At 73.1% G+C, this 56,775-nt stretch carries 50 protein-coding genes (1 of these 50 only partly in view); 19 read left to right on the top strand and 31 right to left on the bottom strand.

Annotated elements, in window-relative coordinates:
- The first annotated feature begins 742 nt into the window (after positions 1–742).
- On the top strand, positions 743–1,753 hold the full coding sequence (gene trpS / locus AC07FV_RS19190; protein WP_479088617.1) for a tryptophan--tRNA ligase: 1,011 nt from the start codon (positions 743–745) through the stop codon (positions 1,751–1,753).
- A 74-nt stretch (positions 1,754–1,827) separates the two neighbouring features.
- On the opposite strand, the gene proC is transcribed toward trpS, so the two are convergent.
- From proC to AC07FV_RS19225, 7 genes are all read right to left on the bottom strand, one after another.
- Positions 1,828–2,640 carry a pyrroline-5-carboxylate reductase gene (proC, locus tag AC07FV_RS19195; protein ID WP_479088618.1) on the bottom strand — a complete coding sequence of 271 codons (813 nt, stop codon included), beginning with the start codon at positions 2,638–2,640 and terminating at the stop codon, positions 1,828–1,830.
- Positions 2,641–2,762: 122 nt separating this feature from the next.
- Positions 2,763–3,551, bottom strand: coding sequence for an ABC transporter permease (locus AC07FV_RS19200; RefSeq protein ID WP_479088936.1), 789 nt, complete (start codon positions 3,549–3,551; stop codon positions 2,763–2,765).
- A gap of 20 nt (positions 3,552–3,571) precedes the next feature.
- A complete protein-coding gene (locus AC07FV_RS19205; RefSeq protein ID WP_479088619.1) occupies positions 3,572–4,384 on the bottom strand; it encodes an ABC transporter ATP-binding protein in 813 nt (270 codons plus the stop codon).
- A gap of 32 nt (positions 4,385–4,416) precedes the next feature.
- Positions 4,417–5,259: a class I SAM-dependent methyltransferase gene (locus tag AC07FV_RS19210; RefSeq protein WP_479088620.1), complete on the bottom strand. Its 843-nt coding sequence runs from the start codon at positions 5,257–5,259 to the stop codon at positions 4,417–4,419.
- 110 nt (positions 5,260–5,369) lie between these two features.
- On the bottom strand, positions 5,370–5,888 hold the full coding sequence (locus AC07FV_RS19215; RefSeq protein WP_479088621.1) for an EamA/RhaT family transporter: 519 nt from the start codon (positions 5,886–5,888) through the stop codon (positions 5,370–5,372).
- Between the two features lie 43 nt (positions 5,889–5,931).
- Positions 5,932–6,243 carry an SH3 domain-containing protein gene (locus tag AC07FV_RS19220; protein ID WP_479088622.1) on the bottom strand — a complete coding sequence of 104 codons (312 nt, stop codon included), beginning with the start codon at positions 6,241–6,243 and terminating at the stop codon, positions 5,932–5,934.
- A 60-nt stretch (positions 6,244–6,303) separates the two neighbouring features.
- Entirely contained in the window at positions 6,304–6,630 is a 327-nt protein-coding gene (locus AC07FV_RS19225) for an SH3 domain-containing protein (protein WP_479088623.1), read from the bottom strand.
- 182 nt (positions 6,631–6,812) lie between these two features.
- Between AC07FV_RS19225 and AC07FV_RS19230 the strand changes: the two genes are divergently transcribed.
- Positions 6,813–8,930: a protein kinase domain-containing protein gene (locus AC07FV_RS19230; protein ID WP_479088624.1), complete on the top strand. Its 2,118-nt coding sequence runs from the start codon at positions 6,813–6,815 to the stop codon at positions 8,928–8,930.
- Between the two features lie 27 nt (positions 8,931–8,957).
- Here AC07FV_RS19230 and ilvD read toward each other — a convergent pair whose 3' ends face one another.
- The 4 genes from ilvD to AC07FV_RS19250 all read right to left on the bottom strand — a co-directional run bounded on the left by ilvD (position 8,958) and on the right by AC07FV_RS19250 (position 13,475).
- A complete protein-coding gene (gene ilvD / locus AC07FV_RS19235) occupies positions 8,958–10,811 on the bottom strand; it encodes a dihydroxy-acid dehydratase (RefSeq protein WP_479088625.1) in 1,854 nt (617 codons plus the stop codon).
- Between the two features lie 136 nt (positions 10,812–10,947).
- Positions 10,948–11,559, bottom strand: coding sequence for a TetR/AcrR family transcriptional regulator (locus AC07FV_RS19240; protein WP_479088626.1), 612 nt, complete (start codon positions 11,557–11,559; stop codon positions 10,948–10,950).
- Complete coding sequence (locus AC07FV_RS19245) at positions 11,556–12,413, bottom strand: sugar phosphate isomerase/epimerase family protein (protein WP_479088627.1); 858 nt, start codon at positions 12,411–12,413, stop codon at positions 11,556–11,558. The genes AC07FV_RS19240 and AC07FV_RS19245 overlap by 4 nt, the downstream gene beginning before the upstream one ends.
- 129 nt (positions 12,414–12,542) lie before the next feature.
- A complete protein-coding gene (locus AC07FV_RS19250) occupies positions 12,543–13,475 on the bottom strand; it encodes a Ppx/GppA family phosphatase (protein ID WP_383650628.1) in 933 nt (310 codons plus the stop codon).
- 71 nt (positions 13,476–13,546) lie between these two features.
- Between AC07FV_RS19250 and AC07FV_RS19255 the strand changes: the two genes are divergently transcribed.
- Positions 13,547–14,359 (top strand): DUF3109 family protein, encoded by an 813-nt coding sequence (locus tag AC07FV_RS19255; RefSeq protein WP_479088628.1) that lies wholly within the window; start codon positions 13,547–13,549, stop codon positions 14,357–14,359.
- An 8-nt stretch (positions 14,360–14,367) separates the two neighbouring features.
- Here AC07FV_RS19255 and AC07FV_RS19260 read toward each other — a convergent pair whose 3' ends face one another.
- Positions 14,368–16,116, bottom strand: a complete 1,749-nt coding sequence (locus tag AC07FV_RS19260) for a BACON domain-containing protein (protein ID WP_479088629.1) — start codon at positions 16,114–16,116, stop codon at positions 14,368–14,370.
- 241 nt (positions 16,117–16,357) lie between these two features.
- On the opposite strand from AC07FV_RS19260, the gene radA reads away from it, so the two are divergent.
- On the top strand, positions 16,358–17,767 hold the full coding sequence (gene radA, locus AC07FV_RS19265) for a DNA repair protein RadA (RefSeq protein ID WP_383650632.1): 1,410 nt from the start codon (positions 16,358–16,360) through the stop codon (positions 17,765–17,767).
- Positions 17,768–17,847: 80 nt separating this feature from the next.
- The gene (gene disA / locus AC07FV_RS19270; protein ID WP_479088630.1) at positions 17,848–18,972 is read left to right on the top strand and encodes a DNA integrity scanning diadenylate cyclase DisA; all 1,125 of its coding nucleotides are present in this window, start codon (positions 17,848–17,850) and stop codon (positions 18,970–18,972) included.
- 120 nt (positions 18,973–19,092) lie between these two features.
- Here the strand turns inward: disA and AC07FV_RS19275 are convergent, their stop codons facing one another.
- Positions 19,093–19,950 carry a hypothetical protein gene (locus tag AC07FV_RS19275; RefSeq protein ID WP_479088631.1) on the bottom strand — a complete coding sequence of 286 codons (858 nt, stop codon included), beginning with the start codon at positions 19,948–19,950 and terminating at the stop codon, positions 19,093–19,095.
- 425 nt (positions 19,951–20,375) lie between these two features.
- Here AC07FV_RS19275 and AC07FV_RS19280 point away from each other — a divergent pair, with 425 nt between their 5' ends.
- The 5 genes from AC07FV_RS19280 (at position 20,376) to cseC (ending at position 25,404) form a co-directional block, all read left to right on the top strand.
- Positions 20,376–21,431 carry an HhH-GPD family protein gene (locus AC07FV_RS19280; protein ID WP_479088632.1) on the top strand — a complete coding sequence of 352 codons (1,056 nt, stop codon included), beginning with the start codon at positions 20,376–20,378 and terminating at the stop codon, positions 21,429–21,431.
- 297 nt (positions 21,432–21,728) lie between these two features.
- A complete protein-coding gene (locus AC07FV_RS19285) occupies positions 21,729–22,268 on the top strand; it encodes a SigE family RNA polymerase sigma factor (RefSeq protein ID WP_053134953.1) in 540 nt (179 codons plus the stop codon).
- Positions 22,256–22,924, top strand: a complete 669-nt coding sequence (locus AC07FV_RS19290) for a hypothetical protein (protein WP_479088633.1) — start codon at positions 22,256–22,258, stop codon at positions 22,922–22,924. Before AC07FV_RS19285 ends, AC07FV_RS19290 begins: the two co-directional genes overlap by 13 nt.
- A 314-nt stretch (positions 22,925–23,238) precedes the next feature.
- On the top strand, positions 23,239–23,943 hold the full coding sequence (cseB, locus tag AC07FV_RS19295; protein WP_383650640.1) for a two-component system response regulator CseB: 705 nt from the start codon (positions 23,239–23,241) through the stop codon (positions 23,941–23,943).
- A gap of 24 nt (positions 23,944–23,967) precedes the next feature.
- On the top strand, positions 23,968–25,404 hold the full coding sequence (gene cseC, locus AC07FV_RS19300; protein ID WP_479088634.1) for a two-component system sensor histidine kinase CseC: 1,437 nt from the start codon (positions 23,968–23,970) through the stop codon (positions 25,402–25,404).
- Positions 25,405–25,842: 438 nt separating this feature from the next.
- Here the strand turns inward: cseC and AC07FV_RS19305 are convergent, their stop codons facing one another.
- Positions 25,843–27,447, bottom strand: coding sequence for an MDR family MFS transporter (locus AC07FV_RS19305; protein WP_479088635.1), 1,605 nt, complete (start codon positions 27,445–27,447; stop codon positions 25,843–25,845).
- Between the two features lie 158 nt (positions 27,448–27,605).
- Here AC07FV_RS19305 and AC07FV_RS19310 point away from each other — a divergent pair, with 158 nt between their 5' ends.
- Positions 27,606–28,205, top strand: coding sequence for a TetR/AcrR family transcriptional regulator (locus tag AC07FV_RS19310; protein ID WP_479088636.1), 600 nt, complete (start codon positions 27,606–27,608; stop codon positions 28,203–28,205).
- A gap of 10 nt (positions 28,206–28,215) precedes the next feature.
- On the opposite strand, the gene AC07FV_RS19315 is transcribed toward AC07FV_RS19310, so the two are convergent.
- Entirely contained in the window at positions 28,216–28,896 is a 681-nt protein-coding gene (locus AC07FV_RS19315) for a M23 family metallopeptidase (protein ID WP_479088637.1), read from the bottom strand.
- 587 nt (positions 28,897–29,483) lie between these two features.
- Here AC07FV_RS19315 and AC07FV_RS19320 point away from each other — a divergent pair.
- Together AC07FV_RS19320 and AC07FV_RS19325 are read left to right on the top strand one after the other, a co-directional pair.
- On the top strand, positions 29,484–30,176 hold the full coding sequence (locus AC07FV_RS19320) for an HAD family acid phosphatase (RefSeq protein WP_479088638.1): 693 nt from the start codon (positions 29,484–29,486) through the stop codon (positions 30,174–30,176).
- Positions 30,177–30,219: 43 nt separating this feature from the next.
- The gene (locus AC07FV_RS19325) at positions 30,220–33,174 is read left to right on the top strand and encodes an NACHT domain-containing protein (protein WP_479088639.1); all 2,955 of its coding nucleotides are present in this window, start codon (positions 30,220–30,222) and stop codon (positions 33,172–33,174) included.
- A gap of 82 nt (positions 33,175–33,256) precedes the next feature.
- Here the strand turns inward: AC07FV_RS19325 and AC07FV_RS19330 are convergent, their stop codons facing one another.
- Positions 33,257–35,782: an ATP-dependent Clp protease ATP-binding subunit gene (locus tag AC07FV_RS19330; protein ID WP_053134935.1), complete on the bottom strand. Its 2,526-nt coding sequence runs from the start codon at positions 35,780–35,782 to the stop codon at positions 33,257–33,259.
- 430 nt (positions 35,783–36,212) lie between these two features.
- Between AC07FV_RS19330 and AC07FV_RS19335 the strand changes: the two genes are divergently transcribed.
- Positions 36,213–36,881 carry an SCO3374 family protein gene (locus AC07FV_RS19335; protein ID WP_479088640.1) on the top strand — a complete coding sequence of 223 codons (669 nt, stop codon included), beginning with the start codon at positions 36,213–36,215 and terminating at the stop codon, positions 36,879–36,881.
- A 74-nt stretch (positions 36,882–36,955) separates the two neighbouring features.
- On the opposite strand, the gene AC07FV_RS19340 is transcribed toward AC07FV_RS19335, so the two are convergent.
- From AC07FV_RS19340 to AC07FV_RS19385, 10 genes are all read right to left on the bottom strand, one after another.
- On the bottom strand, positions 36,956–37,291 hold the full coding sequence (locus AC07FV_RS19340; protein WP_383650655.1) for a histone-like nucleoid-structuring protein Lsr2: 336 nt from the start codon (positions 37,289–37,291) through the stop codon (positions 36,956–36,958).
- A gap of 265 nt (positions 37,292–37,556) precedes the next feature.
- On the bottom strand, positions 37,557–38,066 hold the full coding sequence (locus AC07FV_RS19345) for an amino-acid N-acetyltransferase (protein ID WP_356612623.1): 510 nt from the start codon (positions 38,064–38,066) through the stop codon (positions 37,557–37,559).
- 9 nt (positions 38,067–38,075) lie between these two features.
- Positions 38,076–38,474, bottom strand: a complete 399-nt coding sequence (locus AC07FV_RS19350) for a BlaI/MecI/CopY family transcriptional regulator (protein ID WP_383650658.1) — start codon at positions 38,472–38,474, stop codon at positions 38,076–38,078.
- Between the two features lie 159 nt (positions 38,475–38,633).
- The gene (locus tag AC07FV_RS19355) at positions 38,634–38,813 is read right to left on the bottom strand and encodes a hypothetical protein (protein ID WP_356612626.1); all 180 of its coding nucleotides are present in this window, start codon (positions 38,811–38,813) and stop codon (positions 38,634–38,636) included.
- Positions 38,814–38,836: 23 nt separating this feature from the next.
- The gene (locus AC07FV_RS19360) at positions 38,837–39,463 is read right to left on the bottom strand and encodes a hypothetical protein (RefSeq protein WP_479088641.1); all 627 of its coding nucleotides are present in this window, start codon (positions 39,461–39,463) and stop codon (positions 38,837–38,839) included.
- Between the two features lie 688 nt (positions 39,464–40,151).
- Positions 40,152–40,949 (bottom strand): type III pantothenate kinase, encoded by a 798-nt coding sequence (locus AC07FV_RS19365; RefSeq protein WP_384690252.1) that lies wholly within the window; start codon positions 40,947–40,949, stop codon positions 40,152–40,154.
- 4 nt (positions 40,950–40,953) lie between these two features.
- On the bottom strand, positions 40,954–41,934 hold the full coding sequence (gene nadC / locus AC07FV_RS19370) for a carboxylating nicotinate-nucleotide diphosphorylase (RefSeq protein ID WP_383650708.1): 981 nt from the start codon (positions 41,932–41,934) through the stop codon (positions 40,954–40,956).
- Between the two features lie 5 nt (positions 41,935–41,939).
- Entirely contained in the window at positions 41,940–43,673 is a 1,734-nt protein-coding gene (locus tag AC07FV_RS19375) for an L-aspartate oxidase (protein WP_479088642.1), read from the bottom strand.
- Positions 43,670–44,683, bottom strand: coding sequence for a pantoate--beta-alanine ligase (gene panC, locus AC07FV_RS19380; RefSeq protein WP_479088643.1), 1,014 nt, complete (start codon positions 44,681–44,683; stop codon positions 43,670–43,672). Before panC ends, AC07FV_RS19375 begins: the two co-directional genes overlap by 4 nt.
- A complete protein-coding gene (locus AC07FV_RS19385; protein WP_479088644.1) occupies positions 44,680–45,885 on the bottom strand; it encodes a Rossmann-like and DUF2520 domain-containing protein in 1,206 nt (401 codons plus the stop codon). The genes panC and AC07FV_RS19385 overlap by 4 nt, the downstream gene beginning before the upstream one ends.
- 212 nt (positions 45,886–46,097) lie before the next feature.
- Here AC07FV_RS19385 and AC07FV_RS19390 point away from each other — a divergent pair, with 212 nt between their 5' ends.
- Positions 46,098–47,387 (top strand): threonine aldolase family protein, encoded by a 1,290-nt coding sequence (locus tag AC07FV_RS19390; protein ID WP_479088645.1) that lies wholly within the window; start codon positions 46,098–46,100, stop codon positions 47,385–47,387.
- A gap of 180 nt (positions 47,388–47,567) precedes the next feature.
- Here AC07FV_RS19390 and AC07FV_RS19395 read toward each other — a convergent pair whose 3' ends face one another.
- A complete protein-coding gene (locus AC07FV_RS19395; protein WP_479088646.1) occupies positions 47,568–47,744 on the bottom strand; it encodes a hypothetical protein in 177 nt (58 codons plus the stop codon).
- Positions 47,745–47,899: 155 nt separating this feature from the next.
- Between AC07FV_RS19395 and AC07FV_RS19400 the strand changes: the two genes are divergently transcribed.
- Positions 47,900–49,006, top strand: coding sequence for a DUF5937 family protein (locus AC07FV_RS19400; protein WP_479088647.1), 1,107 nt, complete (start codon positions 47,900–47,902; stop codon positions 49,004–49,006).
- Positions 49,007–49,044: 38 nt separating this feature from the next.
- Here AC07FV_RS19400 and AC07FV_RS19405 read toward each other — a convergent pair whose 3' ends face one another.
- Positions 49,045–49,719 carry a response regulator transcription factor gene (locus tag AC07FV_RS19405; RefSeq protein WP_356602099.1) on the bottom strand — a complete coding sequence of 225 codons (675 nt, stop codon included), beginning with the start codon at positions 49,717–49,719 and terminating at the stop codon, positions 49,045–49,047.
- A gap of 115 nt (positions 49,720–49,834) precedes the next feature.
- Positions 49,835–51,037 (bottom strand): sensor histidine kinase, encoded by a 1,203-nt coding sequence (locus AC07FV_RS19410; RefSeq protein WP_479088648.1) that lies wholly within the window; start codon positions 51,035–51,037, stop codon positions 49,835–49,837.
- Between the two features lie 118 nt (positions 51,038–51,155).
- On the opposite strand from AC07FV_RS19410, the gene AC07FV_RS19415 reads away from it, so the two are divergent.
- Positions 51,156–52,406 (top strand): SAM-dependent methyltransferase, encoded by a 1,251-nt coding sequence (locus AC07FV_RS19415; protein ID WP_479088649.1) that lies wholly within the window; start codon positions 51,156–51,158, stop codon positions 52,404–52,406.
- On the opposite strand, the gene AC07FV_RS19420 is transcribed toward AC07FV_RS19415, so the two are convergent.
- Positions 52,371–53,522 (bottom strand): NADH-quinone oxidoreductase subunit D, encoded by a 1,152-nt coding sequence (locus tag AC07FV_RS19420; RefSeq protein WP_479088650.1) that lies wholly within the window; start codon positions 53,520–53,522, stop codon positions 52,371–52,373. The two genes, AC07FV_RS19415 and AC07FV_RS19420, sit on opposite strands and share 36 nt — an antisense overlap.
- 31 nt (positions 53,523–53,553) lie before the next feature.
- On the opposite strand from AC07FV_RS19420, the gene AC07FV_RS19425 reads away from it, so the two are divergent.
- Positions 53,554–54,075, top strand: a complete 522-nt coding sequence (locus tag AC07FV_RS19425) for a PH domain-containing protein (RefSeq protein WP_479088651.1) — start codon at positions 53,554–53,556, stop codon at positions 54,073–54,075.
- A gap of 182 nt (positions 54,076–54,257) precedes the next feature.
- The gene (locus tag AC07FV_RS19430) at positions 54,258–55,532 is read left to right on the top strand and encodes a PH domain-containing protein (protein ID WP_479088937.1); all 1,275 of its coding nucleotides are present in this window, start codon (positions 54,258–54,260) and stop codon (positions 55,530–55,532) included.
- Between the two features lie 57 nt (positions 55,533–55,589).
- Here AC07FV_RS19430 and AC07FV_RS19435 read toward each other — a convergent pair whose 3' ends face one another.
- A protein-coding gene (locus AC07FV_RS19435) for a hypothetical protein (RefSeq protein ID WP_479088652.1) crosses the window boundary here: on the bottom strand, positions 55,590–56,775 show its 3' portion. Its footprint extends 275 nt past the window's final position; 1,186 of the gene's 1,461 nt are visible here — the last part of the coding sequence; the start codon falls outside the window, past its right edge — the gene reads right to left on this strand; its stop codon occupies positions 55,590–55,592.

Here is a 56,775-nt window from a genome sequence, read left to right on the forward strand (position 1 = left end):
CAACCTCATCGGAGATCCGATCAGGTCGGGGTATCAACATATCTGGCGTTGACTTTTGGCACGCTGTTGAGTTCTCAAGGAACGGACGCTTCCTTTGTACTCACCCGAGAGACTCTCTCAGGCTTTCCTCCGGGCGCTTCCCTTCGGTCTTGCGTCTCCGACTCTATCAGATCTTTCCGATCCGATTTCCTCGGTGCTTTCCAGGTTCTCGCTTTCGCGTTTCCCTTTCCGGCGCTTCCGACTCTATCAGATCCTTTCGGCCCTGATTCCCCGTCAGAAGGGGGTGTCTCCGCGGCTGTTGGGCCGTTTCAACGAGGTGAGACTCTAGCGGATTCCCGCCCCCCTTGCTAATCGGGGGCGCGTCCTTTCGAACGTGGATTCCTCATTCCGTAAATACACACGCACACACGTGGACGACGCCGACAACGCGACTGTTCGTCGAAGAGTGGTTGGTACTTGCGGAATCGCTGTCCGGGGACCGACCGGGGTCGGCGCTCACGTCGGACAACTCGGAGAACACTACGAGCGCGGGACCGGTGTGTCAAACCCCGAGCCCGGGGGCCTGCGCGGGCGTACTGTGGGAGGCGTGACGACGCGTACGTGTACCCAGCTCTGGTGGGCCGCCTGACGGCGGCCGTACGTACGTGTGCACTCAACGGCCGCCGCTTCGGCGGCCGTTCTCGTATCTCCCTCCGGGAGGGGCGGCCGACGGTGGTGGCGGCCCTGACCAGGAGGTAGAGGAATGACACGGGTCTTCAGTGGGGTCAAGCCGACCGGACACCTGACGCTGGGGAACTATCTGGGGGCCATGCGGCAGTGGGCCGCGGAGGACCAGCACCGGTCGGACGCTCTGTTCTGCGTCGTCGACCTGCACGCGCTGACCGTGGACCACGACCCCGCGCGGGTGCGGAGACTGAGCCGGCAGGCGGCGTCCTTGTTGCTGGCGGCGGGGCTGGACCCTGACCTGTGCACCGTGTTCGTGCAGAGTCACGTCGACGAGCACGCGCGGCTGTCGTACCTGCTGGAGTGCGTCGCCACGGACGGGGAGATGCGGCGGATGATCCAGTACAAGGAGAAGGCCGCGCGGGAAAGGGAGCGGGGCGGGAGCGTGCGGCTGTCGCTGCTGACGTATCCCGTGCTGATGGCGGCCGACATCCTGGCGTACGGGACGGACGACGTGCCGGTCGGGAGTGACCAGACACAGCACGTGGAGCTGGCGCGGGACCTCGCGGTGCGGTTCAACCAGCGGTACGGGCACACGTTCGTGGTGCCGCGGGCCACCCACCCGGCGGTGGCGGCGCGGGTGATGAACCTGCAGGAGCCGACGGCGAAGATGGGGAAGAGCGACGACGTCGGGCCCGGGATCGTCTATCTGCTCGACGAGCCGGACGTGGTGCGCAGGAAGGTCGCGCGGGCCGTGACCGACAGCGGGCGGGACGTCGTGTACGACCCGGCGGAGCGGCCCGGGCTCGCGAACCTGCTGGAGATCCTCGCCGCCTGCACGGGCGGGGAGCCGGCGGCACTGGCGGGCGCGTACGACTCGTACGGCGCGTTGAAGAAGGACACCGCGGAGGCGGTGGTCGAGGTGTTGCGGCCCGTGCAGGACCGGCACAAGGAGCTGTGCGCCGATCCCGGTCATGTGGAGCGGGTGCTGCGTGAGGGCGCGGAGAAGGCCCGGGCCATGGCCCGGCCCACCGTGGACGCCGCCTACCGGGCGATCGGGCTGTTGTCACCGGTGGGCGGGGGCCGGTAGTCCCGCGGGCCGGGGCCCGGACCGCCGCGGGGTGCTCCCCCGCGGCGGGTGCCTCGGGTACGTGGTCCCGGGTGTCAGTCCTTGGTGCCGGAGGCCAGTTCGCGGCTGCGGTCGCGGGCGGCTTCGAGGGCGGCGATGAGAGCCGCGCGGACGCCGTGGTTCTCCAGTTCCCGGATGGCGTTGATCGTGGTGCCGGCCGGGGACGTCACGTTCTCGCGGAGCCTCACCGGGTGCTCTCCGCTGTCGCGGAGCATGGTCGCGGCGCCGATCGCGGACTGGACGATCAGGTCGTGGGCCTTGTCGCGGGGCAGGCCGAGGAGGATGCCGGCGTCGGTCATCGCTTCGACCAGGTAGAAGAAGTACGCCGGGCCGGAGCCGGAGAGGGCGGTGCAGGCGTCCTGCTGGGACTCGGGGACGCGGAGGGTCTTGCCGACGGCGCCGAAGATCTCCTCGGTGTGCGCCAGGTGCCCGGCGGTGGCGTGGGTGCCGGCGGAGATGACGGACATGGCCTCGTCGACGAGGGCCGGGGTGTTCGTCATGACGCGGACGACCGGGGTGCCGGGAGCGAGGCGCTCCTCGAAGAAGGACGTCGGGATGCCGGCCGCGCCGCTGATCACCAGGCGGTCGGCGGGGACGTGCGGCGCCAGCTCGTCGAGGAGGGTGCCCATGTCCTGCGGCTTGACCGTGAGGATGAGGGTGTCGGCGGACTTCGCGGCCTCGGCGTTGGTGACGGGGGTGACTCCGTGGCGGGTGCGGAGTTCCTCGGCCCGTTCCCGGCGGCGGGCCGTGACCAGGAGGTCGGCGGGTGCCCAGCCGGCGCCGATCATTCCGCTGAGCAGGGCTTCACCGATCTTGCCGGTGCCGAGGACTGCGACTTTCTGGCTCATGTTTTCGGTGCCCTCCTGGGGTCCCCTCCGGGGTGCGTCGTCCGTCGTCATCCTCGCACTCCCGGGAGGCGTGGGAGTGGGGCGTCCAGTGGGCGGGACGTCGGCCGGGGCGCCGCCGTGCGCTACGCCGTGCGGCGTTTGAGGGTGGCGGCGCCCAGGGCGAGGACGAGGAGGGCGCATCCCGCCACGACCAGGGCGTCCCGTACGAAGGCGGCCGTCATGTCGGTGTGGCGCAGGACCTCGTTCATGCCGTCGACCGCGTAGGACATGGGCAGGACGTCGGAGACGGCCTCCAGGGCCGGGTGCATGTCGTCGCGCGGGGTGAAGAGGCCGCAGAGGAGGAGCTGGGGGAAGATCACGGCCGGCATGAACTGGACCGCCTGGAACTCGGAGGCCGCGAAGGCCGAGACGAAGAGGCCGAGCGCGGTGCCCAGGAGGGCGTCCAGCAGGGCGACCAGGAGGAGGAGCCAGGGGCTGCCGGTGACGTCGAGGCCCAGGAACCAGACCGCCAGGCCGGTCGCGAGGGCCGACTGGACGATGGCGAGGGCTCCGAAGGCGAGGGCGTAGCCCGCGATGAGGTCGGCCTTGCCCAGCGGCATGGCCAGGAGGCGTTCGAGGGTGCCGGAGGTGCGTTCGCGCAGGGTCGCGATCGAGGTGACCAGGAACATCGTGATCAGCGGGAAGATCCCGAGCAGCGAGGCGCCGATGTTGTCGAAGGTGCGCGGGCTGCCGTCGAAGACGTACCGCAGCAGGAACAGCATCACGCAGGGGATCAGGAGCAGCAGGGCGATCGTGCGGGGGTCGTGGGCGAGCTGGCGCACGACGCGGGTCGCGGTGGCCGTGGTGCGGGCGGGGCTCAGGGGGCGGGTGGGGGCGGGGGGCGCGGCGGTCGGGGTCGTCGGCGTGGTCATCTGCGTGGTCGTCCGTGTGGTCATCGGATGGTCTCCTTCGCGCGGGCCGCCTCGGTCGCCTCGTCCACGAGGTGGAGGAAGGCCTCCTCGACCGTCTCGGCGGCGGTGCGGGTGCGCAGGGCGTCGGGGCTGTCGTCGGCGAGGACCTGGCCCTCGCGCATCAGGAGCAGGCGGTCGCAGCGCTCGGCCTCGTCCATGACGTGGGAGGAGACGAGGAGGGTGGCGCCGCGGTCGGCGGCGAGGGAGCGGAAGAGGGCCCACAGGTCGCGGCGCAGGACGGGGTCGAGTCCGACGGTCGGTTCGTCGAGGACCAGCAGCTCGGGGGTGCCGAGAAGGGCGACGGCGAGGGAGACGCGGCTGCGCTGGCCGCCGGAGAGGTTGCCGGCCAGGGCGTCGGCGTGGGCGGTGAGGTCGACGTCGGCGACGGCCCGGGTGACGTGCTCGTGGCGGCGGTCGGCGGCGGCGCGGCCGGGGTCGAGTATCGCGGCGAAGTAGTCCAGGTTCTGGCGGACGGTCAGGTCGTCGAAGACGGAGGGGGCCTGGGTGACGTAGCCGATGCGGGTGCGCAGGGCCGGGTGGCCGGCCGGGCGGCCGAGGACGTCCAGGGTGCCGGTGACCTTCGCCTGGGTGCCGGCGATCGCGCGCATCAGGGTCGACTTGCCGCAGCCGGAGGGGCCGAGGAGGCCGGTGATCCGGCCCGGCGGAACGGTGAAGCCGAGGGAGCGCAGGACGGTGCGGGGGCCGCGGACGACGGTGAGGTCCTCGGCGCGGACGGCGGGGGCGGCGGGGGCCGGGTGCGGGGGGTCGGGAGGGCGGGAGATGTAATTCATCATGTGATGAATAATGCTCTCCCGCCCAGGTGCCGTCAAGCGGTCTCGGGGGCCCTGGCGAGCAGGAGGCGGACGTCGTACGTCTCCTCGACGACGCCGTCCGGGAAGTCGGCCAGGAGGTGCCAGCGCTCCTCGGCGAGGAAGGCGGCGCCGCGGTCCTCGCCGTCCGTCAGGAAGACCGAGCGGCTGCCGAGGTTGGCGAGGTGGGTGTCGAGCGGGACGCGGCGGCTCCAGCGGACGGTGCGGTCGACGAAGTCGAGCAGGCCGGCCGGCTCCGCGGTGCGGGCTCCGACCGCGCGTTGCTCGGCGGAGAGCGCGAGGCCGAAGTGGCGGTCCACACGGTCGGCCGCCGCCGCGATCCACGGCACGTCGAGGGCCGCGGTGTTCCACCACAGGGCCAGCGCGCCGCCGGGACGCAGCACGCGCAACGCCTCCGGCACGGCCCGGTCGGGGTCGGTCCAGTGCCAGGCCTGGGCGTAGGTGAGGAGGTCGGCGCTGTGGCCGGCGAGCGGGAGGGCGTTGCCGCTGCCCCGGAGGACGGGGACGTCGGGGAGGGCGCGCCGGAACTCCGCGGCCATGCCCGCGCCGGGTTCGACGGCGATCACGTCGGCGCCGCGCGCGTGCAGGAGGGCGGTGGCGATGCCCGTGCCGGCGCCGACGTCCACCACGCGGGAGCCGGCCAGGGGGCGGCCGGTCAGTTCCTCCAGCGCGTCGAGGAGGGCGGGCGGGTAGGAGGGGCGGTTGGCCGCGTACTGGGCGGCGGCCGCGTTGAAGGAGTGGGCCCGGGTGGTGCGGGGGACTTCGGCGGCGCGGGGGGTTCCGGCGGGGGGCGGGGTGGTGTTCGGGGTGGTGTCAGGGGTGGTGCCGGGTGTCGTCATACGGCCATGGTGGGGGCCGGGTGGGGGGCGGGAAGGGGTGCCCGGGGGGGGATGGATGCCGTGGCTGGGGCGCGGGGTTGGGGCGGGGTGCGGCGCCGGGGGGCGTGAGGTCAGCGGCGGCGCTTTCTGGAGGGGTTGCCCGAGCGGCGGGTGGTGCGCTTCTCGTACTCCTCGCGGGCCTTCTCGTACTCGGCGCGGTGGAGTTTCTCGCCCGGGGCCTCGGTGAAGGTGCGGAGGAAGTAGGCGAGGAGGGAGCCGACGAAGCCGATGGCCAGCAGGCCGCGCAGGGAGGCCTGGCGGTCGGGGTCGGGGCGGCTGGTGAAGGTGGACCAGGTGTGCCGGAAGGCCAGGGCGCTGCACACCGCGAACATCACGACCATCAGCAGCGAGACGGCGCTGCCCACGTCGGCGATCCGGAGGCCGTCGTAGGCGATGCGCAGGACGACACAGGCGGCGACCGCCGCGGCGAGGGAGCCGACGGCCAGGCCGGCCCGGCGCGCGGGGTAGCCGTGGTCGTGGTGCACCCAGGTCGTGCCGTAGAACCGGATGGGTTCGGGGCGGGGGCCGGCGGGGACGGGGGAGCCCGCGGGGGTGTCCGGGATGCCGTGCGTACCGTTCTCTGCGCTCACGGTTCGATTATGGCGCCGGATGTGCCGCGGGCTCCGGGTGGGATCAGGCGCAGCGCGGGGCGACGTAGCCGTCGCTGCCGGTCCGCACGTAGGCGTCCGGGACGAACTGGCCGCTGCCGATGTCGTCCCGGACGGCCGACGTGCCGTACGGGCCCGACTCCCTCGTCCCCTGTGTCCGGCAGTGGATCGCGACCTTCGCCCCCACGCCGAGGACGCGGACGATCGCGTAGTTCGTGCCGGGGCCTCTGCGGACGTTCACCTGGTAACCCGGGGCGACCGGGTAGGAGCTGACGGCGGCCACCGCTCGGGCGGCGGTCGCGCCCACCAGGGTGAGCAGCGCGCCGGCGGCGCCCACGGCCAGGAGTGACCTACGTCTGGCGCGTCTCCTGGCCGTCTTCCTTCCGTGTCGGAGTGATCAGGCGCACCGGGAGGCGACGTAGCCGTCGCTGCCGGTCCGCACGTAGGCGTCCGAGACGTACTGGCCGTTGCCGACGTTGTCCCAGATCGTGCTCGTGCCGTACGGGCCGGCCACCGCCGTGCCCGGCCGCTGGCAGTAGATGGGGACCTGGGCGCCCTCGGGCAGGACCCGCACGATGCCGTAGCCGGTGCCGGGGCCGCTGCGGACGTTGAGGCGGACCCCCGGGGCCACCGAGTAGTACCGGACGACCGCGGCGACTCCCGCGGCCCCCGCGAGCGTGGTCGCCGTCTCGGCGCCGGCTTCCTGTGCGCGGTCGACTGCCATGTGATGCTCCCCCCGTTGAGCCCCACGAGTGTCGTGGGGCCACGTTGATTCCCCTGGAACAAGCCACGAAACACCCGTTCGCGACTCGCACGCGGAGGCTAGCAAGCCGCCTCGGTCCCGTACGAACCATCGACTAGGCTCCGAGCGTCGCGCGCGCGGACGAACAGCACGGGGGTGGTTCCATGGCGCCGCAGCGGAACGCCGGGGCGGGCACGGAAGCGGAACTTCCGCAGTACGCCGGTCACTACCGCCTGGAGTCCTGTCTCGGTTCGGGGGGCATGGGCGTCGTGCATCTGGCGCGCAGCACCTCCGGGATGCGCGTCGCGGTGAAGATCGTGCATGCGCCGTACGCCGAGGATCCCGAGTTCAGGGGGCGTTTCCGGCAGGAGGTCGCCGCGGCCCGGCAGGTGAGCGGGGCCTTCACGGCGCCGGTCGTCGATGCCGACCCGGACGCCGCACGGCCCTGGATGGCCACCCTCTACATCCCCGGCCCGACCCTCTCGGAGCAGGTGAAGCGGAACGGGCCCATGGACGTGGACCAGTTGCGCCGGCTGATGGCGGGGCTCGCCGAGGCGCTGCGGGACATCCACCGGGTCGGGGTGGTGCACCGGGACCTGAAACCGAGCAACGTGCTGCTCGCCGAGGACGGGCCCAAGCTCATCGACTTCGGCATCTCCCGGCCGAAGAACAGCGAACTGCGCACCGAGACGGGCAAACTGATCGGCACGCCGCCGTTCATGGCGCCGGAGCAGTTCCGGCGGCCCCGCGAGGTGGGTCCGGCCGCCGACGTCTTCGCCCTCGGGTCGCTCATGGTGCACGCGGCGACCGGACGCGGGCCGTTCGACTCCGACAGCCCGTACGTCGTCGCCTACCAGGTCGTGCACGACGAGCCCGATCTGACCGGCGTACCCGGGACGCTCGCGCCGCTGGTGCTGCGGTGCCTCGCCAAGGAGCCGGACGACCGGCCGACGCCGGACGAGCTGATGCGGGAGCTGCGGTCGGTGGCGGCCGCGTACGACACGCAGGTGTTCATACCGGCGCAACGGGCCGGCGAGGAGGCGGGCGCACCCACCGGGGGCAGCGCGGCGTCCTCCGGTGAGGAGGGCGAGGGGCCCGTGCGCCGTCCGGTGGGGCGGCGCCCCGGCCGGAGGGCGCTGGTGGTGGCCGGGGCGATCGGTCTGGTCGTGCTGGTGGGCCTCGTCGCCCGTCCGTGGGCGGGAGGGGACGGTGCCGGGGAGTCCCCGGCGCGCGCCCCGGCCGAGACGGGCGGCACCTGGGTGGCGGAGCCCGTGGCACCGGGCGGCGGGATGCCTCAGTGCTCCGCCGGGCCGGAAGCGCTGTTCTGCGCCCAGCCGGGAGTGGTCTTCGCCCTCGACACGTCCGACGGCCGCCTGCTGTGGCGGCACGCCGTCGCCACCGAGACCGTCGGCAGCGCGCCCGTGGTGTCCGGCGGGCTCGTCCACGCCTACACGGACGGCGGCCCGCGCCTCGAAGCCCTCGACCCGGCGACCGGCCGGAGCGTCTGGCACCGCGACGACCGTCCGTCCGGCTCCACGCGCTTCGCCGGTGACACACTGCTGGTGACCGGCGCGAACGGTGTCGTGACCGGGATCGACGGCGCCTCGGGCGACACCGGTTGGAGGACCCCGGTCCCCGGGCTGGACGGGGCGTCCCTCGCCTGGTTCCCCGGTGCCCCGGGCGCCTACGCGGTCACGCCGTCCGCGGACGGGTCCCGTACCCGGGTGACGGCGCTGGACCCGCGGTCGGGCCGCGTCCGCTGGGACACCCGGCTGGAGGGGACGCTGCGGCCCGTGGGCGCCCAGGGGGGATCGGTGTACTTCCTCTCCCTGGACCGGACGTCCGGCGACACCGTCGCCGTCGTGCGCCACACCCCGGGGACCGGGGCGACGGACCGGGTGACGCTGCCCGTGCCGCGGCAGGACGTGCAGGCCTCCGTCAGCGGGGACGTCGTCCACCTCATGAGTGCCGGCGGTGCGCTGCAGGCCGTCGACACGGAGACGGGCGAGGAGCTGTGGCACCTCGAGACGTCGGTGTCCCGGGGGTCCGCTCCCGCCTCGGACGCCCGGCACGTCTACGTCACGGCGCCGGACGGCCGGCTCCTCGCGGTGGACGCGCGCTCGGGGCGCCTGCTCGGGCAGACACCGCCCCGGGTCGCCGCGGACACCGACCGGGTCGCGGCGGCACTGCCCGCGCCCGTGATCGCGCACGGGCGCGTCCACGCCACCGCGCCGAACGGCTCCGTATTCGCCGTGGACGGCCGGGCCCCCTCGGCCTGGTGAGGGGTCCGGCGTCCGGAAGGACCGCGGTCAGCCCAGCTTGCTGACGTCCCGCACCGCGCCCTTGTCGGCGCTGGTCGCCATCGCGGCGTACGCCTTCAGGGCCGCGGAGACCTTGCGGTCGCGGTTCCTCGGGGCGTACCTGCCGCCCAGGGCCTGGTCGCGGCGGGCCAGTTCGGCGTCGTCGACGAGCAGTTCGATGGAGCGGTTCGGGATGTCGATGCGGACCCGGTCGCCGTCCTCGACGAGGGCGATGGTGCCGCCCGCGGCCGCCTCGGGCGAGGCGTGGCCGATGGACAGACCCGAGGTGCCGCCGGAGAAGCGGCCGTCGGTGACCAGGGCGCAGGTCTTCCCGAGACCGCGGCCCTTCAGGTACGAGGTCGGGTAGAGCATCTCCTGCATGCCGGGGCCGCCCTTGGGGCCCTCGTAGCGGATGACGACGACGTCGCCCTCCTTGACCTGCTGGGTGAGGATCTTCTGGACGGCCTCCTCCTGCGACTCGCAGACGACCGCCGGGCCCTCGAAGGTCCAGATGGACTCGTCGACGCCGGCCGTCTTCACCACGCAGCCGTCGGCGGCGAGGTTGCCGCGCAGGACCGCGAGGCCGCCGTCCTCGGAGTAGGCGTGCTCGACGGAGCGGATGCAGCCGCCCTCGGCGTCCTGGTCGAGGGAGTCCCAGCGCTCGGACTGGGAGAAGGCCTCGGCGGAGCGCTTGCAGCCGGGGGCCGCGTGCCACAGCTCGACGGCCTCGGGGGCGGGGGAGCCACCCCGGACGTCCCAGGTCTTGAGCCAGTCGGCCAGCGAGGGGCTGTGCACGGAGTGGACGTCCTCGTCGAGCAGGCCGGCGCGGTGCAGTTCGCCGAGGAGGGCGGGGATGCCGCCGGCGCGGTGCACGTCCTCCATGTAGTACGTGCGGTCCTTGGCCACGTTGGGGGCGACCTTGGCGAGGCACGGGACGCGGCGCGAGAGGGCGTCCATCTCGGTGAGGCCGAAGGGGACCTCCGCCTCCTGGGCGGCGGCCAGCAGGTGCAGGATCGTGTTGGTGGAGCCGCCCATCGCGATGTCCAGCGCCATGGCGTTCCCGAAGGCCGCGGGGGTGGCGATGTTGCGGGGCAGGACCGAGTCGTCGTCCTGCTCGTAGTAGCGGCGGGTCAGGTCCAGCACCGTGCGGGCGGCGTTCTCGTAGAGCGCCTTGCGGGCGGTGTGGGTGGCCAGCACCGAGCCGTTGCCGGGCAGGGAGAGGCCGATGGCCTCGGTGAGGCAGTTCATCGAGTTGGCGGTGAACATGCCGGAACAGGAGCCGCAGGTGGGACAGGCGTTCTCCTCGATGCGGAGGATGTCCTCGTCGGAGATCTTGTCGTTGACCGCCTCCGACATCGCGTCGACCAGGTCCAGGGTGCGGACCGTGCCGTCGACCAGGGTGGCGCGACCGGACTCCATGGGGCCGCCGGAGACGAAGACCGTGGGGATGTTCAGGCGGAGCGCCGCGTTGAGCATGCCCGGGGTGATCTTGTCGCAGTTGGAGATGCAGATCAGGGCGTCGGCGCAGTGCGCCTCGACCATGTACTCCACACTGTCCGCGATCAGGTCGCGGGAGGGCAGGGAGTACAGCATGCCGCCGTGGCCCATGGCGATGCCGTCGTCGACGGCGATGGTGTTGAACTCGCGCGGGATGCCGCCGGCCGCGACGACCGCCTCGCTGACGATCCGGCCGACCGGCGCGAGGTGGGTGTGGCCCGGCACGAACTCCGTGAAGCTGTTGGCGACGGCGATGATCGGCTTCCGGCCGATGTCCGCGCCGGGTACACCGGAGGCGCGCATCAGGGCGCGGGCGCCCGCCATGTTGCGGCCGTGGGTGACTGTGCGGGACCTCAGCTCGGGCATCGTCGCTCGCCTCGCTCGTGGGCTCGTTGGGAGAGTAATGACTGCCGTCGAGCGTACGCCGGTCATCCAGGACCCGGGACAGGGTGTCCGGAATACGGGACGCGCGTCTCGCGGTACGGCACCGCGGGGGGCGCGCTCAGGGGCCGGTGAGGTGGCCCTGTACGACCGGTGCGATGCGGGCGACGAGCTGCTCCGGGTCGGCCGAGGCCAGCGGCTCCGCCTTGATCACGTAGCGGAGCACCGCGCACCCGACCAGCTGGGCGGCCGCCAGCTCGGTGCGCAGCTCCGCGTCCGGCACGTCCAGCTGGGCGGCGACACGGCGCAGCAGCTGTGCGGCGACCAGGCGGCGGAAGACGGCGGCGGCGGTCTCGTTGTCGAAGGCGGAGCGGACGATGGCCAGCAGCGGGGTGCGGGTGGCCGGGTTCTCCCAGAGACCGAAGAAGAAGCGGGTGAGCCGCTCGCCGACCCCGTCGGCGGACCCGTCGGCGACCGCTCCGGAGGCCCCGCGGACGGGGGCGAGGGCGACCTCGATCGCCGCCTCGAAGACCTGCTCCTTGGTGCCGAAGTAGTGGTGGACCAGTGCCGGGTCGACGCCGGCGGCCTTGGCGATGCCGCGTACGGACGTCTTCTCGTAGCCGCGCTCGGAGAACTCCTCGCGGGCCGCGGTCAGGATGCGGTCGCGGGTGCCGGCGGACTCCGTGCGCGGGGGGCGGCCGCGGCGCCGGGTGCCTCCGGCCGGGGCGCTCATCGCCGGTGCGCCTTCGCCGGGTCCGCCGGCGCGTCCGCGGTGCCCGCCGAGGCCAGGTGGTGGCGCGTGAAGGCCAGGGCCTCGGCGAGATCGGCCTCACGTTCGGCGCTGGACATCGCGCGACGGGTGTTGACCTCGATGACGACATGGCCGTCGAAGCCGGAGCCGGCGACGCGTTCCAGCACCTCCGCGCAGGGCTGGTTGCCGCGGCCGGGGACGAGGTGCTCGTCCTTGGCGGAGCCCCTGCCGTCGGCGAGGTGGAGATGGCCCAGGCGGTCGCCCATGCGGTCGAGCATGTCCAGCGCGTCGCTGCGGGAGGTCGCGGCGTGGCTCAGGTCGATCGTGAAGTGGCGGTAGTCGTCCTTCGTCACGTCCCAGTCGGGGGCGTACGCCTGCATCTCGCGGTCGCGGTAGCGCCAGGGGTACATGTTCTCGACGGCGAACCGCACGTCGGTCTCGTTCGCCATCCGCCAGATGCCGTTGACGAAGTCCCGCGAGTACTGGCGCTGCCAGCGGAACGGCGGGTGGACGACGACGGTGTCCGCCCCGAGCTTCTCCGCGGCGGCGCGGGCGCGCTGGAGCTTGACCCAGGGGTCGGTGGACCAGACCCGCTGCGCGATGAGCAGGCAGGGGGCGTGCACGGCCAGGATCGGCATGTGGTGGTAGTCGCTGAGTCTGCGCAGCGCGTCGAGGTCCTGGCTGACCGGATCGGTCCACACCATGACTTCGACGCCGTCGTACCCGAGGCGTGCGGCGATCTCGAAGGCCGTCGCCGTCGACTCCGGGTAGACGGAAGCCGTCGACAGGGCGACCTTCGCGTCCGGGATGCGGACTACGTCCCTTGGTTCTGCCACGAGGGCCAGGTTACGGGGTGCGGTCGGGTGCCCGCGGGGCGCCCGTTCGCCGTTGTGGCGAGTGCCATACGGTCCGCTGCACCCCAGAATGCGTCCCCGGGCGCGCCCCAGGGTGCGTCCGGGGGGCGGCTACACCGGTCCCATGTGATCGAGTCTGCGCAGGATCACGCCCTCCCGCAGGGCCCAGGGGCAGACCTCCAGGTTCTCCACGTGGAAGAGGTCCATCGCGGCCTCGGCGACCAGGGCACCGGCGAGGAGCTGGCCCGCGCGGCCCTCGGAGACGCCCGGCAGCTCGGCGCGCTCGGCACTGGTCATGGCGGCCAGGCGGGGCACCCACGCCTCCAGGGAGGCCCGCTTCAGCTCGCGTTGCACGTAGAGGCCCTCGGCGGAGCGGGCGGCGCCGGCGATCCGGGCGAGCTGCCGGAAGGTCTTGGAGGTGGCGACCACGTGGTCCGGGGCGCCGAAGCGGCTGAAGTCGCCGACCGTGCGGGCGATCTCCGTACGGACGTGGCGGCGCAGTCTCCTGACGTCGTCCGCGTCGGGCGGGTCGCCCGGCAGCCAGGCGGCGGTCAGCCGGCCCGCGCCGAGCGGCAGCGACACGGCGGTGTCGGGCTCCTCGTCGATGCCGTAGGCGACCTCCAGGGAGCCGCCGCCGATGTCGAGGACCAGCAGCTTGCCCGCGGACCAGCCGAACCAGCGGCGCACGGCGAGGAAGGTGAGCCGGGCCTCCTCGGCGCCGCTGAGGACCGTCAGCTCGACGCCGGTCTCCTCCCGCACGCGCGCGAGGACGTCGTCGGCGTTGGTCGCCTCGCGCACGGCGGAGGTGGCGAACGGCAGGAGGTCCTCGACGCCCTTGTCCTCGGCGGCCTGGAGCGCCTCGCGGACGACCGCGACCAGCCGGTCGACGCCGTCGGCACCGATCGCGCCGTCCTCGTCGAGGAGCTGGGCGAGGCGCAGTTCCGCCTTGTGCGAGTGGGCGGGCAGCGGGCGCGCGCCCGGGTGCGCGTCCACCACCAGCAGATGCACCGTGTTCGAACCCACGTCCAGGACACCGAGTCTCATGTACGGAACGCTACTGCCAGCGAGGAGTGCGGTGGTGCCGTCATCCGGCACGGGCGACTTACCCTGGAACCGTGCCAAAGACGAAAAAGGCGAAGGACGAAAAGTCGGCCAAGAAGGACAAGAAGCGCGAAGCGGGCGACGAGCAGGGGCTCGACTTCGCGCGCGCGTGGGTGGAGTTTCCGGACCCGGCGGACGACGAACAGGTCTTCCGCTGCGATCTGACATGGCTGACCTCTCGCTGGAACTGCATCTTCGGCAGCGGCTGCCAGGGCATCCAGGCGGGCCGCGCGGACGACGGGTGCTGCTCGCTGGGCGCCCACTTCTCCGACGAGGACGACGAGAAGCGGGTCGCCGAGCACGTGGCGAGGCTCACGCCGGACGTCTGGCAGCACCATGCCGAGGGCATGCGGGGCGGCTGGATCTCCGAGGACGACGAGGGCTCCCGCCAGACCCGGCCCTTCCAGGGCTCGTGCATCTTCCAGAACCGGCCCGGCTTCGCCGGCGGCGCGGGCTGCTCGCTGCACATCCTGGCCCTGAAGGAGGGGCGGGAGCCGCTGGAGACCAAGCCCGACGTGTGCTGGCAGCTTCCGGTCCGGCGGACCTACGAGTGGATCGACCGGCCCGACGACACGCGCGTGCTCCAGGTGTCCATCGGTGAGTACGACCGCCGCGGCTGGGGTCCCGGCGGGCACGACCTGCACTGGTGGTGCACCTCGGCGACCTCGGCGCACGGCGCGGGCGACCCGGTGTACGTCTCGTACCGGCCGGAGCTGACCGAGCTGATGGGCAAGGCGGGCTACGACCGGCTGGTCGAGCTGTGCGAGCAGCGGCTCGCCTCGCAGCTGCCCCTGGTGGCCCCGCACCCCGCCGACCCGGTCCGCTGAGCGCGCCGCTACGGGGCGGAGCGGCTCGGGCCGTCGCCGTCGCCGGGCGGCGATGACGAACCGCCCGTGCCGCCGGTGGGCGACGGGTCGTCGGTGGGCGTCGGGTCGGGGCCGGGCGAGGTCGGCGGCGGGTCGTCGGTGGGCGAGGGGTCCGGCGGCGCCGAGGTGGACGGCGAGGGACCCGGGTCGGTCGGGGGCGGGGAGTGGTCGGGCGTGCTGGGCCGCGGCGTCGGACGGGAGGGGGCGGGCGCCGTGCCGTACCCGTCGATGGAGACCACGGCGCCGGCCGGTGAGACGGCCACCCGTGCGCTCCAGTGACCGGAGGGCTCGCGCAGGTGGTCGACGTACACCTTGACGGTGCGTGACTCGCCGGGGCGCAGGGTGCCCGAGGACTGGCTCAGGTAGAGCCAGGACGCGCCGGTGGACGCGGACCAGGCCACGGGGGCGTCGCCGGTCGCGGTGAGGGTGATCAGGGTGGTGTCGCCGTCGTGGCCGGCCGTCACGTCGAGGTGCCCGGCCCCCTTCGCACCGGCGCCGGAGACGCTGACGACCTCGACGGAGACGTCGGCCTTGCCGTTCCTGCCGAAGCGGGTGCCGGGTGTGGTGCGCGTGTTGCCGGTGTTCTCGTAGCCGTAGGCGCCGCCCGCGGACGCGCCGTCCGGGCCGTCGGGGCTGTGCCCCTCGCTGGCGCTGGACGAGCGGCCGTCCTCGCCCTCGACGACGGGGGTGCCGCGGTAGGCCGCCCACAGGGCGAGCACCGGGGCCGCGACGACGGTGGCGACGACGGTGGTGGTGACGGCACGGGCGCGCAGGCGGTCCCGCCGGGCCGCGCGGTCCTTGGGGTCCATCGGGAAACCGCGCCGGTCGAAACGGGGTGCGCCTCCCGCGCGCGGGAGGTGCGTCATGGCCATGTGCAGCGCCGCGCGGGGTGCCTCCAGGACGGGCAGCTCTGCGGGCGTCACGCTGGTACCGGGCCAGCGCCCGGGGACCGCGCGCTCCGCGGTACGGCGGCAGCGCGGGCAGTCGTCGACGTGCCGGACCAGCTCGCGGCGCAGGGCGGCGCTCAGGACGTACTGGTTGTCGCCGGTGAGACGGGCCACGCCCGTGCAGGTGCCGGTCTGGACGACGGCCAGCGCGGCGCTGGTGCGCTCGACCTCGCAGGCGGCCGCGGCGAGCAGTTCGCGGGTGGCCGCCAGGTCCATGCCGAGGACGGCGGCGACCTCGTGGGCGGCGAGGTGGTGGCGCACGGCGAGTTCGAGCGCCTCGCGCTGCTCCGGGGTGGTGCCGGCGGCCTCCGGCCAGGCGAGGAGGGCGAGTTCGCGGCGGTGGCGGCGCTGGTCCTCGTCGTCCCCGGCGGGCGGGGGCGGGGAGGCGGGCCGCTGCTGCGCGGTGCGCTGCCGGGCGGCGTCCGGGCGGCCCGCCGCGTGGCTGCTCGGACGTTTCTGCTTGGCCTCCGCGAGCTTGCGCAGGCACGCCCAGCGGGCCAGGGCGTAGAGCCAGGCCCTGCGGTCGTCGGCGGACCCGGGCCCGCGGTGGCCGCGGCGCTCGGCGAGTGCCAGGACGTCGCCCAGGGCGGCGATCGCGGACTCGTGGTCGCAGAGCACGGACAGGCAGTAGGTGAACAGGCCGTCCAGATACGCGTCGTAGCGCGCGGGCGGCCGTTGCGCCAGCGTGCGCGCCGCGGTGCGGTCACGCGCTTCCCGGTGCGCCCGGTGTGCGCCGGTCGTGCGGGTCGTGGTTTCCGGACTGCTCCTCATCACTCGGCGACCGTAGGGGCCTATGGGTGGCGCGAACTGGCGCATTGGCCCCTTTTAATCCGTACGGGTGAAACGATCCCTCATAAGGGGACAGGGGGCCGGTTTTCCGTGGCCGTTTCAGGGCGGACGTGGCCCGATCGGGGGGCCGGGGGCGGTTGGGGAGCACTGTCGGTCGGGGCGGCCGGGAGGGGCCGGCGGGCGTGCGGACCGCGTTGTCAGTGGGGGCGGTTACGGTTCGTGCATGGCTGCCCGTGCGAAGACCACCAAGGACCGGCCGTCCTACCGCTGCACCGAGTGCGGCTGGCAGACGGCCAAGTGGCTCGGCCGCTGCCCCGAATGCCAGGCGTGGGGCACGGTCGAGGAGTACGGCGTGCCCGCGGTGCGTACGACGACGCCGGGGCGCGTCACCACCTCCGCGCTGCCCATCGGCCAGGTCGACGGCAGGCAGGCCACCGCGCGCTCGACCGGCGTGCCCGAGCTGGACCGGGTGCTCGGCGGCGGACTCGTACCGGGCGCCGTGGTGCTGGTCGCGGGCGAGCCCGGCGTCGGCAAGTCCACCCTGCTGCTGGACGTGGCGGCCAAGTCGGCGAGCGAGGAGCACAAGACCCTCTACGTCACCGGGGAGGAGTCGGCCAGCCAGGTGCGGCTGCGCGCCGACCGCATCAAGGCCATCGACGACCACCTGTACCTCGCCGCCGAGACCGACCTCGCGGCGGTGCTCGGCCACCTGGACGCGGTCAAGCCCTCGCTGCTGATCCTCGACTCCGTGCAGACCGTGGCCTCTCCCGAGATCGACGGCGCTCCCGGCGGCATGGCCCAGGTGCGGGAAGTGGCGGGGGCGCTGATCCGCGCCTCCAAGGACCGCGGGATGTCCACCCTGCTGGTGGGCCACGTCACCAAGGACGGCGCCATCGCGGGCCCGCGGCTGCTGGAGCACCTCGTGGACGTCGTGCTCCACTTCGAGGGCGACCGGCACGCCCGCCTCAGGCTGGTGCGGGGCGTCAAGAACCGGTACGGCACCACCGACGAGGTCGGCTGCTTCGAGCTGCACGACGAGGGCATCACCGGCCTGACCGACCCCAGCGGGCTGTTCCTCACCCGGCGTGCCGAGCCGGTGCCCGGCACCTGTCTGACCGTCACGCTGGAGGGGCGCCGTCCGCTGGTGGCCGAGGTGCAGGCGCTGACCGTCGACTCCCAGATCCCCTCCCCCCGGCGCACCACGTCCGGCCTGGAGACCTCCCGCGTCTCCATGATGCTGGCCGTCCTGGAACAGCGCGGCCGCATCAGCGCGCTGGGCAAGAGGGACATCTACTCCGCGACGGTGGGCGGGGTGAAGCTCTCCGAGCCGGCCGCCGACCTGGCCGTCGCGCTCGCCCTGGCGAGTGCCGCGAGCGACACCCCGCTGCCCAAGAACCTCGTCGCGATCGGCGAGGTCGGCCTCGCCGGAGAGGTGAGACGGGTCACGGGCGTGCAGCGCAGGCTCTCCGAGGCGCACCGCCTGGGCTTCACCCACGCCCTGGTACCGACCGACCCCGGGCGGGTCCCTGACGGCATGAAGGTCCTGGAGGTCGCGGACATAGGGGACGCCCTACGGGTGCTTCCGCGCTCGCGTCGGCGAGAGGCCCCACGGGAGGAGGAGGACCGCCGGTAGACTTTGCCCTGGTCTCGTCCGTCCGTACGACCGAGTGTGCGACACGGGAGCGCCAGACGACCTGCGACCGGAGGAGTGCAGTGGCAGCCAACGACCGGGCAGCAGCTCCCGGAAAGTCCGGTGGGAGTGCCGGTACCGATGGCCTGATGCGCGCCTCGCTGAGCGCGGTGGCGCCCGGCACGCCCCTGCGGGACGGCCTGGAACGGGTCCTCCGCGGCAACACCGGCGGTCTGATCGTGCTGGGCTCCGACAAGACCGTCGAGTCGATGTGCACGGGCGGCTTCGTGCTGGACGTCGAGTTCACGGCGACCCGGCTGCGCGAGCTGTGCAAGCTCGACGGCGGCATCGTGCTCTCCTCGGACCTCGGCAAGATCCTGCGGGCGGGCGTGCAGCTGCTCCCCGACCCGACGATCCCCACCGAGGAGACCGGCACCCGGCACCGTACGGCGGACCGGGTCAGCAAGCAGGTCGGCTTCCCCGTCGTCTCCGTCTCCCAGTCGATGCGCCTCATCGCCCTCTATGTCGACGGCCAGCGCCGCGTCCTGGAGGACTCCGCGGCGATCCTGTCCCGCGCCAACCAGGCGCTGGCGACCCTGGAGCGCTACAAGCTGCGCCTCGACGAGGTCGCGGGCACGCTGTCGGCCCTGGAGATCGAGGACCTGGTCACCGTCCGCGACGTCTCGGCGGTGTCCCAGCGGCTGGAGATGGTGCGCCGCATCGCGACCGAGATCGCCGAGTACGTGGTGGAGCTGGGCACGGACGGGCGTCTGCTGGCGCTCCAGCTGGACGAGTTGATCGCCGGCGTGGAACCCGAGCGTGAGCTGGTCGTGCGCGACTACGTGCCCGAGCCGACCGCCAAGCGCTCCCGCACCGTCGACGAGGCGCTCGTCGAGCTGGACAAGCTGAGCCACGCCGAGCTGCTCGAACTGTCCACGGTGGCCCGCGCCCTGGGCTACACCGGCTCCCCCGAAACCCTGGACACGGCGGTGTCGCCGCGCGGCTTCCGGCTGCTGGCGAAGGTGCCGCGACTGCCCGGGGCGATCATCGACCGCCTGGTGGAGCACTTCGGCGGTCTCCAGAAGCTGCTCGCCGCCAGTGTGGACGACCTCCAGACGGTGGACGGCGTCGGTGAGGCGCGGGCGCGCAGCGTGCGGGAGGGCCTGTCGCGGCTCGCGGAGTCGTCGATCCTGGAGCGCTACGTCTGAGGCCGCGTGGGCCGCGTCCGGGGCGGGCCCGGGGCGCCGGGCCGGAAGGCCTGTGCCAGGTCCCGGCGGGGGTCCCGCGTCAGGCCCCCTCGCGCCAGGCCCCCGCGCCAGGCCTTCGCGTCAGTCGTTCTTGAGCACGAACGACGTCCGCACCTTCTCGAACCCGGCCGCCTTGGCCTCCACCAGGTACGTCCCCGCCTTGGCCGACCCCGCGGGCGGCGTCCCGCACTCCTCGGCGCTCGGCTTGCGGTCCCACTTCACGGTGTAGGTGATGCCGCTGCCGGCCGCCACCCGGTACTGCAGGCTGCCCGCGCCCTTGACGCAAGCGTCGGAGGACCAGTACGCGTCCTCTCCCTCGGCCGGCGTGATCGTCAACACCGCGCGCTTGGGACCGAGATCGACCTTGCAGTCGCTGCCGGAGGTGTTCCGCGCGGTCAGTTCGAAGGTGGGGGTCTCACCGGGCGCGTAGTTGTTGCGGACGCTCCGCAGGCTCAACTTGACCGCCCCGGGCGTGCAGTTGGGAAGGCTGCTGCCGCCCGGCAGCGCGTCGCCCGCGCCGACACCGGTCGCCGCACCGCCCGCCGAACCGCCGGAGCCCGCACCGCCGGAGCCGTCAACTCCACCGGACCCACCGGACCCACCGCTCGCCCCGGACCCGGCGCCGGCCCCGTCGCCGCTCCCGGATCCCGAGCCGGAACCGGAGCCGGAACCACTGGAGTCCCCGCTGCCCGACTCGTCCCGGCCGCCCGGCGCCTGACTGATCGCCGGCCCGGAACCGGAGGGCCCGGGAGTGATCGAAGGGGCCGGGTTCTTGCCGTCGGCGCCGTCCCCACGGCCCTTGCCGCCGTCACCGCCGCCGGACACCACGATCAAGGTGATCAGCAGTGCCAACAGAGCGAGCAGGGACAGCAGTACGGCCCTCCGTCGCCAGTAGATGGAGGAGGGAAGCGGCCCGACCGGATTGCGCAGAGATCCCACGGCGCAAACTGTACGAGAGATCGGCGCGTTCCCCTGTCCCACCCGCCGTTCGGGGCAGCAACTTTTACGGATCATCATTCCGGAGACGGTCCCGACCCCCACCGATCGTCGGGCGCGGTGCGCGTTGATCGCAGGGTGTGACCGAATCGGCTGTCTGCCTACCGTCCGTGAACGCGGCTTTCGGGGGACGACGCGGTGCACGGCGGCGACACCGGCTCCCCCGGACACCCCACCGCGGGTTCGCGATCGCGGCGCTTGCACCTGTGGCCACGGCTGTGGCGCAGGGGCCGGGTGGCGCACGTGGTCGGTTGCCGGCGCAGGAGTCCCTCGCGGCGCGGTGCCCGAGTCGGTCGTCGGGTGTCCCGCCCGCCACAGGGTGGTGGTGCGCCCGCGCGGCGCTCCTCCCGTGGCAGGATCGGAGGGTCATGACTGCGCCCACGAAGCCCTCGCACGACGGCCCCTCCGACCCCGCCGCGAACCCGTCCCGCACGCCGGACCAGACCCCGGCAGCCCCGGACCCCGCCACGGACACCGTCCCGGACCAGGCCCCGGCCCCGGACGCCGCCACGGTCCCCGGCCCCGCACCGGCCGGAGAGCCGGACGCCTCCGGTGCGCCGCTGCACGCCCCCGTCATCGACTGGTTCGACGAGCACGCCCGCGACCTGCCGTGGCGGCGCCCGGAAGCCGGCGCCTGGGGGGTGATGGTCAGTGAGTTCATGCTCCAGCAGACGCCGGTGAGCCGCGTCCTGCCCGTCTACGAACAGTGGCTGGCCCGCTGGCCGCGCCCCGCCGACCTCGCCGCGGAAGCGCCCGGCGAGGCCGTCCGCGCCTGGGGCCGGCTCGGCTACCCCCGCCGCGCCCTGCGCCTGCACGGCGCCGCCGCGGCCATAACGGAACGGCACGGCGGCGACGTACCCGCGGACCACGCGCAACTGCTGGCGCTGCCCGGCATCGGGGAGTACACGGCCGCCGCGGTGGCCTCCTTCGCCTACGGCCAGCGGCACGCCGTGCTGGACACCAACGTCCGCCGGGTGTTCGCCCGCGCGGTCACCGGCGTGCAGTACCCGCCGAACGCCACCACCGCCGCCGAGCGGAAGCTGGCCCGGGCGCTGCTGCCGGACGACGAGGCGAGCGCCGCGCGCTGGGCCGCCGCCTCCATGGAGCTGGGCGCCCTCGTCTGCACGGCGAAGAACGAGTCCTGCCACCGCTGTCCGATCGCGGGCCGGTGCGCCTGGCGGCTGGCCGGCAAGCCCGCGCACGACGGACCGCCGCGGCGCGGTCAGACGTATGCCGGCACCGACCGGCAGGTGCGCGGCCGGCTGCTCGCGGTGCTCCGGGACGCGCACGTGCCGGTGCCGCAGTCGGCCCTCGACCAGGTGTGGCACGAACCGGTCCAGCGCGCCCGCGCCCTGGACGGCCTCGTCGCCGACGGCCTGGTGGAGCCGCTGGCGGACGGGACGTACCGGCTGCCGCTGAGCTGACGCACAGCCGCGGCACACCGGTGGTCGCTGTGCCGCGACGGCTTCCGTGACAGCGGCACCGACGGACAAATCGCCACCTAACCCCCGCAAGTACCCCATCGCTCGGCCCTGTTCCCGCCTCCGTTACACAACCGACGGACAGCCGAGGGTTTGCCGCAGGCTGCTTCGCACAGCGCCGTGACAACGCTTCCCTACCTTCGTTTGCGTGCCCCCGGGGCACGGGACGACTACGGACCACAGGCAGTGGGACCGGCGGTGCTCAAGGCCGCCGGAACGGGGATCGGAAGGCGGTTGACCATGGCGCAGGGCGAGGTGCTCGAGTTCGAGGAGTACGTCCGTACCCGGCAGGACGCGCTGTTGCGCAGCGCGCGGCGCCTGGTCCCCGACCCCGTCGACGCCCAGGACCTCTTGCAGACCGCGCTGGCCCGGACGTACCGCCGCTGGTCGACCATCGAGGACAAGCGGCTGGCGGACGCCTACCTGCGCCGGGTGATGATCAACACCCGGACCGAGTGGTGGCGGGCCCGGAAGCTGGAGGAGGTGCCGACCGAGCAGCTCCCGGAGTCCTGCGTGGACGACTCGACCGAGCAGCACGCGGACCGCGCCCTGCTGATGGACGTCATGAAGGTGCTCGCCCCGAAGCAGCGCAGTGTCGTGGTGCTGCGACACTGGGAGCAGATGTCCACGGAGGAGACGGCCGCCGCCCTCGGCATGTCGGCCGGTACGGTCAAGAGCACGCTGCACCGGGCGCTCGCCCGGCTCCGCGAGGAGCTGGTCGCCCGCGATCTGGACGCACGGGCGCTGGAGCGTGAGGAGCGGGAGCGTTGCGCGGCCTGACCGTCGGTCGATCACCCGGGGAGGCCCGGAAGAGCGTGCAGGCGGCGAGTACGGCGTTGGCCGTGTTCGTCGCCCTCGGCGTCTCCCTCTCCGGGTGCGGCGCCGGTGGCACCGGCGCCCGCGACGAGGGCCCGGCCCACGCGGACACGGTCGGCGGCGGCGCCGCCTCCTCCACGCCCGCGGCCTCCCCCTCGAAGGTTCCCGACCGTGTGGACGCGGTGCGGTTGGTCAAGACCGATCCCGAGGTCTCCGCGGAGGTCAAGCGCGAACTGAAGCCGTGCGTCGCCGACCAGTACCCCGTCGACGTGTCGTACGGGAAGCTGACCGGGGGCGCGGCGGAGGACGTCGTCGTCAACGTGCTGACGTGCGGTGACGCGGTGGGTGTGGGCAGTTACGTGTACCGCGAGGAGGGGGGCGCGTACCAGAATGTGTTCAAGGCCGAGGAGCCCCCGGTCTACGCGGAGATCGACCGCGGGGACCTGGTGGTGACCAAGCAGGTCTACGAGAAGGGTGACCCGGTGTCCAGTCCGTCCGCCGAGAACGTGATCACGTACCGCTGGGCCTCGAACCGGTTCACCGAGGAGTACCGCACTCACAACGACTACAGCAACGCGGTCGGCAGCGCGCCCTCACCGGCTCCGGAGCCGGACAGCTGACGCACGCGGCCGGCCGGCGCGCGGGGGACGGCCGACGTGCGTGGGCGGCGTGCGCGCACGGCGTGCCCGCACGTGACGCCGGTGCGCACGGGCGGCCGGCCGGCGGATGACGGCCGCGGGCCCGGACGCCACGGATCCCCGATACGCAAGAACACCCGACGCGCAGGGCACCGGACGCGCAGGGCACCGGACGCCCCCGTGAACCGAGCGGGACGCTCGGACCGATGGAGACATGAACACCGACGGAGAAGTGAACGCGGCGCACGCTCCCCGCGTCTCCCCAGTGACGGCACACGAGGACTGAGAGCACCGGGATGGCAGACCAGACACACGTCCTGTTCGTCGAGGACGACGACGTCATCCGCGAGGCGACCCAGCTCGCCCTGGAGCGGGACGGCTTCGCGGTCACCGCGATGCCCGACGGGTTGTCGGGCCTGGAGGCGTTCCGGGCCGACCGCCCCGACATCGCGCTGCTGGACGTCATGGTCCCCGGTCTGGACGGGGTCAGCCTGTGCCGCCGGATCCGGGACGAGTCCACCGTGCCGGTGATCATGCTGTCGGCGCGTGCGGACTCCATCGACGTCGTCCTCGGACTGGAGGCCGGCGCCGACGACTACGTCACCAAGCCGTTCGACGGGGCCGTGCTGGTCGCCCGGATCCGGGCGGTGCTGCGCCGCTTCGGTCACGCGGGCGGCGGCGACCGGTCGGACGCCGGGGCCGGCGCGGACACCGGGGGGCTGCTGACCTTCGGCGAGCTGGAGGTCGACACCGAGGGCATGGAGGTGCGCCGGGCCGGGCGGCCGGTGGCACTGACCCCGACCGAGATGCGGCTGCTGCTGGAGTTCTCCTCCGCGCCGGGCACGGTGCTCTCCCGCGACAAGCTCCTGGAACGGGTGTGGGACTACGGCTGGGGCGGGGACACCCGCGTCGTCGACGTCCACGTGCAGCGGCTGCGCACCAAGATCGGCCAGGACCGGATCGAGACGGTCCGCGGCTTCGGCTACAAGTTGAAGGCCTGAGCGGGGATACGGGGACACAGGGACATGCGGAGGTTCTTCCGACGCCCGACCGCCTCACCGCCGGGGCGCCCGGGCAACCGCAGAGGGCCGGGCAACCGTGCGCTGGGCATCCGTACCGGCCTGCGCTGGAAACTCAGCGCCGCCATCGCGCTGGTCGGCGCGCTGGTCGCGATCGCGCTGAGCCTGGTCGTGCACAACGCGGCCCGGGTGTCGATGCTGGACAACGCGCGCGACCTCGCGGACGACCGGGTCCTGATCGCCCAGCGCAACTACGAGCTGTCCGGGCGGCAGAACTTCCCCAACGCCCAGATCGACGACCCCGAGCTGCCGGCCGAGCTGCGCAGGAAGGTCGAGGACGGGCGGCGGGCGACGTACGTCTCCGAGGGGGCGGACGGGGTGACGGACATCTGGGCGGCGGTGCCGCTGAAGGACGGGCACGTGATGTCCCTGCACTCCGGGTTCACCGACCGCAGCGCGGACATCCTCAAGGACCTCGACCAGGCCCTGGTCATCGGCTCCATCGCGGTCGTCCTCGGGGGCAGCGCGCTCGGCGTGCTCATCGGCGGCCAGTTGTCGCGCCGGCTGCGCAAGGCCGCCACCGCCGCGCACCGGGTCGCCGGCGGTGAGCCCGACGTCCGCGTCCGGGACGCCATCGGCGGGGTCGTGCGGGACGAGACCGACGACCTGGCGAGCGCCGTGGACGCCATGGCGGACGCCCTGCAGAAGCGGCTGGAGGCCGAACGCCGGGTCACCGCCGACATCGCGCACGAGCTGCGCACTCCGGTGACCGGGCTGCTGACCGCCGCCGAGCTGCTGCCGCCGGGCCGGCCGACCGAGCTGGTGCTGGACCGGGCCAAGGCGATGCGCACGCTCGTCGAGGACGTCCTGGAGGTGGCCCGGCTGGACGGGGCCTCCGAGCGGGCCGAGCTTCAGGACATCATGCTGGGTGACTTCGTGACCCGGCGGGTCACGGCCAAGGACCCGGCCGTCGCGGTCCACGTGGTGCACGAGTCGGAGGTCACCACCGACCCGCGCCGTCTGGAACGCGTGCTGTTCAATCTGCTCGCCAACGCCGCCCGGCACGGCCGGTCGCCCGTCGAGGTCAGCGTCGAGGGCCGGGTGATCCGGGTCCGCGACCACGGGCCCGGCTTCCCCGAGGCCCTGCTCGCGGAGGGGCCGAGCCGCTTCCGCACCGGCAGCACGGACCGGGCCGGCCGCGGTCACGGGCTCGGCCTGACCATCGCGGCCGGCCAGGCGCGGGTCCTGGGGGCGCGGCTCACCTTCCGCAACGTACGGCCCGCCGGAGCGCCCGAGCACGTGCCCGCCGAGGGGGCGGTCGCCGTCCTGTGGCTGCCGGAGCACGCGCCGACGAACACCGGGAGCTACCCGATGCTGCCGGAGCGCGCCCACAGCGGCTCCCCGGGCGGGCGGCGGCCCCAGCGACTGTCCGACCGGCCCTAGACCGGCCCTGGACCGGCCCTGGACCGGCCCTGGACCGGCCCTGGACCGGCCTGAGACCGGGCCCTAGCAGGCGAAGTCCCCGGTCCATGTCGAGGCCGCCCTCGCGGGGCTGGGTGCAGGGGAACCACAGGAAGGGATACCGCGAGTATCCGGCGTGCGCGGCCACGGCGCCGAGGTCGAGGGCCGCATCGGCCCAGTCGCGGACCATGGCGTCCTTGGCCAGCCGCAACTGCCGCACCCTGTCCATGAGCCCGATGGTGCCACGGGACACTGACAGCGACAGGAGCGAGCGGTACGGGCCGCGGCACCCGTCCGCCGGGGGACCGGTGCCGGCCGGCACCCGGACACGCACCGGACACGCCACAGGGCCCCGGGGGCTGTCCCCCGGGGCCCTGCGTGGTGCGGGTCCGCGTGGTGCGGGTCCCCGCGTGGTGCGGGTCAGACCGGCTCGGTCACCGGCCTCTTCGCCGTGGCCCCGTCCTCGTCGCCACCCGCGTCGTCCGGGCCGTCCGCCGTCTTCGGGCCGGCCCCCTTCAGCGGGACCTCCTTCACGAAGACCGCCGCCACCAGGGCCAGCACCGCCACGGCGGCGCCGAGCAGGAACGCCCCGTGCGTCCCGGCGGACACCGCGTGCTGGTACGCCTCGCGCGCCGCCTCCGGCAGCCTGGCCAGGCTGTCCGCGTCCAGCTGCGCCGACTGCTCGGTCACCTCGGAGCCCAGGGCGCCGGCCCGCTCGGTCATGACGTCCTGGACCCGGTGGTTGAACAGGGCGCCCATGATCGCGACACCGAAGGACGAGCCGAGGGTGCGGAAGAGGGTGGTGGACGAGGACGCGACGCCCATGTCCTTCATCTCCACGCTGTTCTGCGCCACCAGCATGGTGATCTGCATGAGGCAGCCCATGCCGAGGCCGACGACGGCCATGTAGACGCCGGAGGTGAAGCGGCTGGTGTCGGTGTCCATCAGCGACAGCAGGTACAGCCCGGCGGTCATCAGGACACCGCCGGCCAGCGGGAAGATCTTGTAGCGCCCGGTGTTCGTGGTGACCCGGCCGGCGACCATCGACGTGACGAGCATCGCGCCCAGCATGGGCAGGAGCAGCAGCCCGGAGTTGGTGGCGGACGCGCCCTGCACGGACTGCTGGTAGAGCGGCAGGAAGAGAGTGGCGCCGAACATCACGAAGCCGGTGATGAAGCCGATCAGGGACATCAGCGTGAAGTTGCGGCTGCGGAAGATGTGCAGCGGCACGATCGGCTCCGCGGCCCTGGTCTGCCAGAACGCGAACCCGACCAGCGCGGCGACGCCGATGCCGATCAGCTCCATGATCCGCGCGGAGGTCCAGGCGTACTCGGTGCCGCCCCAGGTGGTGACGAGGACGATCGCGGTGATGCCGACCGTGAGCAGCGCGGCGCCCAGGTAGTCGATGCGTGCCTCGCTGCGCTTCTTCGGCAGGTGCAGCACGGCGCTGACGGCCGCCAGCGCGACCGCGCCGAGCGGCAGGTTGATGTAGAAGGACCAGCGCCAGCCCCAGTGGTCGGTGATGGTGCCGCCGACCAGCGGTCCGCCGATCATGGCGAGCGCCATGACGCCGGCCATCATGCCCTGGTACTTGCCGCGCTCACGCGGCGGTATGAGGTCGCCGATGATGGCCATGACGCCGACCATCAGACCACCGGCGCCGAGGCCCTGGACGGCACGGAAGCCGATGAGCTGGCCCATGTCCTGGGCCATGCCGCTGAGCGCGGAGCCGATCAGGAAGATGACGATCGACGTCATGAACGAGCCCTTGCGCCCGTACATGTCGCCGAGCTTGCCCCACAGCGGGGTGGAGGCCGCGGTCGCGAGGGTGTAGGCGGTGACCACCCAGGACAGGTGCTCCAGGCCGCCCAGCTCGCCCACGATGGTGGGCATCGCGGTGCCGATGATCATGTTGTCCAGCATCGCGAGCATCATCGCGATCATGAGCGCGAGCAGCACCACGCGCACGCTCTTCGGCTGTTTGCCGTCCTTCTCCACGGTCCCTGCCGCCGCTGTGTCCGCCATTGCCCTTCACTCCCCCAGCCACTGCCACTTACTTGCCGACCGGCAAGTTGACTACACTCGGGAAAGTAGACGCGTAACTAGCCGGGCGTCAAGTAAGTTTTTCGGAAAGGCGTCCGGGGCGGTCCCGCATGTGCGCGGAACAGGGGGTGCGTAGGAGGATGGGCGGCACGATGGACAGCACCAAGCAGCAGCGGCGCCGCGGGGACACCCGCCAGCGCATCCAGGACGTGGCACTGGGGCTCTTCGCCGAGCAGGGCTACGAGAAGACCTCGCTGCGCGAGATCGCCGAGCGCCTGGACGTCACCAAGGCGGCGCTCTACTACCACTTCAAGACCAAGGAAGAGATCCTGGTCAGCATCTTCGAGGATCTCTCGCGGCCGATCGAGGACCTGATCGCCTGGGGCTCGCGGCAGCCGCACACGCTGGACACCAAGCAGGAGATCGTCCGCCGCTACAGCGAGGCCCTGGCGGCCGCCGCGCCGCTCTTCCGCTTCATGCAGGAGAACCAGGCGACGGTGCGGGACCTGCGGATCGGCGAGATGTTCAAGACCCGGATGCTGGGTCTGCGCGACATCCTCATAGACCCGGAAGCGGACCTGGTCGACCAGGTCCGCTGTGTGAGTGCGCTCTTCACGCTGCACGCCGGGATGTTCGTGCTCCATGACCTGGAGGGTGACCCCGAGAAGAAGCGCGCGGCCGTTCTCGAGGTCGCCACCGGTCTGGTGACCCAGGCGCACCGGGGAGCCGACGGCTCCTAGCCGGTCACGGTCAGACGGTCAGGCCCTTGTCGCGCAGGAAGGCGACGGGGTCGACGGCCGAGCCGTAGTTCGGGGTCGTACGGATCTCGAAGTGAAGGTGCGGACCGCTGGAGTTACCGGTGTTGCCGGACTTGGCGATCGACTGGCCGGTCTTCACGATCTGGCCGGGCTTCACGTTGACCTTCGACAGGTGCGCGTACTGGGAGTACGTGCCGTTGCCGTGCTTGATCACGACGGCGTTGCCGTAGGCGGGGCCGTCACCGGCGCCGTTGCCGCCGGCCTTGACCACGGTGCCGCCGTGCGTGGCGACGACGTTGGTGCCGATCGGGACGGCGAAGTCCTGGCCGCTGTGCTTGCTCGCCCACATGCCGCCGTTCTGGGCGAAGCTGGCGGTGAGCGTGTACTTCTTCACCGGGTCCACCCAGGAGGCGGCCTTCTTCTTGGCGGCCGTCTTCTTGGCGGCGACGGTCTTCGCGCTCGTGGCCTTCTCGGCCTGCGCCGCCTTGGCCTGCGCCGCGGCCTGGGCCTCGACGGCGCTCGCGGCGGAGGAGGTGCTGGAAGCCGCCGTGGTGCCGGTGGCGGCCGCGACCCCGGCTCCCAGTGCGACCGAGGCTCCGAGGCCGGCGGCCATCACCGCGGCGCGGGTGCGGATGGTCGTACGGGAAGAACGGGACGTGACACGCGGAAACATTCGAACCTCATGGGGACGGGAACGGGGGATGCCCTCCTGCGTGACGCCGAGGCGCTCACCGGGCGGGCTCCACCTTGGTAACCCGACCGGCCCGAACCGCACAAAGGTGTGACCTACGACGTTATTTAGTACTTCCAGATGAAACTTCCCGACCCTTGACAGAGCCGCCATTACGGACAAAACCAGCTCAGGACCCCGGAAAACCCCCCTGACCCTCGTCCGATCTGTCCGTTTTCGTCTTTCTTGCGGCCTCCCCTATTCCGCGTAGTACACCCCGGATCGCCTGTGCGGCACATCACCGGCGGCCGCGGGCGAGACCCCCCGCGATGTGACCGGGGCTACTCCGTTCCGGCCTAACCCGCCCGCCGTACAAGGGGGTTCATCGGGGCCCGGAGGGGCCCGGAACGTGGTCGGGGTCACGCGAAAGGGGCCTTTTCCCTCCGCCGCGGACCCTCCCGGACGCGCGAACCAGACACCTACCGCCCAGTAACCCAATCGTTGCCGTACGGCCACTTGCTCAGGTGAGCATGCTCGCGACAACTTTGCCGTCAGGTATCCGCGCAGGCATGAGAGGACCCCGACCCCCCATGACCGAACAGACCGGCCAGACGAGACAGACCCGGCACGCCTGGAAGCGCGCCGCGGGAGCGGCCGCCGTCACCGCGGCGGCGCTCACCGCGACGGCCGTACCGGCCGTCGCCGCCACCCCGGCCGACACGCGGCCCGCCCAGGCGGCGTCCGTCCCCGCGGAGCCCGCTTCGGCGCCGGTGACCGCGTCCGCCGCCGACGTCGGCTACGACACCTGGCAGAAGGACTGCCGGGCCGTGATGGACCAGGCCCTGCCGTACCTCAAGGAGCGGATCGCCGACACCCGGCCCGGCGAGAAGCAGGCCATCGTCCTGGACATCGACAACACCTCGCTGGAGACCGACTTCGGCTTCAGCTACCCCCAGCCCGCCAACCGGCCGGTCCTGGAAGCCGCCGAGTACGCCCAGGACCACGGCGTCGCCCTGTTCTTCGTGACCGCCCGGCCGGGCATCATCTCGGCACCCACCGAGTGGAACCTCGACCACGCCGGCTACGAGTCCTCCGGCCTGTACGTGCGCGGCTTCCTCGACCTGTTCCGCGACGTCGCCGAGTACAAGACCGCCCAGCGCGCCAAGATCGAGTCCAAGGGCTACACGATCATCGCGAACATCGGCAACAGCGCCACCGACCTGTCGGGCGGCCACGCCGAGAAGACGTTCAAGCTGCCGGACTACGACGGCCAGTTGTCCTGACCCCCGGTAGGCTCCCGAGGTCGACCGACCACGGGGGTGGCGCATGGAACCGGCGGTACTCGGCGGGAAGTTGGCGTCCAGCCTGGTCGCCCCGCTGGTGAGGAAGCTGTTCGCCACGGGCGGGCCCGGCGCCGGGCTGGTCGACCGACCGGTCCGGCTGACCCACCTGGTCTCCTTCCGGGGCGAGCAGCGCACCCTCGGGGAGAAGGAGGTGCGCCGGCTCGCGGGGCGGCTGGTCGGGGACTCCCTGGACTCCCCCGGCGAGCCGCCCTTCCCGCCGGAGGAGACGGAGGCGGTCACCACCGCCCTGACGGTCCGTCTGCTGACCCTCGGCGACCTGGACATGGACGACGTCCAGGCCGTCCGCCTGGGTCACCAGGAGCTGGCCAAGCAGTTGCAGTACCGGGCGTCCTCGGCCGCCGGGGGCCTCTCCGCCGACGCCTGCTACTTCCTCGACTCGGTGACGGAGTGGGCCTGCCTGCACATCCTGGAGTTCTTCACCCGCCGCTCCACCTTCGTCGCCCGCACCCTGGTGGAGCAGTCCCGGTGGCACGCGGAGCTGATCGCCAGGGTCGACGAGCTGATCGCCCGCACCCCGCGCCCCGACGCCCGCGACACCGCCTTCGAACGCCGGTACCTGCCCTACGTCGCCGAGCGCCACAACCACCTCACCATCTACGGCGTCGACCTGCGCGACTCCCCGGACCGGTGGCCGCTGGAGGTCGCGTACCTGAGCCTGGAGGCGACCGCGGACGAGGACCGTCCCGCCCTCCCCGACGACCACGCCGAACCCGAGCGCACCGTCCGCCTCCCGGCCGAGGCCGCCCTCGTCACGCACGACCGGGTGCTGCTGCGCGGTGACGCGGGCTCCGGCAAGACGACGCTCGTGCAGTGGCTGGCGGTGACCGCCGCCCGGGACGCCGACCGGGTCCCCTTCGTCCTCCCGCTGCGCACCCTGGTCCGGGCGGGCGCCCTCCCGTCCCCCGCCGGCTTCCTGACCGCGGTGGGCTGCCCGCTCACCCCGCCCGACGGCTGGTCCGAGCGCGTCCTCACGACCGGCCGCGGCCGGCTCCTCATCGACGGTCTGGACGAGATCCCGGCCGCCGACCGGCACCGCACCCGCGACTGGCTCCTCGCCCTGATCCGGGCCTTCCCCGGCAACCGGTGGCTGCTCACGTCCCGCCCCACCGCCGTACGCCCGGACTGGCTGGCCACCGAGGGCTTCCGGGAACTGACCCTCGCCCCGATGCGCCGGCCCGACCTCACCACCTTCGTACGGCGCTGGCACGCGGCGGCCGACGCCCCCGCGTACGAGGCGAGGCTGCTGGACGCCCTGCACACCAAGCGCGACCTGGCCCGCCTCGCCACCAACCCGCTGATGTGCGGCCTGATCTGCGCCCTGCACCGGGAGCGCCGGGGCTACCTCCCGACCGGCCGCAAGGAGCTGTACGACGCCGCCCTGACGATGCTGCTGGCCCGCCGGGACCGGGAACGGGGCATGGAGACGGTGGAACTCGGTGAGGAGGCCCAACTGGAGCTGCTCCAGCGGCTGGCGTACGCGCTGGTGCTGAGCGGGCGCACGGAGATGGGCCTGGCCACGGCCGAGGGAATCGTGGAACGCTCGCTGCCTTCGGTCGCCTCGGCGGCGGGGCAGGGCGACGCGGAGACCGTCCTGCGGGCCCTGGTGCTGCGGAGCGGGCTGCTCCGGCGGCCCGGTGAGGACTCCCTGGACTTCGTCCACCGCACCTTCCAGGACTATCTCGGCGCCCGGTACGCGGTCGAGGAGGGCCACCTCGACGTCATCGCGAGCCGTGCGGACGACCCCTTCTGGGAGGACGTGATCCGCATGGCGGTGGCCCACGCCCGGCCCGGGGAGCGGGCCGTGCTGCTGCGCCGGCTGCTGGCGCGGAACACCCCGCGCCTGACGCTGCTGGCCCTGGCCTGCCTCGAACACGCCACCGCCCTCGACCCGACGGTCCGGGCGGAGGTGGAGGCGCGGGCGGGGACGCTGATCCCGCCGCGGTCGACGGAGGACGCGAGGGCACTGGCCGAGGCGGGGCCCCTGGTCCTGGAGCTGCTGCCGGGGCCCGAAGGGCTGACGGACACGGAGGCGCACGGAGTGGCGGTGACGGCCTCGCTGCTGGCGGCGCACGAGCCGGACGGGGCGCTCGCGGTGCTCCGCCGGTTCCGCGGGCACCCCTCACTCGGTGTGCGGCGGCAGCTGGTGGGCACGTGGGGCCGGTTCGACCCCCGCGCGTACGCGAGGGAGGTACTGGACCACCTGGACCGCACGGAACTGTTCCTGACGTGCACGACGGAGGGGCAGCGCGCGGTTCTCGCGGACCTGCGGCCGCCGTGGAGTCTGCTCCGGTTCCAGGGACCGCACGCGGTGGCCGACATCCTCAGAGCCGTGCCGCGGCCGGAGACCGTCCAGACCCTCCATTTCGCGCAGAACAGCGAGCTGACCGACCTCGCCCCGCTGACCGCCTTCCCCTCCCTGCGCCACCTCTTCCTGACGAACTGCGGGGACACCCGGGGTCTGAACCGCCTCGCCGCGCTACGACTCGAAAGCCTCACGGTCCGCGGCGCCACCGATGTCACGGGCCTGGACGAACTCGACTCGCTGCGACGGCTCTCGCTGCTGCTGCGGCTCCCGGGCAGCCGGCTCACCGATGCGCTCCCGGTGGCGGCGCCCCTGCGAGAGCTCCACCTCGGCCGGTACACCACCGTGGACACCGGACTCCGGGGCCTGTCGCACTGGTCCTCGCTCGAGCGCCTCACCCTGCAGGGCCATCACATCGTCCCGGCCGACTGGGTGGAGATGTCCCTGCTGCCGCGGTTGGCCTCCGTGGACATCGACGCCTCGGTCCTCGTCGAAGGGCCGGACGAGCCGCCCGCGCTGCCCGGTGTGCGTACCGTCCGGGTGACCAGGACCCGCGGCTGCGACGCCGCCCGGCTGGCCTTCCTCTTCCCCCGCGCCGCGATCACCGTGTCCTGAGGGCGGACGGAGGCGACGTGAAAGGGGCCGCACCGAGACCTTGGTCTCGGTGCGGCCCCTTTCCAGACTCACCCTCGGAGGGCTACGCCTCCTTGCTCAGGTTGGGCCCGGCGCCGCCGGCCGCCTGCTCGATCGGCGGGACGTCGGGGAGCGCCGACTTCTCCTCGCCGCGGAAGGTGAAGGTCTGGGTCTCGCCCTCGCCCTCGGTGTCCACGACCACGATGTGGCCGGGGCGCAGCTCGCCGAAGAGGATCTTCTCCGACAGCGTGTCCTCGACCTCGCGCTGGATGGTGCGGCGCAGCGGACGCGCACCCAGCACCGGGTCGTAGCCCTTCTTGGACAGCAGCTCCTTCGCGGACTGGGAGAGCTCGATGCCCATGTCCCGGTCCTTGAGGCGCTCGTCGACCTTGTCGATCATCAGGTCGACGATCCGCAGGATGTCGGCCTGGCTGAGCTGCGGGAAGACGACCACGTCGTCGACGCGGTTGAGGAACTCGGGCCGGAAGTGCTGCTTGAGCTCGTCCTGGACCTTGTTCTTCATGCGCTCGTAGTTGGTCTTCGTGTCGCCCGCGGCGGCGAAGCCGAGGTTGAAGCCCTTGGAGATGTCCCGGGTGCCGAGGTTGGTCGTCATGATGATGACCGTGTTCTTGAAGTCCACGACCCGGCCCTGGGAGTCGGTCAGGCGACCGTCCTCCAGGATCTGCAGCAGCGAGTTGAAGATGTCCGGGTGGGCCTTCTCGACCTCGTCGAAGAGGACGACGGAGAACGGCTTGCGGCGGACCTTCTCGGTCAGCTGGCCGCCCTCTTCGTAGCCCACGTAGCCGGGGGGCGAACCGAAGAGACGCGAGACCGTGTGCTTCTCGCTGAACTCCGACATGTCGAGGGAGATCAGCGCGTCCTCGTCGCCGAAGAGGAACTCGGCGAGCGCCTTGGACAGCTCGGTCTTACCGACACCGGACGGGCCGGCGAAGATGAACGAGCCACCCGGACGCTTCGGGTCCTTCAGACCGGCACGGGTACGGCGGATCGCCTTGGACAGCGCCTTGACGGCGTCGACCTGGCCGATGACCCGCTTGTGGAGCTCGTCCTCCATGCGCAGCAGGCGGGACGACTCCTCCTCCGTGAGCTTGAAGACCGGGATGCCGGTGGCGGTCGCGAGGACCTCGGCGATCAGCTCGCCGTCGACCTCGGCCACGACGTCCATGTCGCCGGCCTTCCACTCCTTCTCCCGCTTGGCCTTGGCGGCCAGGAGCTGCTTCTCCTTGTCGCGGAGGGAGGCGGCCTTCTCGAAGTCCTGCGAGTCGATCGCGGACTCCTTGTCGCGGCGGACGCCGGCGATCTTCTCGTCGAACTCGCGCAGGTCCGGCGGCGCGGTCATCCGGCGGATGCGCATCCGGGAGCCGGCCTCGTCGATCAGGTCGATCGCCTTGTCCGGCAGGAAGCGGTCCGAGATGTAGCGGTCGGCGAGCGTCGCCGCCTGGACCAGGGCCTCGTCCGTGATGGAGACGCGGTGGTGGGCCTCGTACCGGTCACGCAGACCCTTGAGGATCTCGATCGTGTGCGGCAGCGACGGCTCCGCGACCTGGATCGGCTGGAAGCGGCGCTCGAGGGCCGCGTCCTTCTCCAGGTGCTTGCGGTACTCGTCCAGCGTCGTGGCACCGATGGTCTGCAGCTCACCGCGGGCGAGCATCGGCTTGAGGATGCTCGCGGCGTCGATGGCGCCCTCGGCGGCACCCGCACCGACCAGCGTGTGCAGCTCGTCGATGAACAGGATGATGTCGCCGCGGGTGCGGATCTCCTTGAGCACCTTCTTCAGGCGCTCCTCGAAGTCACCGCGGTAGCGGGAGCCGGCGACCAGCGCGCCGAGGTCCAGGGTGTAGAGGTGCTTGTCCTTGAGGGTCTCGGGCACCTCGCCCTTGACGATGGCCTGCGCGAGGCCCTCGACGACGGCGGTCTTGCCGACGCCGGGCTCACCGATGAGCACCGGGTTGTTCTTGGTGCGGCGGGACAGCACCTGCATGACCCGCTCGATCTCCTTCTCGCGCCCGATGACCGGGTCGAGCTTGGACTCGCGAGCGGCCTGGGTGAGGTTCCGGCCGAACTGGTCGAGGACCAGGGACGTGGAGGGGGTGCCCTCCGCAGGACCGCCGGCGGTGGCGGTCTCCTTGCCCTGGTAGCCGGAGAGCAGCTGGATGACCTGCTGCCGCACCCGGTTGAGATCGGCGCCCAGCTTGACCAGGACCTGGGCGGCGACGCCCTCGCCCTCACGGATCAGGCCGAGCAGGATGTGCTCCGTGCCGATGTAGTTGTGACCGAGCTGGAGGGCCTCGCGGAGCGACAGCTCCAGGACCTTCTTGGCACGGGGGGTGAAGGGAATGTGACCCGACGGGGCCTGCTGGCCCTGCCCGATGATCTCCTCCACCTGCTGGCGGACCGCCTCGAGCGAAATCCCGAGGCTCTCAAGGGCCTTGGCGGCGACACCCTCACCCTCGTGGATCAGGCCCAGGAGGATGTGCTCGGTGCCGATGTAGTTGTGGTTGAGCATCCGGGCTTCTTCCTGAGCCAGGACGACAACCCGCCGCGCGCGGTCGGTGAACCTCTCGAACATCGTTAATCGCTCCTCAGAGCGGTCAGGCAGTAAGGGGAACTTCCCCTCCCTGTCCTTCCGCAGCTTAGTCCCGCAAGCGGGGACCGCTCATTCCAACTGCCGACACCGTCGATGGCCTCCTGACCCCTGACGCCGACATCTGCCACAACCCGATGGTGCGAGACGATGTTCCCGCAGGCCAGGCACTTACCCCAGTCGCCAGTACGCCGATGGCGAACGTGAGACGGCCCAATCCGCGTGTCGCCCCCTCCCACTAGGGATGTCTTACCCGCTGGGACGGACACTCCATGCCGCGCGCACCGGTTCCCTCCGCTACGGGCGAACAACCTTGTGCCTCCCCGCGCCCCCGCACGCCCCCGCGTTCAGTACGGAGCGCGTCCGCAGCGGCACCCAGCGTAACCCGGAGGCCGTTTCGACCGTTGCACTTGGCATGGTTGGCGCCCCTCTCCCGGTCCCTCCGGCCTTTCCGGCCGCTCCGGCCCCCACGGTGCCGTTCCCCCGCCGGCCGGTCGAGGCGGGCGGCGCCCCGGAGCCCGTGCGGCGGTGGTACGAGTGCGCGCTCGGCTGGCCGACGGCGCCGGGAGCCCCGGTGCGGCTCCGTACCGGTGTGCGCTTCGACGTCCTGGAGGTCCCCGCCGAGGCCGGTCACGCGGCATTGGAGCGGTTCGGTCCGGCCGTGCACGGGCCGGGTTTCCCCGTGGCCGTTCACGGCGACCGGATGCGGCTGCTCGTGGCGGCGGGCAGCGCGGAGGAGATGCCGGGGCTGCTGGAGTGGCTGGAGTGGGGCTCGCTGCCGCTCGACCTCACGGCGGTCGGCGCGGGCGGCTTCCTGGACGCGCCGCTGCCCGCCGGGTGCGGCGCGGCCGGCCCGCCGCCGCGTCCCCCGTACCGCGACGGCCTGCGGGGGGCCGCCGTCTGGCTGCGGCCCCCGGAGCCGGGGTGGGAGGTCGAGGCCTCGCTGCCGACGCTGTCGGCCATGGGGGGCGCGGGCACCGCCCCCGATCTCGCGCGGCTGGTCCGGACCCTGGCGACCCAGTGCCACCGGGTCGGCCTCGCCCGGCCCTCCCGGTTCGCGCGTCCCTCGCGGGCGCCGCGCTGACGGCATCCGGGCCGACGGCTGGGCCCGGGGTGCGGGACGGGCCGGCTGCTGGGCCCGGGGTGCGGGGCGGGTGATCAGCCGTTGGCCTTCTCGTACGCCTCGCGGATCATCGCGGGGACCCGACCGCGGTCGTTGACGTCGTAGCCGTTCTCCTTGGCCCAGGCGCGGATCGCCGCGGTGTCCTGGCTGCCGCCGGAGGAGGCGCGCGCCTTGCCGCGACCGCCCGAGGCGCGGCCCCCGGTGCGACGACCACCCTTCACGTACGGGTCGAGAAGCCCACGGAGCTTGTCCGCATTGGAGGTGGTGAGGTCGATCTCGTACGTCTTGCCGTCCAGCGCGAACGTCACGGTCTCGTCTGCCTCGCCACCGTCGAGGTCGTCGACAAGAAGGACCTGAACCTTCTGTGCCACCGGATTTCCTTTCATCGATAACCTGAGGGCCGGAGGTCCATCGGCGTCCGCCGTATCGCCAACCCTTGTTATATGCAGTACTGCAGTACGTCGGAAAGCAAACCGCTTTTGCCGGAAAAACACAAACCCCCGACGGAGACCGGTAGCCCGCTCCCGGACCGAAAAGATGCGCGTTTCGGACATAGGGAACCCAAGTCAACCGGCGCGCGGCCTGTCGGTGGAATAAACCTGGCGAAGTGCTGCGGATGGCAGCGATGCCCGGTGATCACAGATGCAGAAGCATCCGGCTGTTGCCCAAGGTGTTCGGTTTCACTCGTTCGAGACCGAGGAACTCCGCGACACCCTCGTCATAGGAACGCAGCAGCTCCGCGTAGACATCGGTGTCGACGGGAGTCTCCCCGATCTCCACGAACCCGTGCTTGGCGAAGAAGTCCACTTCGAAGGTGAGGCAGAAAACGCGCCGAACACCGAGCCAACGAGCCGTGTCCAGCAACTTCTCCAGCAACCGGTGCCCGACGCCGACGCCCTTCAGGCCGGGCTTGACGGCGAGAGTCCGTACTTCCGCGAGGTCTTCCCACATCACGTGCAGGGCGCCGCAGCCGACCACCTCGGCGTTGTCGTCCCGTTCCGCGACCCAGAACTCCTGGATGCTCTCGTAAAGCGTCACCATCGCTTTGTCGAGCAGGATGCGGTCACGGACGTACGCGTCGAGGAGCCGGCGCACGTCCGGGACATCGCTGGTGCGGGCCCGTCGGACGCTGATGGCTTTTGACATGTGGGGACGCTATCGCTCGCCCACGTCCGGTACGGAGCCGGGGTTGGGTGCGGGCGTTTCCGGTCCCCGCACGATGCGGATGGCGTCTCCGAGAGCCTGGCGCTGTTCCTCGCTCATCATGCCGAAGAAGGCGATGAGGGCGGCCGTGGGGTTGTCGCTCTGCGACCACGCGTCGTTCATCAGCGCAGCCGCGTAGGCGGCACGGGTGGAGACCGCCTCATATCGATAGGCCCGGCCTTCCGACTCTCGTCGCACCCAGCCCTTCTGATGGAGATTGTCCAAGACGGTCATCACCGTGGTGTACGCGATGGACCGTTCCTGTTGCAGGTCTTCCAGGACTTCTCGAACGGTCACGGGGCGGTTCCACTTCCACACCCTCGTCATGACCGCGTCTTCGAGTTCTCCCAATGGGCGAGGCACACCTCGACGATAGTGGGAGAACCCGGCGATGGCGTGGCGGACGTGCGGATTCGCCGTCAAACGAGCACAAAAAGGGCGTACGGCCCGCCGTGGAGCGGGGCCGTACGCCGATGTCCGACGTAGGGGGGCAGGGAAGGGAGCCGGAGGTCAGGCCTCGGAGCGGGCGGACGGCTGACGGGCGCCCTCCGCTCGCGCGAGGGCGGCGTCCACGGCCGCGTCCTCCTTGGCCTTGTTGGCGCCGCCCTGGGTCTTCACGATCACCCTGATCACGCCGATGAAGAACACGGCCATCACGGCCGGGGGCAGGAGCGCGGAGACGTAGTCCATGACCCCAGGGTAGCCAGGCCGGGTCAGCCGGCGGCGAGGTGGTGCCGCGAGGCGGGGGCGGGAGGGGACGGCTTGCGGCGGGGGAAGACCTCGCCGGGGGTGGGGACGGGGCGTTTCGGCGTGGCGGGAGCGGGGCGGGGGGCCGGCTTCTGTGCGGGCTTCTTCTCGGGCTGCTGGCCGCCGGGGAGGGCGTGGAGGCGGGTGCGCGCGGCGGGGAGGACGACGGTGGGCGCGGGGGTGGTCGCGCCGGCGGTCGCGGAGGTTGCCGTGCCCGCCCTGGGGCGCGGGGGTCCGCAGCGGTCCAGGAGGGCGGCCGCGGTGGCGTTGCCGCGCAGGGCTCCCAGGGCGGCGAGGTCGTCCGCGTTGGGGCGGTGACCGGCGCCGAGTGCCTCGTCCAGGAGCGTGAGGTAACCGGTGGCGGTGCCGGGGAGGGCGGCGCGGTACCGGGCGAGGTCGGCCACCAGGAAGGCACGCAGCCGGGCGCCCTCCCGCATCGCCTCGTCGAGCGACTCTGCGAGGCGGAGGCAGTCCTGGGCCTCCTCCGCCGTGACGGGGCTGGGGTTCAGGGCGAGGGCGAGGGCGCGCCGGAGCACACGCAGCTCCTGGGCACCGAACGCCATACCGCCGCGGGATCCGTAGGGCGTGGGCATGCGGCGACGATACGCGCTAATCAGACAAACTCGGCATAGGGGATGGGTGTGGCGTGGGGGGGGCCACTCGGATGCGGGGGCCTCCGGCGGTTGGGCGGGGTGCCTGCGGGTGCCTCCGGCGGTGGTGCGGGGTGCCTGGGGCGGTGGTGGGGCGGGGTGCCTGCGGCGGCCTGTGCGGGTTCGGTGGGGGTGCGGGGGCCTGCGGCGGCCTGTGCGGGGTGCCTGCGGCGGGCTGTGCGGGTTCGGTGGGGGTGCGCCTTGCGCGGTGCGTGGGTGGGGGGTCGGGGCCGGGCCGGGGGGTGTCCGTCCTCGGAACGGCGCGGAATCGGTCGGGGAACGGGGTGCCCCTCGTTGACGCGCCAACCGCTGCGGGCGGACACCCCCCGGCCCGGCCCCTTCTCGCCGTACGCGGGTGCGGGGCCTCGCCCACTCGGATCGGGACTTCTCGCCGTACGGGGCTGCGGGGCGTCGCCCGCTCGGATCGCCTCTCCTCGCCGTACGCGGGTGCGGGGCCTCGCCCGCTCGGGTTAGGAATTCACGCCGTGCGCGGGGCGGGGCCTCGTCTGCTCGGGGCGGGGGTTCTCGCCGTGCAGGGGGCGTTGCTGGTCGTCGTACGGGGCTGGGTGGGGCCACCGGCGCGCAGGCGGCTGGGCGCCGGTGGTTTTTTGTCGGGTCCGGTGCGGTGGGGTCACATGCGGGAGACGTTTCGTTCGTAGACCAGGCGGAGGCCCATCAGGGTCAGCCACGGCTCGTGTTCGTCGATGACCGAGGACTCGCCCAGGACCATCGGCGCGAGCCCGCCCGTCGCGATGACCGTGACGTCGTCGGGGTCGGTGGCCAGTTCGCGGGCCATGCGGTTCACGACGCCGTCGACCTGGCCGGCGAAGCCGTAGACGATGCCGGACTGCATGGCCTCGACCGTGTTCTTGCCGATCACGCTGCGGGGACGGGCCACCTCGATCTTGCGGAGCTGGGCGCCCTTGACGCCGAGTGCCTCCACCGAGATCTCGATGCCGGGGGCGATGACGCCGCCGATGTACTCGCCCCGCGCGCTGACGGCGTCGAAGGTCGTCGCCGTGCCGAAGTCGACGACGATCGCCGGGCCGCCGTAGAGCTCCACGGCCGCGACCGCGTTGATGATGCGGTCGGCGCCGACCTCCTTGGGGTGGTCGGTGAGGATCGGGACGCCCGTCTTGACGCCCGGTTCGACGAGGACCGCGGGGACGTCGCCGTAGTAGCGGCGGGTGACCTCGCGGAGTTCGTGCAGGACCGAGGGGACCGTCGCGCAGATGGCGATGCCGTCGATGCCGTCGCCCAGTTCGTCGCCGAGGAGCGGGTGCATGCCCATCAGGCCCTGGAGGAGGACGGCCAGTTCGTCGGCCGTGCGGCGCGAGTCCGTCGAGATGCGCCAGTGCTCGACGATGTCCTCGCCGTCGAAGAGGCCGAGGACGGTGTGGGTGTTGCCTACGTCGATCGTCAGCAGCATGGCTCTACTCCGCCGCTCGCAGGTCCAGGCCGATGTCCAGGATCGGGGAGCTGTGGGTGAGGGCGCCCACGGCCAGGTAGTCGACTCCCGTGGCCGCGTACGCCTTGGCGTTGGTGAGGGTGAGGCGGCCCGAGGCCTCCAGTGCGGCGCGGCCGGCCACCAGGGCGACGGCCTCCTCGCACTCGTCCGGGGTGAAGTTGTCCAGGAGGATCAGGTCGGCGCCCGCGTCCACGACCTCGCGGAGTTGGTGCAGGGTGTCGACCTCGACCTCGATGGGGAGGTCGGGGAAACGCTCGCGGACCGCCTGGAAGGCCTGTGCGACGCCGCCCGCGGCCACCACGTGGTTGTCCTTGACCAGGGCCGCGTCCGAGAGGGACATGCGGTGGTTGACGCCGCCGCCGCAGCGGACCGCGAACTTCTCGAGGCTGCGCAGGCCCGGGGTGGTCTTGCGGGTGTCCCGGACCCTGGCCTTGGTGCCCTCCAGGACGTCCGCCCACGCGCGCGTGGCCGTCGCGATGCCCGACAGGCGGCACAGGAGGTTCAGCGCGCTGCGTTCGGCGGTGAGGATGTCGCGGGTGCGGGTGGTGACCGAGAGGAGCTTCTGGCCGGCTTCGACGCGGTCGCCGTCCTCCAGGTGGCGCTCCACCTCGAACTCGTCCGTGCAGACCACCGAGAGGACCGCCTCGGCGACCCGGAGGCCCGCCACGACGCCGGCCTCCCGCGCGGTGAAGTCGGCGGTGGCCACGGCTTCCTCGGGGATGGTCGCGACCGTCGTCACGTCGACGCCGCCCGCCAGGTCCTCCTGGACGGCGATGTTCGCCACGTCCTCGACCTCCACCGGGTCGAGGCCCGAGTCGAGGAGGAGTGCCGCGAGTGCGGGATCGAGACCGCACTCCATGAAGGTCTCTTCGTCGGTGTCCGCGCCGCAGGCGCAGCCGTCGCCGCAGCCTCCGCCGGAGGCGAGGGGAAGGTCGGGGGTGTTCACTGCTGTCACTGCTCCTGGGGACGCTGCGGGAACTGGGGACTGTGGGTGGTCGGGGGGAAGTCTGCGGTCTCCGTGGTGTGCACGGCGAGGGTCCGGTCCGGGTTCAGCGTGACGACGATGTGGCGGCGCCAGGCCGTGTCGTCGCGGTCCGCGTGGTCCTCGCGCCAGTGGCAGCCGCGGGTCTCCTCGCGTCGGCGCGCGGCGGCCACCAGGACGCGGGCCACGCACAGGAGGTTGGTGGCCTCCCAGGTGTCGACGCCCGGCTCGGACGTCTTGCCGTTCTCGTACAGGGCCTCGCGGGCCTCGGTGTGGAGGTCGTGCAGCTGGTCGGCAGCGCGCGCGAGGGAGTCGGCCGAGCGCAGGACGCCCGCGCCGGCGGTCATGATCCGCTGGACGGTGAGGCGGGCCTCGGGCGGGAGGAGGGGGTGCGCGGGGTGGGCCGGCCGCGGGAGCGACGCGGGTACGGGCGCGTGGAGGGCGTCGGCCGTGTGGCTCTCCGCGATGTCTGCGGCGATGCGTTCGGCGTAGACCAGGCCCTCCAGGAGAGAGTTGGAGGCCAGGCGGTTGGCGCCGTGCACGCCGGTGCAGGCGACCTCGCCGCAGGCGTACAGGCCGGGGACGGTCGTGCGGCCGTGGGCGTCGGTGCGGACGCCGCCGGAGGCGTAGTGGGCGGCGGGGGCGACCGGGATCGGCTCGGTGACCGGGTCGATGCCGTGGGCACGGCAGGCGGCGAGGATCGTCGGGAAACGGCGTTCCCACATCTCCGCCCCGAAGTGGCGGGCGTCCAGGTACATGTGCTCGGTGCCCCGCTCCTGCATGCGGCGCGTGATGCCCTTGGCGACGATGTCGCGGGGGGCCAGTTCGGCCAGCTCGTGCTGTCCCACCATGAAGCGCACGCCGTCCGCGTCCACCAGGTGGGCGCCCTCGCCCCGTACCGCCTCCGACACCAGGGGCTGCTGGCCCTCGGCGTCCGGACCGAGGAAGAGGACCGTGGGGTGGAACTGGACGAACTCGAGGTCGCTCACCTCGGCGCCCGCGCGGAGGGCGAGCGCGACGCCGTCGCCCGTGGAGACGGACGGGTTCGTCGTCGCCGAGAAGACCTGGCCCATGCCGCCGGTGGCGAGGACCACCGCGGGGGCGTGGACCGCCCCGACGCCGTCGTGCTGGCCCTCGCCCATGACGTGCAGGGTGACGCCGGCGGTGCGGCCTTCGGCGTCCGTGAGGAGGTCCAGGACGAGGGCGTTCTCGATCGTGCGCATCCCTCGCGCGCGTACCGCCTCGACCAGGGCGCGGGAGATCTCCGCGCCCGTGGCGTCGCCGCCGGCGTGGGCGATGCGGCGGCGGTGGTGGCCGCCCTCCCGGGTGAGGGCCAGGCCGCCCTCGGTGGACTCGTCGAAGTGCGCGCCGGTGGCGATGAGGCGCCGTACGGCGTCGGGGCCCTCGGTGACCAGGATGCGGACCGCCTGCTCGTCGCAGAGGCCCGCGCCGGCCACCAGGGTGTCGTCCAGGTGCTGCTCGGGGGTGTCGCCCTCGCCGAGGGCCGCGGCGATGCCGCCCTGCGCCCAGCGCGTGGAACCGTCGTCCAGGCGGGCCTTGGTGACGACGACCGTCCGCAGGCCCGCGGCCTCGCAGCGCAGGGCCGCGGTGAGTCCGGCGACGCCGGAGCCGACGACCACCACGTCCGCGGCGATGGCCCAGCCGGGCGCGGGGGCGTGCAGTCGTATGCCTGTGCTGGTCACGAGGCGGCTCCGAACGTGAGGGGGACGTTGTCGATCAGCCGGGTCGCGCCGACCCGGGCGGCGACCGCGAGGACGGCCTCGCCGGTGTGGTCGTCGCCGATCTCCGTGAAGTCGGAGGGGTCGACCAGGGCGAGGTAGTCCAGCTCCAGCGGCGGGTCGAGACGGGCGGCGTCGTCCAGGACCAGGCGGGCGGCGGCCCGGACGGCCGTGGCACTCGCCGGGGCGCTCTCCGGGGCCGAGGTGGCGACGGCGTGCGCGTCGGCCGCCGCGCGGGACTCGCCCAGGGCGCTGAGCGCCTCGGCGCGTGCCTGCGTGGCCGGTACCTCACGGGCCCGCGCGCGCAGCGCCTCCTGGGCGGCGTGCCGGTCCAGGCCGGCGAACAGCGCTTGGGAGAGGGCGAGGGCCGTGCGGCGGTCCTTGGGCGTGAGGTAGCGGTTGCGGCTCGACAGGGCCAGGCCGTCCTCCTCGCGCACGGTGGGGACGCCGACGATGTCCACGCCGAAGTTCAGGTCGCGGACCATCCGGCGGATCAGGGCCAGCTGCTGGGCGTCCTTCTGACCGTAGAGGGCCAGGTCCGGGCGGGTGAGGTGGAGCAGCTTGGCGACGACGGTGAGCATGCCGTCGAAGTGGCCGGGGCGGGAGGCGCCCTCCAGGCGCTCGCCCATGGGGCCCGCCGTGACGCGCACCTGGGGCTCGCCGCCCGGGTAGACCTCGTCGACGGACGGGGCGAAGACGACGTCCGCGCCCGCCCGTCCGGCGATCTCCAGGTCGGCGTCCAGGGTGCGCGGGTAGCGGTCGAGGTCCTCGCCCGCGCCGAACTGGAGCGGGTTGACGAAGACGGTGACGACGACCTCGCCGTCGCGGCCCGCGAGGTCGCGCGCCGCGCGGACCAGGGTGGCGTGGCCCTCGTGCAGGGCGCCCATGGTCATCACGACGGCCCGGCGGCCGTGCCGCACGCGCGCGTGGAGCTCGTCGGCGGTGCGCAGCAGGGCGGGCGGGGTGGTGGTCATCGGGCGTCTCCCTCGGGGCCGGGGGCGGTGCCGGGGCCGTCCGTTCCGTCCGGGCCTTCTGTGCCTTCTGTGACTTCTGTACCTTCTGGTCCGTCTGTACCTTCTGGTCCGTCTGTGCCTTCTGGTCCGTCTGTACCTTCTGGTCCGTCCGGCCCGTCCGGCCTGTTCGGTCCGTCGCGGTCGTCGGTGTTCGCTGTGTCGCGGGTGCCTGTCGGGCCTTCGGGGCTCGCCGTGTCGCCGGTGCGGGCCGTGCCCGCGGGGCCGGGGGCTTCGGTGCTCCCGGGGGTGCCTGCCGCGCCGGTCCCGTCGGCGAGTACCCCGAGCAGGTCCTCGGCGAGTTCGGCCTTCAGCAGGCCGTGGCCCAGGGCCCGGTCGGCGGTCGCGCGGGCCATCGCCACGTAGCCCGCCACGGCCTGCGGGGCGTGGGCGCGCAGCTCCGCGATGTGCGCGGCGACCGTGCCCGCGTCCCCGCGCGCGACGGGGCCGGTGAGGGCCGCGTCCCCTGAGCGCAGGGCGTTGTCCAGAGCGGCGCCCAGCAGTGGGCCGAGCATCCGGTCGGGAGCCTCGACGCCGGCTGTGCGCAGCAGCTCCATGGACTGGGCGACCAGGGTGACCAGGTGGTTGGCACCGAGTGCGAGGGCGGCGTGGTAGAGCGGGCGCTTCTCCTCCGCGATCCACTCCGGCTCGCCGCCCATCTCGATGACCAGAGCCTCGGCGGCCAGGCGCAGCTCCTCGGGAGCGGTGACGCCGAACGAGCAGCCGGCCAGGCGCTGGACGTCCACGGGCGTGCCGGTGAAGGTCATCGCGGGGTGCAGGGCCAGCGGCAGGGCGCCGGCGCGCAGCGCGGGGTCGAGGATCCTCGCGCCGAACCGCCCGGAGGTGTGCACGAGCAGCTGACCCGGCCGCACCGCCCCCGTCTCGGCGAGCCCGGTCACCAGGTCCGGCAGGGCGTCGTCGGGGACCGTCAGCAGGACCAGTTCGGCTCGCCGGAGGACCTCCGCCGGCGGCACGAGCGGCACGTCGGGGAGGAGGGCGGCGGCACGCCGTCTGGACGCGTCGGAGACCCCGGAGACGGCCACCGGACGGTGCCCGGCGAGCTGGAGGGACGCGGCCAGCGCGGGGCCCACGCGTCCGGCGCCGACGACGCCTACGGTGAGCCGCGCGGGGCGGTCCTTGGGGTCTGGCTGTGGGCTTGTGTTCACGCGACGGCGGCCTTCCCGTTCCAGTCCGCTCGGGGTACCGGACGATTTCTCGTCATGTTAACGCGATTGGTTCGGGGCACGTCCGGTTGTCCACAGGCTGTGGGTTTCCGTGCGGCGGCGGGGCACACCTCCACGCGCGCGTGATCGGGCGTGGCGGAAGCTGTGGGAAAACCGGTGTGACCGTGCCGACATCCGCGCGGCATGATCCCGGCATGAGCGATGCGGCGGAGCACATGGAGCAGACGCAACGGGACGGGCTCGCGGGGCGGGCCGAGCGGGCGGGGCGGGCCGAGCGGGCGGGGCAGTCCGGGCGGGCGGCCGGGGTGCCGGACCCGGCCGGGGCGGAGGCGGCTGGGGTGGAGGCAGCACACGCGCACGGCCCCGGTCTGCGGGACCGGCGCGTGGCCGCCCATCGCGGTGCCCGGCGCGTGCTCGCCGCACCGGGTTTCGGTACGACCCTGCGCGAGCGGCTCACGCTGCTGGAGGGGGCGGCCGAGCTGTACGACCTCGACGAGGCCTCCGACATGTACGGCGACGGCGTCGTGGAGGCCCTGGAGGAGAAGACCGCCGCCCTGCTCGGCACGGAGGCCGCCGCGTTCTTCCCGACCGGCACCATGGCCCAGCAGGTGGCGCTGCGCTGCTGGGCGGGGCGCACCGGCGATCCCGTGGTCGCCCTGCACGGGCTCAGCCACCCCGAGGTGCACGAGCGCAACGCCTTCAGCCTGGTCAGCGGACTGCGCCCGGTACGGCTGACCAGTGAGCCGCGGATGCCGACGGCCGAGGAGGTGCGCGATTTCGAGGAACCCTTCGGGGCGCTGATGCTGGAGCTGCCCCTCCGGGAGGCCGGTTTCGTGCTGCCCACCTGGGAGCAGCTCACCGAGGTCGTCGACGCCGCGCGGGAGCGCGACGCGGTGGTCCACATCGACGGTGCCCGGCTGTGGGAGTCCACCGTGCACTTCGGCCGGTCCCTGGCCGAGATCGCGGCTCTCGCGGACAGCGTGTACGTCTCGTTCTACAAGTCCCTCAAGGGCTACGGCGGCGCCGCCCTCGCCGGCCCCCGGACCCTCGTCGAGGAGGCCAGGGCATGGCGGCACCGGTACGGCGGCGCGGTCTTCCAGCAGTTCCCCACGGTGCTGTCGGCGCTGGCGGGCCTGGAGCGCGAGCTGCCCCGGCTGCCGGATTACGTGGCCCACGCGCGCGTGGTGGCCGCCGCGCTGCGGGAGGGCTTCGCGGCGGCCGGGCTGCCGTGGGCGCGGGTACACCCCGAAGTACCGCACACCCACGAGTTCCAGGTCTGGATGCCGTACGAGGCCGAGGTCGTCGGCGAGGCCGCGGTCCGGCAGGGCGAGGAGACCGGCACCCTGCTCTTCTCCCGGGGTTGGCGGACCCCCGGCCCGGGGCTCGCCGTCACCGAGGTCGGGGTGGAGGCGGAGGGCCTCCGGTGGACGGCCGACGACGTGAGGGCCGCGGCGGCCGACTTCGCGGCCAGGCTGTCCGGCTGACCCGCGGAGCGGCTCAGCGGCACCGACCCGCTGCCGGCTGCCCGCTGCCGGCTGCCCGCCGCCCGCCGCCCGCTGCCCGCTGCCCGCTGCCCGCTGCCCGCTCAGCATCACCCGCCGACCGCGCCCGACCGGCCCCAGGGCCCTTACGGCTCCGAACGGGCCCGACCGGCTCCGACCGGCCTACCGACCGCCTCGGGTCGACCGCACCGGGCGGCCGGCGAGGACCGCGCGGAAGCGGCGGCGGTCGCGCCAGGCGCGCAGGATCCGCCGGTCATGGGTGCCGGGCGCCGGCGGCGCGGGTTCGCCCAGCTGCCGGGCGCGATGAAGGTCGAGGAGGTACTGCTGCGTGACGCTCATGCGGATCCCCTTCTCCGGCGAACGGGGGAGCCCTGGCTGCTGCGGGCCGCCCCGGTGGACCCAGCCTGCGCCGCCGCGGGCGTGGCGGTCGCGTCGATTGACCGCGACGGTCAATCGACGGCCGTGTTGTCAGTGGCGGGGTGCACCATGAGGACATGAGCGTGCGCGTCGACATCGCGGGGCTGCGGCCGGAGAGGGTCGCCGTCGTGCCCTCTCCGCTGGCCGAGCTGGGCATGGCGCTGCACGCGCTGTCCGAGCCGGGGCATCACCCGGGCCTGCAGGGCTGGGCGACGGGCGTGACCGCCGGGCTCGACTCCCACCTGGCCGACCGGATGTGCGAGGCCGACTTCCTGTGGCGGACGACGTTCTCGGACCTCTTCATGCCGTTCGCGGGCGTGCCGGGCCGCGGCACCCTGCCCGGCGCCACCCTCGCCGAGGACCTGGACCTGCTGGACAAGCTGTCCGACGAGCAGTTCGTGGACGCGGCGCTGGAGTTCACCTGCGCCCTGCCGTACAGCACCCGTGGGGTCTCCGCGCTCACGGACGCCGGGGTGCGCCGGCGGGCGCTGGACCTGGCCGCCGCGCGGGGGCCGCAGCAGCTGCGCTTCAGTGAGCGGCTGCTCGCCGATCCGCCCCGCATCCGGGGCTGGCTGCGGCAGTTCGCCCACGACTGCGACGAGGCGTTCTTCGCGGAGGCCTGGTCCCGGCTGCGCCACCAGCTGGCGGCCGACGCCCGGCACAAGACGGAGATCCTGCGGCGCAAGGGCCTGGCCGAGGCGCTGGCCGCCGTGTCCCCGGCGGTGGAGCTGGACGAGTCCGCCGGGCGGATCACGGTCGACAAGCTGGGGGACGGAGTCACGGCCACCGGGGACGGCGGCCTGCTGCTGGTCCCCACCAGCCTCGGCTGGCCCCACCTGTCCGTCCTGCACCGCTACGACTGGCAGCCGGTGCTGCACTACCCCGTCGGCTCCCCGGAGCTGGCCTCCCCGCCGTCGGTGGAGCAGCTCACCCTGCGGATGACCGCGCTGTCGCACCCGGTCAGGATGCGGATCTGCCGCTATCTGGCGCGCAGTTCGTACACCACGAGCGAGCTGGCGCAGGTGCACGGCATGACGGCCCCGGAGATATCCCGGCACCTGGCGGTGCTGAAGAAGGCGGGCCTCATCACGACCCGCCGCCGCGGACGGTACGTCCTGCACCAGCTGGACGTGACGGTGGTGGCCCGGTTGGGCAGCGACTTCCTGGAGGGCATCCTCCGCTGACCGCCACCGGGGCCGCCCGCCGTCAGCCCTGCCCGCTGTCAGCCCTGCCCCCCTCCGGCCCGGACCAGCCCCGTCTCGTAGGCGAGGACGACGATCTGCACCCGGTCGCGCAGGCCGAGCTTGGTCAGGATGCGGCCCACGTGCGTCTTGACGGTCGCCTCGGACAGCACGAGCCGGGCCGCGATCTCACCGTTGGACAGGCCCTGGGCGACCAGCACCATGACCTCCCGCTCGCGTCCGGTGAGCCGTTGGAGTTCCTTGTGCCGGGGCTCCTGCCCGGTGGTCGGCAGCATCGGGGCGAACCGGTCCAGCAGCCGGCGGGTGGTCGAGGGAGCGACCACCGCGTCGCCGCTGTGCACGGAGCGGATCGCGGCGAGCAGTTCGCCGGGCGGCACGTCCTTCAGCATGAAGCCCGAGGCGCCCGCCTTCAGCGCCGAGAAGGCGTACTCGTCGAGGTCGAAGGTGGTCAGGATCAGCACCTTCGGCGCGTCCGGGTCCACGCAGATCCGGTTGGTGGTCTCGACGCCGTCGAGCTTGGGCATGCGGACGTCCATCAGTACGACGTCCACGGCGGTCGACCGCAGCACCTGGAGAGCCTCGACGCCGTCCCCGGCCTCGGCGACGACCTCCATGTCCGGCTGGGCCGCCAGCACCATCCGGAAACCGGTGCGCAGCAGCACCTGGTCGTCGACGAGCATGACGCGAATCGCCATCGGGGCCTCTTCCGTTCTCCGGCCGTCCGGTCGTGCCGGGTGCGCCGGTCTCTCCGCCGGGTCACCGGCCGGTTGTGACAGGTGTCAACGCCGTACATGCGTACAGGCAGGAGTGTCAGTGTGCGGGCTTGAGCGGCAGCAGCGCGCTGATGCGGAATCCTCCGCCCTGCCGCGGGCCCGCGTCCAGGGTGCCGCCGACCATGCCGACCCGTTCCCGCATGCCGATCAGGCCGTGCCCCTGGCCGTCGAAACCGCCCTCCTCGTACAGCTCGTGGGGGGCGCCCTTGCCGTCGTCCTCGACGAGCAGCCCGAGACCGTCGTCGAAGTAGACCAGCCGCACGCTCGCGCCCGCGTTGGGACCGCCGTGCTTGCGGGTGTTGGTGAGCGCCTCCTGCACGATGCGGTACGCGGTCAGCTCGACCCCGCTGGGCAGGGTGCGCGGGGTCCCCTCGACCTTGAAGTCCACCGGCAGCCCCGAGGTGCGGCACTGCTCGACGAGGTCCTCGATCTGCTGGACGTCCGGCTGCGGGACGTACTCGCCGGCCTCCTGGTGCTCGCCGGTGCGCAGCACGCCGAGCAGGCGGCGCATCTCCGCGAGGGCCTGGCGGCCGGTGGAGGAGATGGTCTCCAGGGCCTTCCTCGCCTGGTCGGGGGCGGCGTCCATGACGTAGGCCGCGCCGTCCGCCTGCACGACCATCACGGAGACGTTGTGCGCGACGACGTCGTGCAGCTCGCGCGCGATCCGGGCGCGCTCGGCGGCCACCGCGACCTTGGACTGCGCCTCGCGCTCCTTCTCCAGCCGGGCGGCCCGCTCCTCCAGCTGCGCGAAGTAGGCCCGGCGGGTGCGGAGGGAGTCGCCGAGCACCCAGGCCAGGGCGAAGGGCACCGTCTGGAAGACCGTTATCGCGACGTTGTTGCCTATGCTCACGCCCTCCATGGGCCAGCGCAGCTGAGCGACCGGCGCCGCGCACAACCCCATGGTCAGGGCGGCCCTGGAGGCCCAGCGGGCGCCGGTCACGGCCACCGTGTAGACGATCACCAGGAGGGCGAAGTCGGCCGCCATCGTCGACACGTCGAGCGCCACCTGGCCGAGGCCCACCGCGGCCGCCAGCAGCAGCATCTTCTCCGGCACGAGCCGGCGCAGCGCGATCACGACGCACAGCAGCAGAACGCACGGGACGATCAGCGCCATGGCGTCCGTCCCCCGGGTCTCCCGCACCGGGTCCACGGACACGACGGAGATCGCGAACAGGACCAGAGCCCAGGAACAGTCGACCCCGGTCGGGTGTCTGCGGAGGAAATCGTAGAGGCGCTGCACGTAAACCAGCGTAGGGAAGCGCGATAGGTGCAGGGGTCAACCGGAGGGCCGATCCGCGCCCCCTGCGCATACTCCGCAAGGTGGAGGCCCCGCTCTCCTGTGCGCCTAGCCTGGACCTGTGACGCGAGGGACAACAGGGATCAGAGCGACCTCAGAGACGCATGAGCGCTGGCGGGGCTGGCGGGAAGCGACGCAGGAGGCCCTCTACGGCCCGGCCGGCTTCTACCGCGTGCGTCCCGAGGGCCCGGCCGGGCACTTCCGCACGTCGGTGCACGCGTCGCCGCTGTTCGCCGGGGCCGTGGCGCGGCTGCTGTGCCGGGTCGACGAGGCGCTCGGGCGACCCGCGTCGCTGGCCTTCGTGGACCTGGCGGCCGGGCGGGGCGAGCTGGTCACCGGAGTGCTGGCCGCGCTGCCCGGCGACGTGGCCGCCCGCACGCGCGCGTACGCCGTCGAAGTCGCCGGACGCCCTCGGGGACTGGACCACCGGATCGAGTGGCTCGCCGAGCCGCCGGGCGGGGTGACGGGGCTGCTGTTCGCCAACGAGTGGCTGGACAACGTGCCCGTGGAGGTGGCCGAGGTGGATGCCGCCGGTGTGGCGCGGCGGGTGCTCGTGCGGGACGACGGCACCGAACGGCTCGGGGAGCCGGTCGGCGGGGCCGAGGCGCGGTGGCTGGCGCGGTGGTGGCCGCTGTCCGGGGCGGCGCAGGGGCTGCGGGCCGAGATCGGCCTCCCCCGGGACACCGCATGGGCGTCAGCGGTGGCGGCGCTCGACGCGGGGCTCGCGGTGGCCGCCGACTACGCCCACACCGCGGGCGCCCGCCCGCCCTTCGGGTCGCTCACCGGGTTCCGGGAGGGACGGGAGACGGCGCCGGTGCCCGACGGGACGTGCGACATCACCGCGCACGTCGCCCTGGACGCGTGCGCGGCGGCAGGCGGCCCGGCGCGGCACGCCGCCGATCGCGGGGCACCACCCGCCGACGGGTGCGGGGCACGGCCCGCCGACGGTCACGGGACGCGGGGACCCGACAGTCACGGGACGCGGCGAGCCGACAGTCACGGGACGCGGGGACCCGATGACGATGCGGCGCCGCACGCCGAGAGGTGCGTTCCGGAGTGCACGCCCTCCGGTGCGCTCCTGCGCCCGCAGCGCGAGGCCCTGCGCGCCCTCGGCATCGCTGGCGCACGCCCTCCGCTCGCGCTGGCCTCCTCCGACCCGGCGGCGTACGTACGCGCCCTCGCGCGCGCCTCGCAGGCCGCCGAGCTGACCGCGCCGGGCGGGCTGGGCGACTTCCTGTGGCTGCTCCAGCCGGTGGGGGCCGTCGACGCGTCCGCGCTACTTGTCGATGTCGCCGACCACGAAGAAGAGTGACCCCAGGATCGCCACCATGTCCGCGACCAGTGTCCCGGGCAGCAGCTCGGCGAGCGCCTGGATGTTGTTGTACGAGGCCGAGCGCAGCTTCAGCCGGTACGGGGTCTTCTCGCCCTTGCTGACCAGGTAGTAGCCGTTGATGCCGAGCGGGTTCTCGGTCCAGGCGTACGTGTGGCCCTCGGGCGCCTTCAGCACCTTGGGGAGCCGCTGGTTGACCGGCCCGGGCGGCAGCTCGGCCAGGCGGTCCAGGCAGGCGCCGGCGAGGTCGAGGGCGTTGTGCGTCTGCTCCAGCAGGCACTCGAAGCGGGCGAGGCAGTCGCCCTCGGTCCGGGTGACGACCTTCAGGGTGTCCTGGAGTTCGCCGTAGGCGAGGTAGGGCTCGTCGCGGCGCAGATCGAAGTCGACGCCCGAGGCGCGCGCGATCGGCCCGCTGACCCCGTAGGCGTGCACGGCCTCGGGGCTCAGGGCGCCGACCCCGCGGGTGCGGCCCCGGAAGATCTCGTTGCCCAGCACCAGGTCGTCGAAGACGTCCATGCGCGAGCGCACCGCGGCGACGGCATCACGGGCGCGGCCGGTCCAGCCGGCGGGCAGGTCCTCCTTGAGGCCGCCCACGCGGTTGAACATGTAGTGCATGCGCCCGCCGGAGACCTCCTCCATGACGTTCTGGAGGACCTCCCGTTCCCGGAAGGCGTAGAAGACCGGGGTGATACCGCCCAGTTCGAGCGGGTACGACCCGAGGAACATCAGGTGGTTGAGCACGCGGTTGAGTTCCGCGAGCAGCGTCCGCAGCCACACCGCGCGCGGGGGGACCTCCATGCCGAGCATCCGCTCCACGGCGAGGACCACGCCCAGCTCGTTGGAGAACGCCGACAGCCAGTCGTGGCGGTTGGCGAGCACGATGATCTGACGGTAGTCCCGGGCCTCGAACAGTTTCTCCGCGCCACGGTGCATGTAGCCGATCACGGGCTCGGCGCTCGTGATGCGCTCGCCGTCCAGCACCAGCTTGAGTCGCAGCACGCCGTGCGTGGACGGGTGCTGCGGCCCGATGTTGAGCACCATGTCGGTGCTCTCCGCGGCGCCGCCGATGCCGACCATGGTCTCCGTCTTGGGAGTCATGCGCCCAGTCTCCCCTACGTACGCTGGCTCCATGGAGACGGGGAGCCCTGACGACACGGGCACGGCGGAAGCGACACGGGCGGCGCCGGACGAGCCGGTGTGGACCGGCCTGCCACCGGGACTGTTGCGCATGCGACGGCTGTTGCTGGTGGTGTGGCTGGGGTTGCTGGCGCTCGCCGCGGGACTCCTGCCCGGGCTGTTCCTGGGCCCCTTCTGGGCAATGTCGGCGGTGCTCCCGTTGGTCGTGGCGGCCTGGGGCTGGGTGATGCTGGAGCGCAACTGGCTCTCCTGGCGCTACGCCGAGCGGGCGGACGACCTGCTGATCAGCCGGGGCGTGCTGTGGCGCGAGGAGACCGTCGTCCCGTACGGGCGGATGCAACTGGTCGAGGTCACCTCCGGGCCGGTCGAGCGGTACTTCGGCCTGGCCAGCGTGCAACTGCACACCGCTGCCGCCGCGACCGACGCGACCATCCCCGGCCTGGACCCGGCCGAGGCCGAGCGTCTGCGCGACCGGCTCACCGAGCTGGGCGAAGCACGATCGGCGGGGCTGTGACCACGCACGGGGCGGGGGACGGCCGACCGCGAACGGAAGACATCGCTCCCGGCACCGGGGCCCGGACCGGGAGCGACGCCGGGACCGGAACCGAGACCGGAGAATCAACCGGGACCGGCGCGCCCCCCAGCGAGGCCGGGACCGGGTCCGGCCTCGCCGCGGGCGGTGTCGTCGAGCGGCGGTTGCATCCCGTCACGCCGTTGCGGCGGGCGTGGGCGCCGGTGGCCGTGCTGGTCGGGTGGGCCGTGCACGACCCGGACCAGGCACAGCGCCAGCTCACCCGGCTGACGACGACGCACCTCCTGATCGGCCTCGCCGTCCTCATTCCTGCTGCCGCCCTGTACGGCTTCCTGACCTGGTGGTTCACCCACTTCGCGGTGACCGACACCGAACTGCGCATCCGGACCGGCCTGCTGTTCCGGCGCACCGCCCACATCCGCCTGGAACGCATCCAGGCCGTCGACGTCACCCAGCCGCTGCTCGCCCGCGTCGCCGGGGTCGCCAAACTGAAACTCGACGTCATAGGCACCGGCAAGAAGGACGAGCTGGCCTTCCTGGGCGCCGACGAGGCGAGCGCGCTGCGGGCCGAGCTGCTCGCCCGCGCGGCCGGCCTCGCCCCCGAGACCGCGCACGAGGTCGGCGAGGCGCCTTCCCGGCAGATGCTGCGGGTGCCGCCGCGCGTGCTCGCCGTCTCGCTGCTGCTGACCGGCGCGACCTGGGGCACGCTGATCGCCGCCGTCCTCGTACCGACGCTGCTGTGGCTGGCCACCCACAACCTGTGGACGGTGCTGGCGACCGCCCTGCCCCTGCTGGGCGCCGCGGGCGCGGGCAGCGTGGGCCGGTTCGTCGGCGAGTACGACTGGACGGTGGCGGAGTCCCCGGACGGCCTGCGCATCGACCGGGGCCTGCTGGACCGCACGCACGAGACCGTGCCGCCCGGCCGGGTGCAGACCGTGCGGATCGTGGAGCCGCTGCTGTGGCGGCGCCGGGGGTGGGTGCGGGTGGAACTGGACGTGGCCGGGTCGTCCAACTCGGTGCTGCTGCCGGTCGCCCCGCGGGAGATCGCGGAGTCGGTCGTCGCACGGGTGCTGCCCGGGGTGACCGTGCCGGCCCACGGGGAGTTGTCACGGCCGCCCCGCCGCGCCGCGCGGTGCCGGCCGTTGTGGTGGCGCGGCTACGGGCTCGTCGTCACGGACGCCGTCTTCGCCGCCCGGTACGGGCTGCTGCGCCGCACCCTGGCACTGGTGCCGCACGCCAAGGTGCAGAGCGTGCGCCGCACCCAGGGGCCCTGGCAGCGGGGGCTGCGGCTGGCCGGCGTACGGGTGGACACGGGAGCGAACAAGACCGTGACCGCGCGGCTGCGGGACGCGGACGAGGCGGCGGAGCTGCTGCGGGCGCAGGCGGAACGCTCCCGGACCGGGCGGCGGGACGCGCTGCCGGACCGGTGGATGGCCTGAGAGCGGCGGACGCGGCGGAGGCCCCGGCCACCCGCCGCGCCGCACCGCGGACCGGCGTCAGGACACCGCGCTGCGCAGCCCCTGCACGTCGATCTGCTCGGTCTCGTCGTGGGCCGTCAGGTCGATCACCTGGCCCACTCCCCTGGTCTCCTCGCCGGCCGGCTTGAAGGCGGCCTCCGCCTCGGCCTTGTGGAGGGCGAGGGCCTCCTGGCCGACCACGTCGGCGAGGTCCTCGTTCTGGACGGCCTCCAGGGTGGCGGACGGGGCCCGCCCGCCCTCGGCGCCCGCCGCGCCCTCCGCGCCCTCGGCGTCCTCGGCGTCCTTGGTGCCGAAGAAGTCGAACCCGCCCTCGACCACGGGCCGTCGCACCGGAGCCGTCGGGACGACGGCCACCGCGGTCGGCACCGTGAAGTGACCGGCCGCCTGCCGGGTGGCCTGCCTGGGCTGCGCGGACGGCTCACCGGACCGCTCGGACCGCTCGCCCCGGTCACCGGACTGCTCGGGCCGCTCGTCGGTCTGCTCCCCGGGCCGCTCGGGCTCCTGCGCCTGCTCCGGCCGACCGGGCCGGGGCGTCGAGGCGGCGGCGGTGCGCTCGTGTCCGCCGGCCGCGGGCTGCCCCTGCGCTTCGTCCGCCTGCGCGGACTCGGCCGCCGCCACGCGCTCTCCGCCGCCGTTGCCCCCGCCGTCACCGTCGTCGCCGCCACCGTCCTCGGAGTCGCCGTCGCCGTCGCGGTCGCGGTCGCCGTCGGCGGCGTCCGGTGCGGCGGGCGCGTCCTCGTCCATACGTGCCAGCGCGGCGTTCGCGCGCAGGAACAGCCGGGAGCCCTCGGGGGAGAAGACGGCCGGGGACTTCTCGGCGGCCTCCCCGCCCTCTTCAACCCCTTCGCCCTCTGCGACCGGCGTCCCACCGGCCGGGGCCTCCCGCTCCACCGGCGCCCCACCGGCCGAAGCCGGCGCCCCACCGGCCGAAGCCGGCGCCCCAGCAGCCGGAGCCTGCGCGCCGCCGGCCGAGACCTCCTCCGCGGATGCGGTCCGTGCCGCCGGCAGGGCGCGCGCCGGGGGCACGGCCTCTATCTCCAGCAGCCTGCGGCCCTCCAGCGCGCTGGCCCGCTCGGTCTCCGCCGTGGCGTACCGCCGCAGCAGCGCGGCGTGTTCGTTGCGCAGCCCCGCCAGCTCCGTGCGCTTGGCGCGCAGCCGGTGCTCCAGCTTCACGCGCAGCTCGCGCGACTCCTCCAGGTCGGAC

The organism is Streptomyces sp. NPDC045956 (assembly GCF_056430705.1).

Excerpts from the sequence above, each read along its gene's own strand:
- trpS (WP_479088617.1), top strand. The coding sequence starts at position 743 with ATGACACGGGTCTTCAGTGGGGTCAAGCCGACCGGACACCTGACGCTG.
- proC (WP_479088618.1), bottom strand. The coding sequence starts at position 2,640 with ATGAGCCAGAAAGTCGCAGTCCTCGGCACCGGCAAGATCGGTGAAGCC.
- AC07FV_RS19200 (WP_479088936.1), bottom strand. The coding sequence starts at position 3,551 with ATGACCACGCCGACGACCCCGACCGCCGCGCCCCCCGCCCCCACCCGC.
- AC07FV_RS19205 (WP_479088619.1), bottom strand. The coding sequence starts at position 4,384 with ATGATGAATTACATCTCCCGCCCTCCCGACCCCCCGCACCCGGCCCCC.
- AC07FV_RS19210 (WP_479088620.1), bottom strand. The coding sequence starts at position 5,259 with ATGACGACACCCGGCACCACCCCTGACACCACCCCGAACACCACCCCG.
- AC07FV_RS19225 (WP_479088623.1), bottom strand. The coding sequence starts at position 6,630 with ATGGCAGTCGACCGCGCACAGGAAGCCGGCGCCGAGACGGCGACCACG.
- AC07FV_RS19230 (WP_479088624.1), top strand. The coding sequence starts at position 6,813 with ATGGCGCCGCAGCGGAACGCCGGGGCGGGCACGGAAGCGGAACTTCCG.
- ilvD (WP_479088625.1), bottom strand. The coding sequence starts at position 10,811 with ATGCCCGAGCTGAGGTCCCGCACAGTCACCCACGGCCGCAACATGGCG.
- AC07FV_RS19240 (WP_479088626.1), bottom strand. The coding sequence starts at position 11,559 with ATGAGCGCCCCGGCCGGAGGCACCCGGCGCCGCGGCCGCCCCCCGCGC.
- AC07FV_RS19250 (WP_383650628.1), bottom strand. The coding sequence starts at position 13,475 with ATGAGACTCGGTGTCCTGGACGTGGGTTCGAACACGGTGCATCTGCTG.
- AC07FV_RS19260 (WP_479088629.1), bottom strand. The coding sequence starts at position 16,116 with ATGAGGAGCAGTCCGGAAACCACGACCCGCACGACCGGCGCACACCGG.
- radA (WP_383650632.1), top strand. The coding sequence starts at position 16,358 with ATGGCTGCCCGTGCGAAGACCACCAAGGACCGGCCGTCCTACCGCTGC.
- AC07FV_RS19280 (WP_479088632.1), top strand. The coding sequence starts at position 20,376 with ATGACTGCGCCCACGAAGCCCTCGCACGACGGCCCCTCCGACCCCGCC.
- AC07FV_RS19285 (WP_053134953.1), top strand. The coding sequence starts at position 21,729 with ATGGCGCAGGGCGAGGTGCTCGAGTTCGAGGAGTACGTCCGTACCCGG.
- cseB (WP_383650640.1), top strand. The coding sequence starts at position 23,239 with ATGGCAGACCAGACACACGTCCTGTTCGTCGAGGACGACGACGTCATC.
- cseC (WP_479088634.1), top strand. The coding sequence starts at position 23,968 with ATGCGGAGGTTCTTCCGACGCCCGACCGCCTCACCGCCGGGGCGCCCG.
- AC07FV_RS19305 (WP_479088635.1), bottom strand. The coding sequence starts at position 27,447 with ATGGCGGACACAGCGGCGGCAGGGACCGTGGAGAAGGACGGCAAACAG.
- AC07FV_RS19310 (WP_479088636.1), top strand. The coding sequence starts at position 27,606 with ATGGGCGGCACGATGGACAGCACCAAGCAGCAGCGGCGCCGCGGGGAC.
- AC07FV_RS19315 (WP_479088637.1), bottom strand. The coding sequence starts at position 28,896 with ATGTTTCCGCGTGTCACGTCCCGTTCTTCCCGTACGACCATCCGCACC.
- AC07FV_RS19320 (WP_479088638.1), top strand. The coding sequence starts at position 29,484 with ATGACCGAACAGACCGGCCAGACGAGACAGACCCGGCACGCCTGGAAG.
- AC07FV_RS19325 (WP_479088639.1), top strand. The coding sequence starts at position 30,220 with ATGGAACCGGCGGTACTCGGCGGGAAGTTGGCGTCCAGCCTGGTCGCC.
- AC07FV_RS19330 (WP_053134935.1), bottom strand. The coding sequence starts at position 35,782 with ATGTTCGAGAGGTTCACCGACCGCGCGCGGCGGGTTGTCGTCCTGGCT.
- AC07FV_RS19335 (WP_479088640.1), top strand. The coding sequence starts at position 36,213 with ATGGTTGGCGCCCCTCTCCCGGTCCCTCCGGCCTTTCCGGCCGCTCCG.
- AC07FV_RS19345 (WP_356612623.1), bottom strand. The coding sequence starts at position 38,066 with ATGTCAAAAGCCATCAGCGTCCGACGGGCCCGCACCAGCGATGTCCCG.
- AC07FV_RS19355 (WP_356612626.1), bottom strand. The coding sequence starts at position 38,813 with ATGGACTACGTCTCCGCGCTCCTGCCCCCGGCCGTGATGGCCGTGTTC.
- AC07FV_RS19360 (WP_479088641.1), bottom strand. The coding sequence starts at position 39,463 with ATGCCCACGCCCTACGGATCCCGCGGCGGTATGGCGTTCGGTGCCCAG.
- AC07FV_RS19365 (WP_384690252.1), bottom strand. The coding sequence starts at position 40,949 with ATGCTGCTGACGATCGACGTAGGCAACACCCACACCGTCCTCGGCCTC.
- panC (WP_479088643.1), bottom strand. The coding sequence starts at position 44,683 with ATGACCACCACCCCGCCCGCCCTGCTGCGCACCGCCGACGAGCTCCAC.
- AC07FV_RS19390 (WP_479088645.1), top strand. The coding sequence starts at position 46,098 with ATGAGCGATGCGGCGGAGCACATGGAGCAGACGCAACGGGACGGGCTC.
- AC07FV_RS19395 (WP_479088646.1), bottom strand. The coding sequence starts at position 47,744 with ATGAGCGTCACGCAGCAGTACCTCCTCGACCTTCATCGCGCCCGGCAG.
- AC07FV_RS19400 (WP_479088647.1), top strand. The coding sequence starts at position 47,900 with ATGAGCGTGCGCGTCGACATCGCGGGGCTGCGGCCGGAGAGGGTCGCC.
- AC07FV_RS19405 (WP_356602099.1), bottom strand. The coding sequence starts at position 49,719 with ATGGCGATTCGCGTCATGCTCGTCGACGACCAGGTGCTGCTGCGCACC.
- AC07FV_RS19420 (WP_479088650.1), bottom strand. The coding sequence starts at position 53,522 with ATGACTCCCAAGACGGAGACCATGGTCGGCATCGGCGGCGCCGCGGAG.
- AC07FV_RS19425 (WP_479088651.1), top strand. The coding sequence starts at position 53,554 with ATGGAGACGGGGAGCCCTGACGACACGGGCACGGCGGAAGCGACACGG.